Here is a 44,364-nt window from a genome sequence, read left to right on the forward strand (position 1 = left end):
CTACCGGCGAGCGCGCCCACTGGTGGTGGTATGACCCCTTCCAACCCCAACCACCACCGACCAACAACTAGCCCCGCACCGCATCGACACCCAAACACGTTGGGACATCAAGGAATTCGATCATGTTGCCCGGCGGCCTAGCGCGTCGTGGACCGGCTGTCATGACACACTGAGCTCAATGGTGGCCGTCGACTATCCGTACGTTTGCTGGCGTCGGTTTGCGTTGGCGCGATTGCAGACTCCCAATATCCGGCATCCGGGCATACCCGGAGTTTCGCGAGCAGGGCAGCGCCCCTTGCCAATCGATCCAGTCGCCCTCGGCTAATTGATTTAGGGCGAATAGCTTCACTTAACACCTCGCTTGTGTGCGATTCTTTGACCAGTACGCGTGGCAGTTGTGCGGAACGGCGGAGGAAAAGGCTCGGATTGGTCAACGAATTCCTGGGGGTGTCGGCGAGCGGAGAGGGAGGATTTGTGGTGCGGAGAGACGACGATAGCTGGGATCTGACCAGCCATGTCGGCGCGACCGCAACGCTGGTGGCCGCGGGCCGCGCCAGGGCTACCAATTCGGCCGAACCGTTGATCGAGGACCCGTTCGCAGAGCCGTTGGTCCGCGCGGTGGGCATCGAATTCCTCATCAGATGGGCCACCGGAGAGCTCCGCGCTTCCGACGTCGACGATCCCGAAGCGGCGTGGGGTCTACAGCGAATGACCACCGAGTTGGTGGCCCGCACTCGCTACTTCGATCGGTTCCTCGCGGACGCCACAGCCACCGGGATCCGCCAGGCGGTGATCCTGGCGGCCGGGCTTGACGCGCGCGGCTATCGACTGTCGTGGCCCCCCGGGATGACGGTGTATGAGATCGATCAACCGGACGTGCTGCAATTCAAGGCCGAAACCTTGGCGCGGCTGGGTGCCGAACCGACGGCACGTCTGCGGATGGTGCAGGCCGACCTGCGTCACGACTGGCCGGCCGCGCTGCTGCGTAGCGGATTCGAGCCGGCGCAACCGACCGCCTGGATGGCCGAAGGACTGTTCGGTTATCTGCCCCCGGAAGCCCAGGATCGGTTGCTGGACAACGTCACCAATCTCAGCGCGCCGGGAAGCCAGATGGCCATGGAGACGTTCGTGGGGTCGTCGGATCTGGACTCCGAGCGGGTCGAAGAGATCATCCGCAGTGCGACTCGCACCTGGCGCGACCATGGATTCCATCTAGACATCTGGTCGCTGAACTATTCCGGGGCCCGCAGCGACGTTTCCGACTACCTCGACAACCACGGGTGGCGATCGGTGGGGACCACGGCCGCGCAGCTGCTGGCCGATCACGACCTGCCCGCGATGCCTGGCAATCACGCCGCGCCTTCCGACAAGCCCAGCTACTACATTTCGGTTCTCGCGTGATACACGCGACTTAGAGGACAGCAGGATGCGAATTCTGGCGGTAACGCGCGCGCACAATGCCGGGGATACCTTGGCCGATACCTTGGACTCGCTGGCCACCTTCAGCGACGAGATCTACGCGATCGACGACCGCAGCATCGACGACACCGCCGCGATTCTCGCGAACCACCCCGCGGTCACCAATGTTGTTCGCGCCCGGGTGGATCTACCGTCCACACCCTGGTTGATCCCCGAGTCCACCGGCCTGGAGCTCCTGTACCGGATGGCCGATTTCTGTCGCCCGGACTGGCTGGTGATGGTCGACGCCGACTGGGTTTTCCAGATCGACGTCGACATCCGTGAGGTGCTTGCGCGCACGCCGGACGACGTGGCGGCTTTGATGTGCCCGATGGTTTCCCGCTGGGATGATCCCGAATATCCGGACATGGTGCCGGTGATGGGCACCGCCGAGGCGCTGCGCGGGCCGTTTTGGCGTTGGTACCCGGGTCTGTATGCGGGCTCCAAGTTGATGCACAATTCGCACTGGCCGGCCAACATCACCGACCACGGTCGGATAGGGCAGCTGGACGGAATCCGCTTGACGCACAACGGCTGGTCGACGCTGGAGGAACGGATCGCGCGAGTCAAGCACTACATGCGGCTGGATCCGGATTTTCGGCACAACTTCGGTGTGGCCTATGACCGATCCCTGCTGTTCGGTTACGCACTCGACGAGGTCGACCTCCTCAAAGCGGACTACCAGCGGCGGATGCGCGGCGACTTCGACCGGACCGAACCGGGGGCACGTCTGCCGATCGAGGCGGAGCCACGCGCGATCGGCCGCGGATACGGGCCCCGCGCGGACGGTTTCCATCCCGGAGTCGACTTCGCCGCTGACCCCGGAAGCCCGATCTACGCCGTCATATCCGGAACTGCGTGCTGCGCAGGCGAAGTCGATCACCTTTGCTCGGTGACCATCTCGAACGGCGATACCAAAATCCGTTACGTGTTTCGGCCCGGTGACGCCACGCAAATCGCAGTCGGTGATCGAATAAGTGCGGGAACCCGGATCGGCAGCATCGGTGCGGAAGACCAATCAACAGACGGTTACCTGCATTTCGAGACGCGAGTTCGGCACGCACACGTCAATCCGCTGCGCTTTCTGGGCAACATGGGCCTGCGGCCCTGGCCGCCACCGGGACGGATGCGCGCGGTATCGGGCAACTACCCGCCCGCCACACCGTGCACAATCACCGCCGACGGGTAATCTCGGGCGACCTCAACACAGCGCGTTGGGCCGCCTCGACGCGTTCCAGCAGACTGCGGCCGGCCCGGATCGTCGAACGGACCTCCTGCAGCAGTTTGGCGGGATGCTGCAGGTCCATGTCGTGCAGTCCTTCGTAGCGGTCGATGCCGAAGCCCACCGTCTCGATACCAATTCCGAACGGCAGGGTCAGAGTTCGCAGCGCGTCAAAGTTCTGATAGGGGACGAAGGGCTGACCGGTCACCAGTAGGCAACTCGATTGCTGCATATCCAGTGTCCGCGCGGTGAAGGTGAAGGTATCCGCGGAGGTGGCGCGGCGGTTGTTCGGGTCCGGCGACGGTGCCTCGATCAATGTGATGGGCAGCCCGAGGTCATTGCTGTGTTCGCCGAAGCGCCAGACCATCCGGCCCCGATGCGGGTCGCCGTCCCGCTGCCGCCCATGCCGTACCACTTCGCGAGTATCCATCCCGAAGGCGTCGGCCGCAGCGGCCGCCAGCAGATCGAATTCGGTACGCGCGCCTGGCGCGCAGGACGCGACCGCGTCGTCTTCGGACGGCAACAGCCGCCGAGAAGCGGCGGCCAGCACGATATGACCGACGCGATTCTCGGCCGCCAGGTCCCGCGCCCACCGAGCCCGAAGCATGTTCGAGTAACGTCCGGTGCCGATCACCAGCATGTAGTCGAACGTTGTGTCAGTGGGCCACGATTCATCTGTAAGGCCCAGCTGTTGCGCCAACGTCGTGATCGTGTCCAGTTGCCCGTCCGGCAGGTCCAGACGGGGAATCATCCACCGTGCCCCGCCGTCGGCGTCTTGGCACCGCACCTGCTCCCCGCTCCGACGTGCCCTCGCCCGGCCCCGGTAATCCCATACTCCGCTGAAATCGTCCAGGGAGGCTAACCGGGCTGCCAGATGGGCGTGCCGCGGGAAGACTCCGCCGAACATCGCAACCAACTGCGCCAGCGAGTCATGCGCACTCCACGCGTCGACCTCCCGGCGCAGCGACGCCAAAAACTCACTCCCGAATTCGCCGCCACGCATCGACACCTCAGCCGGACTGTTCACTTGAGTTCCCTGCTCCGCAAACACGCCATCACACCCAGCCATTTGTGAAATGCAAACTTTCACCAGCCTAATGCGGCGAGCTGGGCAAGACGCGCCTTTTCCGGAGATCCGTAATCGCGGGGCTCATAGGGGAGACAAGACGCCGCTGATCCCGTCTTGTTCGTAGGTGTATTGCGGCTGGTCCTTCGCCCATTGGATATAGCGGTCGATGCCTTCCCAGATACCGACTTCGGGCTTGAATCCGATGCTTTTAGCGAGTTCGATGTTGGCCGGGAAGCGAGCAACTTCGCCGGCGCGTGCTTCGCGACGTTCGATCGTGGCGTCGAACTTCCCGGCGATGTACTCGACGATGTCCTTCACCCGGGTGTTTTTGCCGCTTGCGAAATTGATCGCCTGTCCACGAAGCGCGGTGTTTTGCAATACAAGGTTGTATGCACGGACGATATCGCTGACGTACAGATAGTCGCGTGTTGCCGAACCGTCGCCGAAGATCGTGAGGTTTTCGCCGTTGATGGCCTGACGGACGAGTCGTGGAATCAGCGCACCGAATCGTCCGGTTTTCTGGCGCACCCCGAAGATGTTGAATGGCCGAACGATCGTGACGTCAAGGCCATAGGAGCGGAAGTAGGAGTAGCACAACCGATCGGCCGCAGCCTTGGAGGCGCCGTAGGGGCTGTTCGGTTTGAGCTCCGCCCTCTCGTCAAGAAGCTCGCCCTCCTGCAGATGGTGTCCGTCGCCGTACACTTCGCAGGTTGACACGTAGATCAACCGGTTCTTGTAGCGCCTTACCGCCTCGAGCACACGGTAGGTACCCATGACGTTTGTTTCGAGAAAGCTCTCTGGATCACCGAGAGACTGGTCGACGTTGATATTGGCGGCCAGATGAAAAACGACGTGGTGCTCGCGCACCGCGCGATGGACCGTTTCTCCATCGGTCACCGAACCCGAGATAAAGGCCGCTCGCTCGTGCGAATGAAAGTCATTCGTGTTTCGGGTCGCGCTCTTCGATGACGTATTCAGGACAGTGACCCAATGCCCATCGGCCAGTAACGACTCGCACAGATGGCTTCCCTGAAAGCCTGCGCCCCCCGTGACAAGTATTTCCATCTGGTTCGCCCCTCGCGTGCTATCCGTAATGCGTGAGCCTAATCGATGCTCGCGGGCCAAGTGGGCGATCCGACTTGATAGCAGATGCTCTTATGTTCAGGCAAGAAGTTCGTTGGTTGTTCTGCCGGGTTCGCGGACGGCGTGGTAAACTCCGCCGGCGATGTAGCGCTTGACGCAGCGCATTATTTCGCTTTTGATTTTGCCTTCGCCCAGGCGGCGGACGACTCCCGCCACTACGGCATTCGGGTGCGATGCCTCTTGTCGTGTGACGGCACGCCGTTGACCCCGCCGATGGATTCGGCGTAGCTGCCGACCGCGAACCCGACGCCAGAACCCATGATCGCCAACGCGTCGGGGTTGACGTTGTCGACGGTGTCCCGCGGGCCCTGGAAGTTCGGGTCGAACGGCGCACCGGCCTGGCCGCCCCACAATCGGGCCTGCACGGTGGTTTTCGTCTGCGAGGCACCGGTCGTCAGGCCCCCGATCGGCACGCCCGCGACCAGGAAGGGGTGATAGTCAGCCCGGGTGTCCAGCGGCATGTCCGCGGCGCGCTTGCCGGCGAGGTTCAGATAGCCGGCCAGGGTGCGTTCGATGCCGGCCGAGCCTTCGGGGACGTCCGCGGCGGAGACGCCGTGTCCGGGCGGGCCGGACTGATCGCCGTCGTCGGTGAAGAAGCCGGGGTTGGGCGAGCCCAGCATGGTGAAGTTCAGATACAGCGCGATGTCGTTGAGCTGGTCACGATCCATGCCGAACACGTAATCCATGACCCCGCCCCGGCCGTCCTCCCCGGCGCCCCAGAACACGAACCGAACGGCGTTGTTCACCGGGGCCAGTGGGCCCAGCTGCAGCGCCGTTTCCAGCACCGCGGCCACCCCGGATCCGTTGTCGTTGATGCCGGGCCCGGCACGGGGGCCGTCGAGCTGCGCACCCACCACGACGACCTCATGGGGTGACCCGGTCTTGGTCTGCGCCAAGACATTCCGGGACGTGATCTTGGTGTTCACCGCATCGAGCACCAGGCGTATCGGTGCGGTCGCACCGGCCAGGGCCGCGGCGCCGTAGGGGTTGACGACGGCGACCGGCACGGTCAGCTGCTTGAAGTAACCGGGGCTGAACAGCGTGGCCGGGGCGCCCCGACCGTTGGGGGCGCTCAGCACGATCAGCGCGCTCGCCCCCTTGGCCAGCGCGCTGTTCTGTTTGTCGACCACCGAGCAGCGGGTGTCGTCGACGACGGCGATCGCGCCCTTGGGCATCACGGCCGGGTAGTCGTGGGCTGCGCAACCCGACGGCTGCGTCGGCCGGATCGCTTGCGCCGTCAGGCCGCCGGGCGGTGTCTGCACCAGCAGCGAGGCCTGGTCGACGGGATAGGTGCGGCCCCCGACCGTCAGCGACGGCTTACCCATGGACACGGTGTAGAGCCGGTCGAACTGCGGTGTCTGCACGTCGAAACCCTTGTCCCGCAATGCCTTGGCCACGTAGCCCACGCTGGCGTTGAAGCCTGGCGTGCCGTCCGCGCGGTTGCCACCGTTGGCGTGGGCAATGTCCTGCAGGGCGCGCAGGTGGGTGACTATGCCCTCGCCGGTGATCTTTTTGGCGAGGCCGTGTCCGAGATCGGGTGTCGCGGTGGGCAGGCCGGGCCGCGTCGACGAACAACCCGCCACGAGCACGATGCTCAGCAACAGCGCTGCGCGCAGGCGGGAAATCATGACTTGGCGAGAACGTGCCGGGTGCGGTCTTCCATGGCGGGGACGCCGTTGTGTCCGCTGAGGTCTTGAGCGTAAAGCCCAAGCGCGTAGGCCACCCCGCCGCCGTTGATTCCCAGCGCGGCGCGGTCGATGTGATCGAGGGTGTCGCCCTTTTGGTGGTAGTTGGGGTCGAACGGTTGGTCGGCCGTCCCGCCCCACAGCTTGGCCTGATCCGCGGACATCTTCCCCTCGGCGCCCGAGAACAGGCCGCCGGCGGGGATCCCCGCCAGGGTGAATCCGTCGTAGTCGGACCGGCCGTCGAACGAGGTGTCCTGTGCGGTCTTGCCGGCCGACTTCAGGTAGGCAACCAGCGTGCGCTCGATGCCGGCCGATCCCTCGGGAACCACCGGTTTGCCGCGCGCGTCCATGGACAGCGATTGGTCCCCGTCGTAGGTGAAATAGCCGGGGTTCGGCGATGCCAGCATGTCGAAGTTGAGGTACAGCGCAATGTTTTTGAGCGCGGCCAAGTCCAGCGACTCGACGTAGTTCCGCGACCCGATGAGCCCGAGCTCCTCCGCACCCCAGAAGCCGAATCGCAGCCTGTTGTGTACCGCCGGCGAACTTCCCAGCCGCACAGCGGTTTCCAGTACCGCGGCCACTCCCGATCCGTTGTCGTTGATCCCCGGGCCCTCGGGCACGCTGTCCAGGTGCGCCCCCGCCATCACCACGTTGGCGTCCGATCCGGTTTTGGTCTGCGCGATCACGTTGCGGGCCTTGAAGCTTTGCGCGCTGGCATCGAGCTTGATCGTGGTGGGTCCCGGCTGACCGCGCAACTGCACCCCGGTGGATTTCGTCACGCTGATCACCGGGATCTTCACCTCGGTAGTCGGCCCGAGCGTGCCGCCCATCTGTTCTTCGTCGACGTTGTCGGCGATGATCATCGCCGCGGCTCCCCGCTGCGCCGCGACGTCTTCCTTCTGAGCGAACGGGCAGGTGCCGCGATCGACGAGCACCACCGCGCCCCGTACGGGGAGATCGCCGTAGTCGGGGCCGGCGCACCCCAAGCCGTTCGCCGGTGGGGCGAGAAGGGGCCCGCTCACCCCGCCCGGCGGGGTTCCGAGGCTGAAGTCCAGCGCACGCGCCTCCACCGGCCTGCCGCCGACGGTCACCTCCGGCTTCTCGGCGTGAAACACTCGAGCCGAGAACTCCGGCGTTTGAACGTCAAATCCGCTGTTGCGCAAGGTATTCACCACGTAGTCGACGCTGGCCTCGTAACCGGGGGTGCCCACCGCCCGAGTGCCATTGTTGGCGTTGGCAATGTCTTGCAGCCTGGACAGGTGGGCCATCATCGCGTCGGTCGTCACCTTGGCGCGCAACGCGGACGCGAACTCGGCCGCGCCCGTCTGCTGCTGGCCGGACCGGTGGGAGCAACCGGTCAAGAATGCGGTCAGGGCGATCACGGCGAGCGCCGCCGGCAACGTCGTGAGTTTGTTCACCATCGCGCCCCAGGTTAGACCGCGGCCCAAGCGGCCGGGATCAGGACACGTCGGGATCAGACATACAGCGCAGTGAAGGGCGCAAAGGGGATGTTGCGCACCACGAACCACGCCAGCACCAATGAGAGCGTCACGACGGCGGCCCAGCGACGATGTTGCCAACTGCGGACCCGCCGCCCCACCAGGTGCCCGTAGGTCCAGGCCAGGTACGCCCACACCAACAGCACCGCCGCCGCCAGGCCGAGCGCGTTGAACCTGGCGGCCGCCAACAGATTGCCGTGCATGAGGCAATACAGCATGCGCAGGCTGCCGCAGCCGGGACAATCGATCCCCAACAACGCCTTGGTGGGGCATACCGGCAGCGGGCCGTTCGGGGTGGTCGGGTCAGCCGCCCAGATAGCGGCGCACATCAACGTCGTGGATGCGGCCACCACCAGTGGTGCACCCAGGCCCGCGTGCGCCGCCCCCCGGCGGGTCACCATCATCGAGACCCGGGCTTAGAACATCGCGGTGAGCGCCGCGTTGGTGTCCGTGTTCAGCGCGCCGACCGACATCAAGATGACGTAGATGATGCCGACGACGATGCCGATGGCCGCCGACCAGATCACCCATTTCTTGGCGCTCTCAGCCGACGCCTGCGCCTCGGCGTAGCGACCCTGCGCCCACAACCCGTTGACCTGGCTGGATTTGACGATCGCCACGATCCCGAACGGAAGACAGCAGAACAGGGTCACCAGAATCGACCACACCAGATAGTTATTCGGCGCTTGGGCGGCCGGCTGCTGCGGCGGGTAACCGGGAGGCGGCGGCGGGTAACCGGGAGGCGGGGGCGGCGGTTGTGTCATGGATTCTCCAGTCAAAAGAAGTTAGCTGGCGTAAAGCGGTGCTAACCATACCCGCTCAGCGTCCCGTCGGCACTAGCAATGAAAAAATCTGCTCCGCACAACGGCGTCCGCGACCCCTCGGCGGCACCAGCGTATCGGCGCGGACACCCGATTATGGGCCCGTCTCAACATCATTCGGGATCCACCACGGTCAAACGCGCGCGGCCGCCATTGCCCTGGGCCTTTGCAGCTGGGGCCCGAAAACGATTCCCACACAGATAATTGCCGCCGGAACGTGTTGCATTACCACGACATATCCCTACTATCCGTGTTAGCAGCGGCCGTTAAGGAGCCATTCATGTCTGATTTCAGCAACGCGCTGAAGGCGGCGATGGCAACGGCGCTCACGGGCGGGTTCGCGTTAGCGGGCAGCGTCACCGCTGCCGCGGACCCCGCCGGCACCGGCAGCTCGTCGGACGTCAACGCGCTCGCGGCCTCGCTGTCAAAGGGCTACGGCCTGAACAACTGCGCCGCCCAGAACATCGACCGCGGCAGGCAACTGGCCGTACTCACGTGCGGACAAAGCCCCGACCCGAAAGGACCGGCGCAGGCCAAGTACGTCCTGTTCACCAATGCCGACAACTTGGCCACCGCGTTCAGGGCCACCATCAAGGAGAACGTCCTGACGCCGTGCGGGGACGCCAACCAGTCGCCGTCCAGCTGGCACAAGGACGGGTCGAGCGGCAGCGCCGGACAGGCGGCGTGCGGCACATACCAAAACGCCGCCGAGATCATCTGGACGACCGACGCCAAAAGCACGCTGAGCTACCTGCGGGCGTCCAACACCGACGTCAATGCGCTCTACCGGTGGTGGCGCGCCAACGGCTGACGTCGCCGCCGCGGACCACCCTCACCGGGCAACGAAATACGTTCACCCCTCTTCATTTCCATCAACCGCAGGGAGTCAAAATGTCACATCTGATCACCGCGCTGCGCGTCGTGTCGGCCGCAGCCTTCACAGGCGGATTGGTTTTCGCGGGCGGCGCCACCGCACTCGCAGAACCCAACACCGGCAGCGCGACAGACATGAACGCGCTGGCCGCTTCGCTGTCGAAGGGCTACGGCCTGAACAACTGCAAGCCACAAGAGCTGACCGAAACCGGTGAACTGGCCGAACTTCTTTGCGGGCAAAGCCCCGACTCGAACGGACCCGGTTCCGCCGTCTACGCGCTCTTCTCCAACAGCACGAACCTGGGCTCGGCCTTCAGTTCCACCATCAAGGATGTGTCCCTGGCCGCGTGCGGGGACGCCGGGCAGTCACCGGGGACGTGGAAGCAGGACGGCCAGACCGGCGGGCAGATCGCGTGCGGCACGTACAAGAACTACGCGACGTTGACCTGGACGACCGACGCCAAAAACGTGTTGGGTCACCTGACCTCGTCCAACTCCGACGTCAACGCGCTCTACCAGTGGTGGCGCACGAACGGCTGACGTTTACAGTTGAGCCGCAAGCAGATCCGCCACCGCGCACATCCCGGCGGGATTCGGGTGCAACGGTGCGGGGCGACCCGGTAGCGGAACACCGTAGCGCGCCGGCAGCGTCGTCCAGGGCTCGGCCGACCAGGCGTGGTGTTCGCGGCTGGCCGCCGCGGCGCGGATGATTCCGCAGCCGGTTGCCGTCGCCGCGTCGGCCGTCATCCTCGCCAGGGTCGCGGCCACGTGCCGGCCCAGGTCGGCGTCCGCGGGCGACAGCGGTGCGGCAGGCACGCCCGCAGGCGGCAACATCGTCAGGTAGTCGACGAAGAAGATCCGCGCCCCGGCGGATCGCTGACGCACCGCACGGCCGACCGCACACAGCTTTTCGAACACCGCGTCAAGGGCCTGATTTCGCGCGTCACCATCGAGCAGTTCGGAGATACGGTCGCCCAGTAGCGGCAGTCGCCGCAGCGGGCGCGGCAGCGAGGCCGCCATCAACAGCGGAACGTAGCCGACGTCGTTGCCGCCGATGGTGATCGTGACCAGACTCTCTGAGCCGTCCAGCGCGTCGATTTGCGGTGGCGCGCCGCGTTGACGCTCGGCGAGCACGTTCGCGGTGGTCGCCCCGGAGAAGGTGACGTCGACCAAGTCGTAGTCGTATCGCCCGGCGATCAGGTGCGCATAGTTGCGCGCCGACCGGCCCGACCACCGCGGGGCCCCTCGGGCACGTGGCCGGATGCCGGGACCGGCAGCCATCGAACTGCCCAGCGCGACATAACGTTTCATCTGTCGGGGCTCGAGGCCTGCGCCCAGAACCGTCTCGGGATCCGCCCGGCCCGACGGGCCAGATAGCCGGCGGTGACGGCGGCCGACATCGCAGCGGCCATCGCCGCGGGATCGGCGGCCCGGGTCACCGCGGACGCCAACAGCACGGCATCGCAACCCAATTCCATCGCCAGCGCGGCGTCGCTGGCGGTGCCGATGCCGGCGTCGAGCACCACCGGAACGTGGGCCCCTCCGACGATCATCTCGATGTTGTGTGGATTGATGATGCCCAGCCCGGTCCCGATCGGTGAGCCCAGCGGCATGACCGCCGCGCACCCGGCGTCCTCGAGGCGACGCGCCAAGACCGGGTCATCGTTGGTGTAGGGCAGGACGACGAACCCGTCATCAACCAATTGTTCTGCGGCCCGCACCAATTCGACCGCATCGGGCAGCAGCGTGCGTTCGTCGGCGATCACCTCGAGTTTGACCCAGTTGGTGTTCAATGCCTCGCGCGCCAACTGCGCGGTGAGCACCGCCTCGGCCGCGCCGCGGCATCCGGCGGTGTTGGGCAGCGGCGTGATGCCCAGCCGGTTGAGCAGATCGAGCAACCCGGTGCCGCCCTCGGCGTCGACCCTGCGGATCGCGACGGTGGTCAGTTCGGTGCCTGACGCGACCAGCGCCTCTTCCAGCACCGCCAGATTGCTCGCTCCCCCGGTCCCCATGATGAGCCGCGAGGCGAAGCTGCGGTCCGCGATCGTCAACTTTGAGTCAGCCACCTTGCACCGCCGTCACTACCTCGAGCCGAGCTCCGTCGAAAAGCTCTGTCGCCCATCGCGATCGCGGCAGTACCGCGTCGTCCATCGCCACGGCGACGCCGCGTCCGCCGAAGCCCAGGGAGTCCAGCAGCGCGGACACCGTGGTGTGCGCCTCGACGTCGACCTTTTTCTCGTTGACCACGACAATCATTGGCGCCACTCCTCCTCATCGCTTCGCCCTGCATCGTCGCAGCGCGGATCATTGGCGCCACTCCTCATCGCTGTGCTCCCACCGGTGCCAGTTCGGAAACGATCTGTTCGGCCGTCCAGGGCGCCAGTAGGAAACCCGACCGGCCGTGGCCGGCGGCTACCAGTGTGCGCGCGTCCAGGCGATGCACCAACGGCAGATTGTCGGGCGTCATCGGGCGCAGCCCGGCGCCGCACTCGGCCAGCTCGTATTCCCCCAGCGCCGGCAGCACCGCGCACGCGTCGTCGAGAAGGTCCCGCACCCCGGAGACGACCGGGGCGGTGTCGCGCCCGTGTTCGTACTGGGTGGCGCCGACCACCACCCCGTCGGCGCGCGGAACCAGGTAGACCTGCCGGCCGTGCACGCGGGCGCGAATAACCCGCTGCGGCAACGGCATACAGCCCTTCCTCCACCGCAGTCGCAGCACTTCGCCCTTCACCGGGCGCACCGGCAGGCCGGGCCACAATGCCGGTGCGTCGATGCCGTTGGCGATCACCACCGCGTCGGCCTCGACGTCCGACAGGTCGTGCACCGGCGGCTCCCACCGCACCCCGAGACGCTCGCACTCCGCCTCCAGCGCGTCGAGCACCGCGCGGTTGTCCACGGCCAGCTCGGTGGGTGCCCGAAAGCCGTGCCGGATGCCCTGCGCCAGTAGGGGTTCGACGTCACGGGCGGCCGATTCCCAGACCACCGGGTGTCCCTGCGCGGACAACCAGTCCGCGACGGTGCGCAGATCGGCGGCGTCGGCGCGGTCGACGGCCACCACCAGCGATTCGCGGGCGGTCACCACCTGCGCCGGCAGGCCGTCTAGGAAACCTCCCTCGCGCCACAACCGCAGCGACACCAGGCCCAGCCGCAACAGCCGCTCTTCGCCGGGCCAGCCCTCGCTGTGCGGCGCCAGCATGCCGCCGGCGACCCAGGATGCGCCCCGCTCCCCGCTGCGGTGCACCCGCACCGACCAGCCGGCTTGGGCGGCGCGGCGCGCCACCGCCAGCCCGATGACGCCGCCGCCGATGACGGCCAGCGACCCCAGCGGTGGGCCCGAGGGCATCCCGGTCATTGTCGAGCCTCCCTTCGCCGGCATGATCCGGATCAGGTGTGACGGTAAGGGCAGGTCCTTGCGGCTGCGCCCACTCTCAGCCCCGCTCCTGGGACTCCCGTGTCTGGTAGTTCTCTGCGCTCCACGCTAGCGCGCTAGCGTCTCGGTGTGCAGCGTCCCTTTGATCGACGACTCTCCGCTCTGGCCACCGCGCGGCTGTACCTGTGCACCGACGCGCGTCGCGAGCGCGGCGATCTGGCCGAATTCGCCGACGCCGCCCTGGCCGGCGGCGTGGACATCATCCAGCTGCGCGACAAGGGGTCGGCCGGTGAGCACCGGTTCGGGCCGCTGGAGGCGCGCGAGGAGCTGGCCGCGTGCGAGATCCTGGCCGACGCCGCCCGCCGGCACGGCGCCCTGTTCGCGGTCAACGACCGCGCCGACATCGCCCGCGCGGCCGGCGCCGACGTGCTGCACCTCGGGCAGGGCGACCTGCCGTTGGACGTCGCGCGCGACGTCGTCGGGCCCGAGGTGCTGCTCGGCGCGTCCACCCACAGCGCCGACCAGGCCGCCGCGGCGGCGCGCGGTCCGGCGGACTACTTCTGCGTCGGCCCCTGCTGGCCCACGCCCACCAAGCCGAACCGCGAGGCCCCGGGGCTGCGACTGGTCCGCGCCGCGGCCGGGCTCGGGGCCGACAAGCCGTGGTTCGCGATCGGTGGCATCGACGCGCAGCGGCTGCCCGAGGTGCTCGACTCCGGCGCCCGCCGCGTCGTAGTGGTGCGGGCGATCACCGCCGCGCCCGACCCGCGGGCCGCGGCCCAGCGGCTCAGTTCGGCGCTTGCAGCAGCGAGCTGATCCGCCGGCTCAGCTGCGACGGCACCTGATCGGCGTCACCGGGCATGCACCACACGAATACACCGGCCTCGACCTCGATCGTGCGGGGCAGATACTGCCGGCGTTCGTCGCCGTGGCCCAGCGGCAACAGCGCCGGCGCGGTGCGCAGCCGTTGCCAGCTGGCCGCGAAGCCGGGGTGGAGCGGCAGGTCGGCCACCTCGTCCTCGGCGACCCAGCGCATTTCGGCGCTTTCCCGGTTGGGCACGGTGTGCAGCAATTCGTCGGCGTCGGCGACGACGGTCGTGTAGCTCCACTGGGTGCCGCCGATCCCGGCGACCTCCGCGGTCACCAGCGTCGCGCGCACGGCGAGCCGGTCGACGAGCAGGCCAGCCTCCTCGTTCGCTTCGCGGACCGCGGTCTGCTCGGGCGTTTCGTGGCTGTCCCGGGCCCCGCCCGGCAGCCCCCAGGTCCCGCCCTGATGGCTCCACACCGCGCGATGCTGCAGCAGCACGGCGGGCGTGCCGTCGGGCCGCGGGGCGCGCAGCAGTAAACCGGCGGCGCCGTAGCGGCCCCAATAATGGGCGCCGCGCTCGGAGATCACCCAACCGTCACCGTCGCCCTGCACGGATCAAGGATAGGCAGACTTGGTTCTTGGCGGTCTTCGGCGCGTCGGCAATTGCGTCCGCCTCCACCCATCCACCCGAACATGCTCTTAGACTTCGCTTATAGAGGTCCGTACAGCGAAATCCAGTGGCCAAGAGATGAGGGCTGATCAAACGTGACGGTTGAGCTGGCGCACCCGTCGACCGAGCCGCAGGGATCGCGGTCACCGGCCGAACCAGCCCATCCGCGCTGGTGGTTCGTCTCGACGACGCCGGGCCGGATCCTCACCATCGGCATCGTCTTGGCCGCGCTCGGCGGCGTGAGCGCCTTCGCCACCTCGACCACCATCAACCACCGGCAACAAGTGCTCACCACGGTGCTCAACCACACCGAGCCGCTGTCGTTCGCCGCCGGGCGGCTCTACACCACGCTGTCGGTGGCAGACGCCGCGGCGGCCACCGCGTTCATCGCCGAGGCCGAACCGCCGCCCGTGCGGCAGCGCTACGAGCAGGCCATCACCGACGCGGCCGTGGCCGTCACCAGGGCCTCCAGCGGTCTCACCGCCGAACCACAGGTGCAGCTGCTGGGCCGGATCAACGCCCAGCTGGCCGTCTACACCGGCCTGATCGAAATCGCGCGAACCAACAACCGGGCCGGGAACCCGGTCGGGTCGTCGTACCTGTCGGAGGCATCGGGGCTGATGCAGTCGACGATCCTGCCCGACGCGGCACGGCTTTACCGGGCCACCTCGCAGCGGGTGGACGTGGAAACCACCGCGTCGACCCAGATCCCGGCGCCCGTCATCATGATCGTCGCCACCACCGTGGTCTTCGGCGCGTTCTCCCACCGCTGGCTGGCCCGGCGCACCCGGCGCCGCATCAACCCGGGCCTGGTCGTGGGTGCGCTCGCTATTCTCGTCATGGTGGTATGGGTCGGAACTGCGCTAACCATCTCTACGACGGCCAGTCGTAGCGCGAAGGACACCGCCGCCGAATCCCTCAAGACCGTCACCGACGTCGCGATCACCGCCCAGCAAGCGCGCGCCGACGAGACGCTGTCGCTGATCCGGCGCGGGGACGAAGAGAAGCGCAAGCAGTCGTTTTATCAGCGCATCGATTCGATGCACCGCCAGCTCGACCAGTACATGTCCCGCAGCGACGCGGTGGACAAAACGGACCTGGAAGGCGCCGATCAGCTCCTACTGCGCTGGCGGCAGGCCAACGACCGGATCAGCTCGTACATCTCGGTCGGTAACTACCGCGCCGCCACCCAGGTCGCGCTGGGCAGCAGCGAGGAGGATTCCACCCCGGCGTTCGACAAGCTGGAAGACGAGTTGGTCAAGGCGATGGACCAGGGCCGCATCCACCTGCGCAACGACGTCATCAACGCGCGCAGCGGGCTGTCCGGCGCCCAGGTGGGCGGCGTGGTGCTCAGCCTCGGCGCCGCGATCGCGGTGGCGCTGGGCCTGTGGCCGCGGCTGAAAGAGTATCGATAATGATCCGCCTGCCCATGCTCCGCCGGGCGTGCACCGTGGCCGCCACGGTGGTCATGCTGGCGGGCTGCGGGCACACGGAATCGTTGCACGTGGCCAGCGTCCCGACGTTGCCGCCGCCCACCCCGGTCGGCATGGAGCAGCTGCCGCCGCAGCCGCCGCTGCCGTCCGACGGTCCCGATCAGAACTGCGACCTGACGGCCAGCCTGCGGCCCTTCCCCACCAAGGCGGAGGCCGACGCCGCGGTCGCCGACATCCGCGCGCGGGGCAGGCTGATCGTCGGGCTCGACATCGGCAGCAACCTGTTCAGCTTCCGCGACCCGATCACCGGCGAGATCACCGGCTTCGACGTCGACATGGCCGGCGAGATCGCCCGCGACATCTTCGGCGCGCCGTCCCACGTCGAGTACCGCATCCTGTCGTCGGACGAGCGGGTCACCGCGCTGCAGCGTGGCGAGGTCGACATCGTGGTCAAGACGATGACCATCACCTGCGACCGGCGCAAGCTGGTGAACTTCTCCACCGTCTACCTCGACGCCAATCAGCGCATCCTCGCCCCGCGTGACTCGTCGATCGTCAAGGTGAGCGACCTGTCCGGCAAGCGCGTCTGCGTGGCCAAGGGCACCACCTCGCTGCACCGCATCCGCCAGATCGACCCGCCGCCGGTGGTGGTGTCGGTGGTCAACTGGGCCGACTGCCTGGTGGCGATGCAGCAGCGCGAGATCGACGCCGTCAGCACCGACGACTCGATCTTGGCCGGGCTGGTCGAAGAGGACCCCTACCTGCACATCGTCGGCCCCAACATGGCCACCCAGCCCTACGGCATCGGCGTCAACCTGAACAACACCGGCCTCGTGCGGTTCGTCAACGGCACCCTAGAGCGGATCCGCCGCGACGGCACATGGAACACGTTGTACCGCAAGTGGTTGACCGTGCTGGGCCCCGCGCCGGCCCCGCCCACCCCGAGGTATCTGGACTGATGGCCGAGCCGGACGAGCAATCCGAGCAGCCGGAATCCGGCGCAGAAGACGTGAACCCCGGCACCCAGCCGGCGGAGATCCAGACCGGCGCGTCGACGGGGCGGCTGCAGGCCACCCAGGCGCTGTTTCGGCCCGACTTCGACGATGACGACGACGACTTTCCGCACCTCTCGCTGGGCGCCCTGGACAGCGACGCCCCCGACCGGATGACGGTGGCGACGCGGGCACTGCCCGCGGTCCGACAGCTCGGCGGTGGACTCGTCGAGATTCCGCGGGGACGCGACATCGACCCGCGCGAAGCGCTGATGACCAACCCGGTGGTCCCCGAGTCCAAGCGCTTCTGCTGGAACTGCGGGAAGCCGGTGGGGCGGTCCAGCAAGAAGAGCAAGGGCACCTCGGAGGGTTGGTGCCCCGCCTGTGGCAGCCCGTATTCGTTTCTGCCGCAACTCAATCCCGGGGACATCGTCGCCCACCAGTACGAGGTCAAGGGCTGCATCGCGCACGGCGGCCTGGGCTGGGTGTATCTGGCCGTCGACCACAACGTCAACGACCGGCCCGTCGTGCTCAAAGGCCTGGTTCACTCCGGCGACGCGGAGGCGCAGGCGATCGCGATGGCCGAGCGGCAGTTTTTGGCCGAGGTGGTCCACCCGCAGATCGTGCAGATCTTCAACTTCGTCGAACACAAGGACCAGCAAGGCAATCCGGTCGGCTACATCGTCATGGAGTACGTCGGCGGGCAGTCACTCAAGCATGGCAAAGGCGAGAAACTCCCCGTCGCGGAGGCCATCGCCTACCTGCTGGAAATCATGCCCGCCCTGGGCTATCTGCATTCGATCGGCCTGGTCTACAACGACCTGAAGCCAGAGAACATCATGCTCACCGAAGAACAGCTCAAACTGATCGACCTGGGCGCCGTCTCACGGATCAACTCGTTCGGATACCTTTACGGCACACCGGGTTTCCAGGCGCCGGAGATCGTGCGGACCGGCCCGACGGTCGCCACCGACATCTACACGGTGGGCCGCACGCTGGCGGCGCTGACGCTCAACCTGCGCACCCGCAACGGCCGCTACGTCGACGGGCTGCCCGATCACGACCCGGTGCTGATCACCTACGACTCCTTCCGCCGGTTGCTGCGTCGCGCCACCGATCCCGACCCGCGTCGCCGGTTCGCCAGCACCGAGGAGATGTCGGCGCAGCTGATCGGCGTGCTGCGCGAGGTGGTCGCCCACGACAGCGGAGTGCCGCGGCCCGGCTTGTCGGCCATCTTTTCCCCCAGCCGCTCGACGTTCGGGGTGGACCTGCTGGTCGCGCACACCGACGTGTACCTGGATGGCCAGGTCCATTCGGAGAAGCTGACCGCCCGCGAAATCGTGACCGCGCTGCAGGTCCCGCTGGTCGATCCGGCCGACGTCGCCGCTTCCGTTTTGCAGGCGACGGTGTTATCGCAGCCGGTGCAGACCCTGGACTCGTTGCGCGCGGCCCGGCACGGGACGCTGGACGCCGAAGGCGCCGAGTTATCCGAGTCGGTCGAGCTGCCGATGATGGAGGTCCGCGCGCTGCTGGACCTCGGCGACGTGGTCAAGGCCACCCGCAAGCTCGACGACCTGGCCGAGCGGGTCGGCTGGCAATGGCGGCTGGTGTGGTACAAGGCCGTGGCCGAGTTGCTCACGGGCGACTACGATTCGGCGACAACGCATTTCACCGAGGTGCTGGATACGTTCCCCGGTGAGCTGGCGCCCAAGCTGGCGTTGGCGGCCACCGCCGAGCTGGCCGGCGACGTCGACGAGCACAAGTACTACGAGACGGTGTGGAAGACCAACGACGGCGTGATCTCGGCGGCCTTCGGGCTGGCCAGAACGCTGTCCGCCCAAGGTGATCGGTCCGCCGCGGTGCGCACGCTCGACGAGGTGCCCGCCACCTCCCGCCACTTCACCACCGCGCGCCTGACCAGCGCGGTGACGCTGTTGTCCGGCCGGACCAAAAGCGAGATCAGCGAAGAGGACATCCGGGACGCGGCGCGACGGGTGGAGGCGCTGCCGCCCACCGAGCCGCGCGTGCTGCAGATCCGCGCGCTGGTGTTGGGCTGCGCGATGGACTGGCTGGAGGGCAACGATGCCAGCACCAACCACATCCTCGGTTTTCCGTTCACCGAGCACGGGCTGCGACTGGGCGTCGAGGCGGCGCTGCGCAATCTTGCCCGCGTCGCCCCCACGCAGCGGCACCGCTACGAGCTGGTGGACATGGCCAACCGGGTACGGCCCACCAGCACGTTCTGAGGTTTTGAGTTAGCGCGTGGCCCCGTCCGTTCCCGGGTTCGCGTGTCCCGGGTTCGCCCGTCGAGTGTGGAACCTGGGCTTTGACTGTGAACACTGGGCGGCGACACGCCGACGATCCCCGCCGTGGGCTCACACTCAAAGCCGACGATTCACACTGAAAGCCCAGGATTCACAGTCGATTTCGCCAGCGCCTCGCGCACCCGGCGGACGATGCCGGCCGGACGGTCCTCCGCGACCACCCGGATGATGACCCACCCCATCTCTTCGAGCATCTCGATGCGCCGTAGGTCTTTGACGAATTGCCGCCGGTCGGTGCGGTGTTGATCGCCGTCGTACTCGACGGCCACCAGCGACTCCATCCAGCCCAGGTCGAGGTAGGCGAACGGTATGCCGTCGGCGCCCAACACCGGGATCTGCGTCTGCGGCCGGGGCAGGCCCGCATCGATGAGAAGCAGCCGCAAATAGCTCTCCCTGGGTGACTGCGCGCCCGGGTCGACCAGGTCGAGCGCGGCCTCCAATCGCGGCAGCCCGGGCGAGCGAGGGTGCGCCGCCGCGACACGCAGCACGTCACCGGACTTGAAACCCGTCGCCCGCGCGAGCGCGTCCAGCCGCACCACCGCCGAGCGAATCGCGCCCCGCCGGCCGATGTCGAAGGCGGTCCGCTCCGGCGCGGTGACCGCGAGCCCATCGCGAACCTGAGTCTCACCGGCGCACAGCGTATCCCGGCGCGTCAGCACACCATCGGGGGGACGGGTGTTGGCGTGCATGAGCTCGATCGGGACATCGTCGGGAATCCAGTGGGCGCCGTGCAACGCAGCCGCGGCGGCTCCCCCGATGACGGCCGTCCGCCCCGACCACAGCCAGGCCGCGCGGATGCGCAGCTCGAGTGAGAGCTCCGCATGCTTCGGCACGTAGACGTTCGGAAACACGGGCCGGTAGGCCGCCCGCAGCTGGTGGCGACTCAGCCGTCCCGACGCCAATTCCTCGCTGCCGATGAACGGCACTTGCCTCATGCCGCGAACCATCGCACGTCGACCGCGGTCCGCGAGCACTTCGGTGCACAGGGCGGCCGCTAGTACCCCGCCAGTACGTTCACGCAGTCACGGGCGATGGCGAGTTCTTCGTTGGTCGGGACCACCAGCACGGCGATCGGTGAATCGTCGGCGGAGATCTGGCGCGCGCCCTTGCCCCCGGCGAGGTTGCGGCGCTCGTCGAGCACGATGCCCAGTTCCTCCATGCCGGCGACCGCGTCGCGGCGCACCGCGGCGTCGTTCTCGCCGATTCCGGCGGTGAAGCTGATGACATCGGTGTGTCCCAGCACCGCCAGGTAGGCGCCGATGTACTTGCGCAACCGATGCGTAAAGACGCTGTAGGCCAATTGCGCTGGCTCGTCACCGGATTCGATCATCGTGCGCAGCCGCCGAAAGTCACGCTCGCCGGACAGTCCCCACACCCCGGACCGCTGGTTGAGCATGGTCTCGACGTCATCGACGCCCATCTTGGCCGTGTGGCACAGGTAGCTGACGACGCTGGGATCGATGTCCCCGCTGCGGGTTCCCATCACCAACCCCTCCAGCGGAGTCAGGCCCATCGAGGTGTCGATCGGCCGGTTGCCGGCGATCGCCGAGGCCGAGCACCCGTTACCCAGATGCAGCACAATCTGTTTCAGGTCGCCGGTCGACCTGTCCAGGAAGGCGGCGGCCTGCTCGCTGACGTAGCGGTGCGAGGTGCCGTGGAACCCATACCGGCGGATCTGATACCGCTGCGCCAGTTCCCGGTCGATGGCATAGGTCGCGGCCGCGGGCGGCAGGTCGTGGAAGAACCCGGTGTCGAAGACCGCGATGTGCGGGATGTCGGGCAACAGCCTTCGCGCGACCTCGATCCCCTTGAGTGCGGGCGGATTATGCAGTGGCGCCAAGTTCGACAGTTCGTCGAGCCGGGTGATCACCGCATCGTTCAGCAGGGTGGGTTCATAGAAGGTGTTGCCGCCGTGCACTACTCGGTGGCCCACCGCGACGACGCCGCAAGTGTTCAGGTCGATGCCGTCGCCGGCCAGCGCGTCGAACGCGTGACGCAGCGCCGCGTCATGGTCGGGAACCGGCGACCCCGCTTCTGAAATCCGCTCCACGAGGCCGGTCGAGAGTGCCGTGCCCGAATCGGGATCGACCAGTTGAAACTTCAGAGACGACGAGCCGGAGTTGATGACGAGCACCAGGCGCGCGCTGTCACTTCCCATGGGGACCGCCCTGCGCCTGAATCGCGGTGATCGCAACGGTGTTCACGATGTCTTCCACCAGCGCTCCCCGCGACAGGTCGTTCACCGGCTTGCGCAAGCCCTGCAGCACGGGTCCGATGGCCAGCGCACCCGCGCTGCGCTGCACCGCCTTGTAGGTGTTGTTACCGGTGTTGAGGTCGGGAAAGATCAGGACCGTGGCGCGTCCGGCCACCGGGGAGTCGTGCAGTTTGGTGGCCGCGACCGACGGCTCGATCGCGGCGTCGTACTGGATGGGGCCCTCGACCGGCAGATCCGGGTTCCGCTCCCGCACCAATTGCGTTGCCGTCCTGACCTTGTCGACGTCGGCACCGCTACCGGAGTCGCCGGTCGAGTAGGACAGCATCGCGACCCGCGGTTCGATTCCGAACTGGGCTGCCGTGCGCGCCGACGAGATCGCGATGTCGGCCAGCTGCTCCGGTGTCGGATTCGGGATGATCGCGCAGTCGCCGTAGGCCAGCACGCGATCCGGCAGGCACATCAAGAAGATACTGGAGACGGTGGAGACGGCCGGCGCCGTCTTGATGATCTCGAACGCGGGCCGAACGGTGTGCGCCGTGGTGTGCGCGGCGCCGGACACCATGCCGTCGACCATCCCGTTGTGCACCATCATGGTGCCGAAATACGTTGTATCGCGCATGGTCTCGCGGGCCTGCTCGACGGTGACGCCCTTCGCCTTGCGCAACTCCGCATACTGGTTGGCGAACTCGTCGCGCAGTTGGCTGGTGCGCGGATCGATCACGGTCACGTCGGTCAGATCCACCCCGAGTTCGCCCGAGCGCTGGCGGATTTGGGCTTCGTCGCCCAGGATGGTCAGGTCGGCGACGCGGCGCTGCAGCACCCGCCCGGCGGACCGCAGGATACGGTCGTCGTCGCCTTCGGGCAGCACGATGTGCTTGCGATCCGAACGCGCCTGCAGCGTCAGCTGATAAATGAACATCTGCGGAGTGGTCACGGTGGGAATCGGGATGGCAAGCTGCGCCAGCAGATCGGTGATGTCGACGTGGCCGTCCATCAGTTCCAACGCCGTGTCGATCTTGCGCTGCGATGTCGCCGTCACCCTGCCGCGGGCCGAGGCCGCCGCGCTGGCGGTGTCGTAGGTGCCCAGCGCGGTGGCGACGATGGGCAGCCGCAGCCGCAGCCCGGCGACCAGGGCCGCGATGGACGGATGCAGCTCGAAGCCGCCGTTGAGGACGATGCACGACAGTGACGGAAAGCCTTCCGCGGCATGGGCGCTGGCGACGGCGAGCACCACGTCGGATCGGTCGCCGGGCGTGATGACCGCCAAGCCGTCGCGCAGCCGTTCCAGCACGTGGTCGGCGGTCATCCCGGCGACCATGACACCGGTGACCTCGCGCTCCCGCAGTGACTCTTCGCCGCTGACCGGCGTGCCCCTCACCGCGTTCTGTAGTTCGGCCACCGTCGGCGCCGACAGCAGCGGCTCGTCGGGCAGCACGTAACTGCGCAACGAAGACGGAGACAGCGCCTCGCCCAACTTCTCTCGGATGGCGTCCAGCTCGGCCGGTTCGCAGCGGTTGACCACCACCGCCGCGGTGTGGGCGTGCTCGGCGTCCAGCTCGGCCAGGCATACTTTGACGACGTCGGCCACCTCACCGGCGTTGCGCCCTTTGCCGCTGACCGTCAGCAGCAGCGGCGCTCCGAGGTTGACCGCGATGCGCGCGTTGGTGGAAAGTTCCGCGGGCCGCGTCGCCTGTCCCAGTTCGGAGTAGTCGCTGCCGACGATCACCACCACGTCGCACTGCTCGGCGACGGCGTGGTAGGCGTCGACGATGGCGGCGATCGACGCGTCACCGTCCGCGTGCAGCTGCTGGTAGGTGACGCCGACGCACTGCTCGTACGACAGGTTCGCCGTGGTGCGCGAGAGCAGCAGTTCCAGGATGTAGTCGCGGCCGCGATCGCCGCCGTCCGAGCGTGTAATAGGCTGGAACACACCAACTTTCGCGACCGTCGCGGTCAGCCGGTGCAGCAGCCCCAAGGCGATCGTCGACTTTCCGGTCTCCGGCTCGGGTGCGGCGATATAGATTGCCGTTGCGGAGCCCGAGACCACTCGTCGACCCCTCAGGCCAGCCGCCGCAGCCGCGGCGCCAGGTCCTTCTCGAACAGGTTCAAGAATCGGCGTTGGTCATGGCCGGGCGCGTGGAACACCAGGTGGTTGAAGCCCCACGTCACGTACTGGCCGACCTTCTCCGCCGCTTCGTCGGGATTCGATGCCACGATCCAGCGCTTGGCGACCTGCTCGATCGGCAGCGCGTCGGCGGCCTTCTCCATTTCGATCGGGTCGTCGATGCTGTGCTTCTGTTCGGCGGTCAGCGACAGCGGCGCCCAGAATCGGGTGTTCTCCAGCGCCAGCTCGGGATCGGGGTCATATGAGATCTTGATCTCGATCATCCTGTCGATGTCGTCGACGTTGCGGTCGTTGATCGCCGCGCCCTCCTTGACCGCCGGGATCAGCTTGTCCGTGTACAGGTCCTCGCCCTTGCCGGACGTGCAGATGAAGCCGTCCCCGGCCCGCCCGGCGTATTTGGCCACCGCCGGGCCGCCGGCCGCGATGTAGATCGGGACGCCGCCCTCGGGTACGTCGTAGATCGAGGCGCCCTTGAGCCGGTAGTACTCGCCGTCGAAGTCGACGCGGTCGCCGCGCCACAGTTCGCGCATCAATCGCACCGATTCGCGCAGCCGGGCGAAGCGTTCCTTGAACTCCGGCCACTCGCCCTCGTATCCGGTGGCGATTTCGTTCAGCGCCTCGCCGGTGCCGACCCCGAGGAAGATGCGGTCCGGGTACAGGCAGGCCATGGTGGCGAACGCCTGCGCGATGACGGCCGGGTTGTAGCGGAAGGTCGGGGTGAGCACCGAGGTGCCCAGCGTGATCCGCGTCGTGCGCTCTCCGACAGCGGTCATCCACGCCAGCGAGAACGGCGCGTGCCCGCCCTCGTGGCGCCACGGCTGGAAATGGTCACTGACCGTTGCGCTGTCCATGCCGTGACCTTCGGCCGCGACGGCAAGCTCGACGAGCTCGCGCGGTGCAAATTGTTCGGCGGACGCTTTGTATCCGAGTTTCAGTTCAGCCACGCTGTCGTTTCTACTCTCTTGCCTTCGGGCGACCCACCGCGCCCGGTGCCTAGACTCGCGGGCATGGGACCGGCGCCGGCTCTTGTTCAAGTCACCGACACGGTGCATCTCGCCCGGGGCGACGCCGTCAACTGGACGGTGGTCGCCGACGACACCGGCGTGATGTTGATCGACGCCGGCTACCCCGGGGACCGGCAGGACGTGCTGGCGTCGCTGCAGGAACTAGACCACGACGCCGGCGACGTGCGCGCCATCCTGTTGACACACGCCCACATCGACCACCTGGGCTCGGCGATCTGGTTCGCCAACGAGTACGGCACCGACGTGTATTGCCATGCCGAGGAGGTGGGTCACGCCAAGCGCGAATACCTGGAGCAAGCCTCGGTTTTCGATGTGGCCCTGCGCATTTGGCGGCCGCGTTGGGCGGCGTGGGGGCTGCACGTGGTGCGCAGCGGCGGCCTGATCCGCGAGGGCATCCCGTCGACCCGGCCGCTGACCGCCGACGTGGCCGCCGGGCTGCCCGGCCACCCGATGGCCGTTTTCACCCCGGGACACACCAGCGGGCACTGCTCCTACATGGTGGACGGGGTCCTGGTCAGCGGCGACGCCCTGATCACCGGGCACCCGCTGCTCAAGCACGACGGCCCGCAGCTGCTGCCGGAGGTGTTCAGCCACAGCCAGCAGAATTCGCTGCGCAGCCTGGACGCGCTGGCCCTGCTCGACACCGAGGTCTTGTTGCCGGGGCACGGCGACGTGTGGCGCGGTCCCATCCGCGAGGCGACGGCTCGGGCCATCTCGCTGGCCAACGGATGACGTCACGCCACAGCATCGCCACACCAACCGCTCCGGACCGCCAAAAACCGGGAATCCCTCGAAAAGCGCTGTGACGCCGGCTATGCCAGCCACTTCTCGAAGGCGATCGGGATGAACGGCCCCCAGGACGGCAGCGGGTCGGGGGCCACCCGGGTATAGCCCGTCGCGTCGTAAAGCGCCTCGGCCTCGGGCTGGCGGTTGCCGGTGATCAAGTAGAGCCGCCGATACCCGCGCGCCAGCGTCTCCGCCTCCAGCGCGGCCAGCAACGCCCGCGCATACCCCCGGCGCCGGTGGGCGCCGTCGGTCCAGATCCGCTTCAGTTCGGCGGTGTGGGCGTCGTAGCGGCGAAACGCGCCGCCGGTCACGGGGACGCCGCCCACCACGCCGATCAGCAATCCGCCGTCCGGTGGCGACAACTCGGCCTCGGGCACGGGCAGCCAGCTCAGATGCGTGCTCGGGGTGCCGCCGTACCGCTCCGCGTACTCGACGGCCAACTCGGCCAGCAGCGGTTGCGCCAGCGGGTCATCGTGGGTCGCCGGGACGAAGCGCAGCTGGCCGTCCGGCGGAATGGATTCCGGCATCATCGACAACTCAAACGCGTGTCGCGGTGACGTATTCCGGGATGAATTCCGCGTCGCGCGGCCCGGCGCGCCGCCGCTTGTCCAGCCCCATGGCGCCGAGCAAGTCGGCGATGTTGCGCCCGAGCGTATCCCAGCCGTGGGCCGCCAAATACTCAGGGACATAGTGGTATTCGCCGGGGTAGGTCAGGCTGGCCAGATCGACGTCGAGGCCGCGTTGCCGCCAGCCGTCCACAAAGGCACGCTCGGCCCCCAGCTGCAACGGATTCCAGGTGGGCATGTGATCGGCGGCCAGCCGGCTGCCCGGGGCGCTCGCCGCGGTGACCTCGTGCAGCAACTGGCTCTGCTCCTGGGGCGGCAGATACCCGACGAGCAACTGCTCGGCAATCCACACCGTGGGCTGGGCGGTGTCAAAACCCACCCGCCGCAGCGCCGCCGGCCAATCCTGGCGCAGGTCGATGCCGACCGCGCACCGGTTGGTGGCCAGGGCCGCGTCCAGTCCGCGAAGCACGCCGGACTTGAAATCGAGCACCTGCGGCCGATCGATCTCGTAGACCGTCGTTCCCCGCGGCCACCACAGCCGGTATGGCCGAGTGTCCAGACCCGACGCCAGGATCACCACCTGGCGAATCCCCGCCCTGCCCGCGTCGGCAAGGAATTCGTCCACGAAACGGGTGTGTGCCGCCAGCGCATCCATCAGGGCCGTCATCGCCGGGTCGTCGCCGTCGTCGGCCGCGAACGCGTGGTCTTTGATCGCCCGGGTGAGGTACTCGATCCCGACGGCGCACAGCAACGGCTCGGCGAACGGGTCGTTCAACAGCCCCTTGTCGGTGGCCACGGCGCGCGCGGCGGCGCCGAACGTCGCGGTCACCTCCACATCGGCCGTCGGTGCCATGGCGCGCTCAGACGTCGGAGCGGCGCCGCAGGGTCAGCCCCGCGGCCACTCGCCAGCCCAGCAACAACAACGCGGTGACCGTCGTCGCCACCATGACGAAACTGGCGGCCACGCCCGCAGAGGTCGCCTTGCGCAGCACCATGCCGATGACCACGGTGGACAACCAGACGACGACCCCGGTGGGGGCCACGGCGGTGGGCCGTCGCCAGCCGCGTGCGGCCAGCCACCCGAGGGCGGTGCCGGTGAGAAACGGCCATGCCGTCGCGGCGATGCCGGTGACGTTGAGACCCTCGTCGTGGCTGCGGCGCCCCGCGGCGCAGAAAACCAGCACACCGACGACGTCCACAGCGAGCCAGCCCAGCCACCGGAGCCTCAGCATGCAGCGAGACTACCGGGCAGGGCCGTCGATCCTTGACCCGGCGGCCACGGTGAATCTAGATTCGTCAGCGATGAATACCCATTCACCAAGTGGCCTCGCGGTGGTGACCGGCGCCGGCTCCGGCATCGGCAAGGCGATCGCGCTCGGCCTCGCCGCCCGCGGCGACCGCGTCGTCGCCGCGGACCTCGACGAGGCGGCGGCCTCGGCCACCGCCGACGCACACCCGGACCTGATCACCGCGCTGCCGGTGGACGTGGCCGACCCGGCGCAAGTCGGCGCGCTGCGGGATCGAATCCACACCGATCTCGGGGTGCCCAACGTCGTCGTCAACGCCGCCGGATGGGACCGCACTGACCAATTCCTCAACGCCACAGCGGAATTCGCACAGAAGGTGGTTGCCATCAACTACCTGGGGCCGGTGCACGTCTGCTCGGCGTTCCTGCCGGGGATGATCGAAACGCACGGCGGCGGGCGCGTGGTCAACCTGGCCAGTGACGCCGGGCGAGTCGGCAGCGCGGGCGAGAGCATCTACGCCGGCGCCAAGGGCGGGGTGATCGCCCTGACCAAGTCGCTGGCCCGCGAGATGGCGCGGCACCAGATCACGGTGAACTGCGTGTGCCCGGGACCGACCGACACGCCGCTGTTTCACGCGCAGCCCGAGAAACTGAAGGAAGCCCTGGTCAAGGCGATCCCGTTTCGCCGGCTGGCCCGGCCCGACGAGGTCGCCGCACCGGTGCTGTTCTTCGCGTCGGATGCCGCGTCGTTCATCACCGGACAGGTGATCAGCGTCAGCGGCGGGCTGACGATGGCCGGCTAGCGGCCGGCTAGTGGCAGGCTGACGTCTATGAGCACCAAGACACCACCCGCCTTCGACCGCTACGACCCCCTGGGGTTGGACGCCTCCTTGTCCGACGACGAGCGCGCGGTGCGCGACACCGTCCGGGAATTCTGCGCCGAACACGTCCTTCCCCACGTCGCGGAATGGTTCGAGATCGGCGATCTTCCGGTCCGCCAGCTCGCCAAGGGTTTCGGCCAGCTCGGACTGCTGGGCATGCACCTGGACGGGTACGGCTGCGGCGGAGCCTCCGCCGTGCACTACGGGCTGGCCTGCGTCGAGCTCGAGGCCGCCGACTCCGGCCTACGGTCGATGGTCTCGGTGCAGGGCTCGCTGGCGATGTTCGCGATCTGGAATTTCGGATCGGAGGAGCAAAAGCGGGAATGGCTGCCGGGCATGGCCACCGGCGAACTGCTCGGCTGCTTCGGGTTGACCGAGCCCGACGTCGGATCCGACCCAGCCGCCATGAAAACCCGTGCGCGACGGGATGGTTCGGATTGGGTGTTGGACGGCCGCAAGTTGTGGATCACCAACGGCTCGGTCGCCGACGTCGCGGTCGTGTGGGCCAACACCGACGACGGGATTCGCGGCTTCATAGTGCCGACCAAGACGCCTGGCTTCGCCGCCAACACCATTCACCACAAGCTGTCGCTGCGGGCCTCGATCACCAGCGAGCTGGTGCTCGACGACGTGCGGCTGCCCGCCGACGCGATGCTGCCCGAGGCCAAGGGGCTGCGCGGGCCGCTGTCCTGTCTGTCCGAGGCCCGCTACGGCATCATCTGGGGTGCCATGGGTGCGGCGCGCTCGGCCTGGCAGGCGGCCCTCGACTACGCCACACAACGCACCCAGTTCGGCCGCCCGATCGCCGGATTCCAGTTGACTCAAGCCAAACTCGTCGACATGGCGGTCGAGCTGCACAAGGGCCAGCTGCTATCGCTGCACCTGGGCCGCCTCAAGGACAGCGTCGGGCTGCGCCCCGAGCAGGTCAGCTTCGGCAAGCTCAACAACACCCGCGAGGCGATCGAGATCTGCCGGACCGCCCGAACGATCCTGGGCGGCAACGGAATATCGCTGGAATACCCGGTGATCCGGCACATGGTCAACCTGGAATCGGTGCTGACCTATGAGGGCACACCGGAGATGCATCAGCTCGTTCTCGGCCAGGCGTTCACCGGCTGCGACGCCTTCCGCTGATGAGCGACCTGACCTACACGCCAGAGCATCACCAGTTCCGGGAACTGGTACGGGATTTCGTGCGGCAGACGGTCGTACCGAACCACGAGGACTGGGAACGCGACGGCCAGTGGGACCGCTCGCTGTTCATCGAGGCGGGCAAGCTCGGGCTGCTGGGCTTTTCGGTGCCCGAGCGCCTCGGCGGTCCGGGCGTGGACGACTTCCGCTACAACGCGATCGTGATCGACGAGTTGCAGCGGGCCGGGGCGGCCGCCGAGGCCATCGCCTTCACGCTGCAAAACGACGTCGTACTGCCCTATCTCACCGATTTGACGACTCCCGAACAACAACAGCGCTGGCTGCCCGGCGTGGTCACCGGCGAGACGGTGCTCGGCATCGGGATGACCGAACCCGGCACCGGCAGCGATCTGGCCGGGATCCGCACGACCGCCGTGCGTGACGGCGACGACTACGTCGTCAACGGCGCCAAGACGTTCATCTCCAACGGTCAGGTCGGGGATTTGTTCGTCATCGCCGCGCGCACCTCGCCCGATCGTCATCAGGGGCTGTCACTTCTGGTGGTCGACGCCCACACCCCGGGCTTTTCCCGCGGCCGCAACCTGGAGAAGATCGGCCTGCACGCCCAGGACACCAGCGAGCTCACCTTCACCGATATGCGGGTGCCGAAAGACAATCTGCTCGAATCCGAGGGCAGGGGCTTCTATCAGTTGATGAAAAACCTGCCGCAGGAGCGGCTCGCGCTGGGCGTGGGGGCGGTGGCCGCCGCGGAAGCGATCCTGGCCACCACCATTGACTACGTCCGCGATCGCAAGGCCTTCGGAGCACCGATCGCCAGCTTCCAGCACAGCCAATTCGTGCTCGCCGAACTGGCGACCGAAATCGACATCGCCCGAACGTATCTCGACGACTGCCTTGCCGAACACCTCCAGGGTGACCTGACGGCCGCCCGGGCCGCCCGGCTGAAATGGTGGACCACCGATCTGCAGGTGCGCACCGCCGACCGCTGCCTGCAGTTGCACGGCGGCTACGGCTACATGCGCGAGTACGCCGTGGCACGCGCGTTCGTCGACGCCCGCATCCAAACCATCTACGGCGGCACCAACGAGATCATGAAGACGATCATCGCCAAGGACTTGGGTCTGTAGAGGCAGCCGATGGCCACCGACGTTGCCGACTACAGCGATCTTCCCGCCGAGGAGGCGGTGCGCGCGGCCCGCGTCAGCTCGCGACGCCGCCAGGTGCTCGACGCCGCGGTCAAAGTCATGGGCAGGACGGGGTTTCACCAGATGTCGATGCAGGACTTGGCCGCCGAGGCCGAGGTCAGTGTCGGCTTGCTCTACAAATACTTCGGCGGCAAGGAGGACCTGCTGCTCGCCACGATCGTGCGGATCCTCGATGTGTTCCGCGACCAGCTGGCGCCGGTCATCGACGCCGCCGGCGATGACGTCGTGGACCAGTTGATCGCGGGGGTCCGTCGTTATATCCAGATCGTCGACGAGAACCTCGACGGCGTGGTGCTGACCTACCGGGAGAGCCGGACGCTCGGCGCGCCCGGCCGCACCCAGATCAAGGACCTCGAAATCGCCACCGCCGCACCGCTGCGCGCCGTGATCGAAGCCGGCGTCGCCCAGGGTGTCTTCCGGGGGGTCGACGTCGACCTCACCGTATTCGACATCATGCTGCTCGCCCACGGCTGGGCGCTGAAGCATTGGCACTTCGGGCCGATCTACACCGTCGACGAATACATCGCGTTGCAGATCCGCCACGTGCTGGGCGGATTGATCGCCGACGATCGTCGCGTCGACTACGCACACGTGCTGAAATGAGGGGCATGGGAAGCACCGCACGCCGGGCCCGCGGCATGATCGCGCTGCTGGCCCTGGGAGCCGTCGCCGGTCTGGCGCCGGCGGGCGCCGACGTGGCCGCGGGGCTGCCCCCGATGGTGTCCAGCGGCAGTGGGCCGATCATCGGCGGGGGATCGGTGGCTGCCCAGGGAATCACCCAGCAGCTCTTTAGCTTTGGCAACCCTAACGTGGTGCAGGAGGTCGACGGCTCGGACGCGGCGCAATTCATCACGTCCGCCGCGGGGGCCGCCAACCAGCAACTCGCGGCGCCCTTCTCGCTGCTACGCCGCGCGTTGGCATGCCAGACCGACAACGCGGAATTCGGTGCGCGCGCCTATCGGCGCACCGACGGACAGTGGGGAGGAGCGATGCTGGTCGCGGCCAAGAGCGCGACGCCGAACCTCGACAACCTGGTCGGCTGCGTCAAAACCCATTGGCGAAGGACGGCGGCCGGCGGCGAGACCGCGATGTGCAACAACGGCTGGACCTCGCCGACGTCGTACGAAAGCCGCCGCGGCGAGACGTATTACATCTTGCTCGCCGGTACCGCCGCCGACTTCTGCAGCGATCTCAACGCCACGTACAAGAGCGACGCCAGCGGGTGGCCGTTCTAACCGGGCCACGATGCCTCTCGCCCGTCGTTGAATCCAATTGCGATCTCGATCGTTTCGCCGCGCGACCGGAGAGCCGAGTTCGAGAGCTATTTGAATTCATATCCAATTTACGCAGCGGCGCCGGTGAGCAGCGGGTAAATAGCGTTCCAATATAGCCGCGGCACGGCGCCCGCGCAGGATAATTCAAATTCATCCCGTCATCGGATTTTGCTGAATTCCACCGGCGGTTTAGGCGGCAGTGCCACTGCCGGGTCGGCCGATCATCCGTTTGACGAATCGGTCAGTAATATTCGCGAAATCGCTTATCTGCGAGTCATTGACGCCGTAGACTCGCCGACATCGGGCCTTAGAATATCGTCTCCCAGACGTAGGGGGTTCTAATGTCACGTCGTACTAGCAAAATCGTCGTCGCCGTGGTGCTCGCTTTTGCAGCTCCAATGACCTCGGCGTGCACGATTCCGCTCGTTATCGACTGTGGACCCGGTTTGACCTGCACCGGATAGCAGTAATCAAAGGAGCCTCGAGCTCAATTCGGGGCTTTTCATTCACATCACGCTTCGCGTAGCGAAGAGCACAAGGTGACCGGCCGGAGCCGTGGCGGGGTCCAGACCCTGCCTTGGTTCCGGTCGGGATCCTTTACCACACACGTCATTTCGGGCTGGTGGGTACCGCGGCGCCGAGAACGGCTTGGTCACAAGCAGTTTCGGATCCTGAGGCTCCCGCTGCCTGGTGCCCCCTCCCCCGCGTGCATCAGTCTGCTCGTCGGCCTCGCGTTTGGTGGGTGCAGCGTCGTACGGTGGAGACATGTCGCGCCATCGTGTGGTCATCATCGGAAGCGGATTCGGCGGACTGAACGCGGCCAGGGCACTCAGAAGGACCGACGTCGACGTCACCCTGATCTCGAAGACGACGACCCATCTGTTCCAGCCGTTGCTGTACCAAGTGGCCACCGGCATCCTGTCGGAGGGCGACATCGCGCCGACCACCAGACTCGTTCTGCGCCGGCAGAAGAACGTCCGGGTGCTGTGGGGAGAAGTGTCCGCCATCGACCTCACCGCCAAGACGGTCACGTCCCACCTGATGGGCATGGAAACGGTGACGCCCTACGACAGCCTGATCGTGGCCGCCGGCGCGCAGCAGTCCTACTTCGGCCACGATGAGTACGCCGCCTTCGCGCCCGGCATGAAAAGCGTCGACGACGCCCTCGAGCTGCGGGCCCGCATCCTCGGCGCCTTTGAGGCCGCCGAGGTCGCCACCGACCCGGCCGAGCGGCAACGCCGCCTGACCTTCGTGGTCGTTGGCGCCGGGCCGACCGGGGTCGAGCTGGCCGGCGAGATCGTCCAGCTCGCCGAGCGGACCCTGGCCGGGGCATTCCGGACGATCACCCCCAGCGAATGTCGCGTCATCCTGCTTGACGCGGCACCCGCGGTGCTACCCCCGATGGGCCCCAAGCTCGGCCTCAAGGCGCAACGCCGGCTGGAGAAGATGGACGTCGAGGTCCAGCTCAACGCGATGGTGACCGCGGTCGACTACATGGGCATCACGGTCAAGGAGAAGGACGGCGCCCAGCGCCGCATCGAATGCGCGTGCAAGGTGTGGGCGGCGGGGGTGCAGGCCAGCTCCCTGGGCGCGATGCTGGCCGAGCAGTCCGACGGCACCGAGACCGACCGCGCCGGAAGGGTGATCGTCGAATCCGACCTCACCGTCAAGGGACATCCCTACGTCTTCGTCGTCGGCGACCTGATGTCGGTGCCCGACGTTCCCGGGATGGCGCAGGGCGCGATCCAGGGGGCGCACTACGTCACCAAGCTCATCAAGCAGGCGGTGAAGGGCCACGACGATCCCGCCAACCGCAAGCCGTTCAAGTACTTCGACAAGGGCAGCATGGCGCTGATCTCGCGGTACAGCGCCGTCGCAAAGGTCGGCAAGCTGGAGTTCGGCGGCTTCATCGCCTGGCTGGCGTGGCTGCTGCTGCACCTGTACTACCTGATCGGCCACCGCAACCGCATCGCCGCCATGTTCGCCTGGGGGATCTCCTTCCTGGGCCGCACCCGCGGCCAGATGGCCATCACCAGCCAGATGATGTACGCCCGGCCGGTCGTGGACTGGGTGGAGCAGCAAGCGCAAGAGGGAAGCCTGGCGGCGGCCGAACGCATCGACGCGGCCGAGAAACAGGCGGGTTAGCTCAGCGCCCGATCGATGTCGGCGATCAGGTCTTCGGTGCCTTCCAGCCCGACGGAGATGCGAACCACGCCGTCGCCGAGCCCGATCGCCGCGCGGCCCTCCGGGCCCATCGCCCGGTGAGTGGTGGTGGCGGGATGTGTGACAAGGGATTTGGCGTCGCCGAGGTTGTTGGAGATGTCGATCAGCGTCAACTTGTCCAGCACATCGAAGGCCCGCTGCTTCGCTGAGCTTTCCGGCACTGCGAGCGCGAAGGTGATCACCGTCCCGCCGCCCGACATCTGGCGCTTGGCCAGGTCGTATTGCGGGTGTGAGGACAGATAGGGGTAGCGGACCCAACTCACCGCCGGATGGGTTTCGAGGAATTCGGCGATCCGGTAGGCGGAGGAATTGCTGTGATCGACCCGGATGGCCATCGTCTCAAGGCCTTTCAGTAACACCCAGGCGTTGAACGCGCTCATCGCCGGGCCGGTGTGCCGCATCAGCTTCTGCACCGGGCCGTCGATGTACTCCTTGTCGCCCAGAATGGCCCCACCCAGTACCCGGCCCTGGCCGTCGATGTGCTTGGTACCCGAGTACACCACCACGTCGACACCGAGCGGAACGCCCTGCTGCAGCAGCGGTGTGGCGAAAACGTTGTCCAACACCACTTTTGCGCCCGCACCGTGAGCGAGCTCGGTCACCGCGGCGATGTCCACCAGCGACTGCATCGGATTCGACGGCGTCTCGAAGAACACTGCGGTGGTGGGCACCGACAACGCCTCCTCCCACTGAGCCAGGTCTTCGCCGTCGACGAAGACGGTTTCGACCCCCCAGCGCGGCAGGATCTCGTTGCACACCACGAAACACGACCCGAACAGGCTGCGCGACGCGACCAACCGGTCCCCCGCGCCCAGCAGCGCGCCCAGCGAGGTGAACACCGCCGCCATGCCGCTGGCGGTGGCGAACGCCGCCGGCGCGCCCTCGAGCAGGCGCAACCGTTCCTCGAACATCGTCACGGTCGGGTTGCCGTACCGCGAGTAGACGAAGTGGTCGACGTCGCCGGTGAACGACTTCTCGGCAACCGACGCGGACTCGTAGACATAGCCCGAAGTCAGGTACAGCGCCTCGGCGGTCTCGTCGAACCCCGACCGCAGCAGCCCCCCGCGCACGCCGATGGTCGCTTGGCTGACACCGTCGGGCAGCGGCGCGGGCGTGCGGACCGAGTAGTGGTCGGCGGGGGTCATGCCTGGATCAACCTTGCTTCCAAGGCAATCCGATCGCCCGCCACCCCGACTCGCCGCGGTGACCGTTGGCGTCAAGCTGGCCTTCGAAGCCGTCCATGATGTTGTACGCCGGGGTGATGCCCAGCTCGGTTGCCACCTCTGCGGCGCCGATGGAGCGGTTTCCGGAGCGACACAGGAACAGCACCGGGCGGTCCGCATCGGTTTGGGCCGGCGCCACCTGCTCGCGCAGCTGATCGGCGAAATTCGCGTTGGGCCGCCCGTCGGACGAGTTCCATTCGAGGAACACCACCTCGCGGCCGAGGCTGGACAGGTCAGGCACCCCGACGAATCGCCATTCGGCGTCGGTACGCACGTCGACCAGCACGGCGTCCGGATTGTCGCTGAGCAGTTTCCATGCCTCCAGCGGCGAGATGTCGCCCGCATAGGAGTGTCCGCGCTCTGTGCTCATGCTCGTATTCCCTCGTCCTTCGTACGCATCGTCAGCCACCCCGGCGAGATTGCCCCCCGCCCGCGGCGATACCTGACCTGCGATCGTATCGAGGCCGTCGCCGCGCGCATCTCGGGGCTCAGCCGCGTGAGTGCGGGGCAGCCAGTCTTTCGGCGGCCTGACCGGCGCGCTCGCGTGCGGCGGTCACATCCGGTGCGGTCGCCAACGCCCGGAACCCGCGCGCGGAAACGCGCAGGTCGCTTTCCGGCACGCTCAGCGCGCCGATCAACGCGGCGGGGTCGTGGGAATCGGCGGCGCCCGTCACGCGGGCGGCGGCCGGCGACACCATCATGGTGTCCACCGGCAGGCCCAGGATGGTGCGGGCCTGCAGCTCGAACGCCGAAAGTCGCTGGCTGCGCAGGGTCACCCAGGCGCTGTCGGACGGCCGCGACGTGATGTCGGCGAAATACACCTCGTCGCCGTTGATCATCAATTCGACCCCGAAGACGCCGCGCCCGCCCAGCGCCTTGACGATCCGCGCCGCGATCGACCTCGCGGCGTCCATCGCGGCCGCGCTCATCTTCTGGGGTTGCCAGGATTCCAGCACCTGTCCGTTGGATCCGCGATGCCCGATGGGTGAGCAGAACTCGATCGCCGGACCCGACGGGCCTTCGCTGCGCACCGCCAGCAGGGTCACGCAGAACTCGACCTCAACCACGGTTTCGGCCAGCACCCGGGCCCCGGGCCGCTCGCCCACCGCGCGATGCCAGGCGGACTCGAGGTCCTCACGGCGCGCCACCACCGACTGCCGCTGCCCGGTCGGCCCGGCCGCCGGCTTGACCAGCAACGGATACCCGGCATGCGCGCCGACCGCCTCGAGCTCGCCCAGCGAGCCGGCGAACCAGAACGGCGCGGTGGGCAGGCCCAGCTCGTCGGCGGCCATCCGGCGCAGCCCTTCGCGGTCGGCGGCGAGCCGCACGGCGCGGGCGCTGGGCACCAGCTCGGTGCCGTCGAGCGCCTCGAGGGCCCGGGTGGCGACCGCGTCGGTCGCGGTGACGACGAGGTCGGGTTGCAGCCGCTGGATCGCCTTCGCCAGCTCGTCGGCGTCGGTCGTGTCGATCACCAGCGCCTGGTCGGCCACGCCGTGCGCGGGCGCGTGGGGGCGCTGGTCGGCGGCCATCACGCGGGCGCCGAGGCGGCCCAGCGCGATCGCCAGCTCCCGGCTGATCTCGTCGGAGCCCAGCAGCAGCACTGTCGGGTGGCCGTCGGCGGGAGCTTGCTGGGGTACGACGAGCGCCGTCGTCTCGTCGTCCCGTCCGTCGGTCTCGCCGTCAGTCACGGCTCAAGGATAGGTCGGTTCTCAGAGGGCTAGGGCTGACCCGGAAGCAGCCGCACCATCAGACCGTTGCCCTCGGCCAGCACGGACTGGTCACCGTCGACCAATTCGGCGGCGACGAACGCCTTGCGGCCCTCGGTGCCGGTGACCCGGCCGCGCACCAGCAAAGGGACGTCGATCGGGGTGACCTTGCGATAGTCGACGTGCAGGAAGGCCGTGCGGCTGATGGGCCGGTTGGCGGCGTGCGAGATCATGCCGAACATGTGGTCAAACAGCAGCGGCAGCACGCCGCCGTGCACCGCGTGGTTTCCGCCGACGTGAAACCGGCTGAAGTGACCTGTCATCTCGACACCGTCGGGCCCGTACCGCGTCAGAACCCACGGCGGTAGCAACAGGCTGCCCATGCCGGGCAGGTCAGGTGTGCGCCCCGCGGGCGCCTGTCCCTCGACCTCGGCCTCAAACGGCCCCAGCAGCTCGGTCAGCGCCGCGACCCGATCGGCGGCGTCCTCCCAGACATCCTCGCCCGGGTCGGCCGACACGGCGAGGTCCTGCAGCCGGCGCATGGAGGCGACGAAGCGGGCGAAGCCGGGACCCGGACTGGCCGGGCCGTACTCCGGGAAGCCGCCGTGGTGTTCGTATTCAGGATCGAGGTCTATCGGGTTCGGTTCAGAATCCGTCACGGACGGGCCGCCAGGACGTCGCGGCGCACGATGGTCTGTTCGCGGCCGGGTCCCACTCCGATGCACGAAACATGAGCTCCCGCAAGCTCTTCGAGCCGAAGCACATAGTCGCGTGCCTTGGCCGGCAGGTCGTCGAACTCCCGGGCGTGCGAGATGTCCTCCCACCAGCCGGGCAGCTCCTCGTAGATCGGCTCCGCGCGGCCGAGGTCGCTTTGGGTCATCGGCATCTCGTGGATGCGCGCCCCGTCGATCTGGTAGCCGACGCACACGGGCACCGTTTCCAGGCTGGACAGCACATCGAGCTTGGTCAAAAAGTAGTCGGTGATGCCGTTGACCCGGGTGGCGTAGCGGGCGATGACGGCGTCGAACCAGCCGCACCGCCGGCGCCGCCCGGTGGTGACGCCGAATTCGCCCCCGGTCTTGGACAGGTATTCGCCGTTCCCGTCGAACAGCTCGGTGGGGAACGGGCCGGAGCCCACGCGGGTGGTGTAGGCCTTGAGGATTCCCAGCACCGTGGTGATCCGGGTGGGCCCGATCCCCGAACCCACGGCAGCCCCGCCCGCCGTCGGATTCGACGACGTCACATAGGGATACGTGCCGTGGTCGACGTCGAGCAGCGTGCCCTGCGAGCCCTCCAGCAACACGGTTTCGCCGGACTCGAGCGCGGTGTTGAGCAGCAGCCGGGTATCGGCGATGCGGTGCCGGAAACCCTGGGCCTGCTCCAGCAGGGCCTCGACGACCTGGTGCGGGTCGAGCGCCTTGCGGTTGTAGATCTTGACCAAGATCTGGTTCTTCAGTTCCAGCGCGGCCTCGACCTTGTGCGTCAACACCTCCCGGTCGAGCACGTCGGCGACGCGGATTCCGATCCGGGCGATCTTGTCCTGATAGCAGGGCCCGATGCCGCGGCCGGTAGTGCCGATCTTCTTGTTGCCCATGTAGCGCTCGGTGACCTTGTCGATAGCCACGTGGTAGGGCAACAGCAGGTGCGCGTCGGCGGAGATCAGTAGCCCGGAGGTGTCGACACCGCGGTCTTCGAGGCCTTTGAGCTCGTCGAGCAGCACCCCGGGATCGATCACCACGCCGTTGCCGATGACGTTGGTGACACCGGGCGTGAGCACTCCCGACGGGATCAGGTGCAGGGCGAAGTTCTCGCCGGTCGGCAGGACGACGGTGTGTCCGGCGTTGTTGCCGCCCTGGTAACGCACCACCCATTGAACACGCCCACCGAGCAGGTCAGTGGCCTTACCTTTGCCCTCGTCGCCCCACTGGGCGCCGATGAGGACGATTGCCGGCATGAGTTTGCTCCCGCCTGCTTACTGTGGTTCTGCTGGCATAACGCCAGATCTTGCACCGCTGCAACGGTTTTCGGCGTCGCCCGATGTGTCGCCCTTCCGTCGGGTGGCAGCGCCTCGGTTAGCCGCGTCGGGACCGTGCGCGTTGCTCCACGCGTCTTTGCTTGCCGCGCTCACGTGGCGATCCTAAACGTCGGGTAACGACGGGCTTGCCACAAGGCCCGTTTGATCCCGGCCCGTGTCGCGCAAACACCCGGGCCCGCCTCGTCGCGTCGGCGGTCAGGGGCTTGCCGTCACCGGCGGTTTGGCCGCGCACACGCCGTCGCGCGTCGGCGCGTCCAACATCAGGCACAGGCCGTTCGCGTCACGGTTGGGCCGTTTGGCCGCCCAACCGGGCCACGCCGGTTTGCCGTTCCAGCTGACCAGCGTCCAGCCATCGTGGGGATTGCCCTGGATCTCGACGATGCCGGTGTTGGGCAGCGGGTCGAACAGCAGGAGCAACTGTTCGGGGTTTCTGACGGACGTCATCGTCCCGATACCGATGTCGAATTCGCTGGAGAACGCGACCTCTCTGATCCTGCCGTCGGACGCGCGGACCGGGTTGGCCAGCGCGCTGCCGTACATCGTTCCGAGCATGTCGCTGAAGCGGCCGGCGCTGGTCGCCGCGTTGCCATCCATCGTTTGCAGCGCGCCGTTGAAACGCTTGTGGAACTCGTACCCGTTCGGGTCGGCGGAGCCGGGAGCCAGCATCGGCACGATGCGCAGGCCGAGCAGCCATGCGATGGGCGCCAGCAGGTACGCCAGCCCGGCAAGGCTGAACTGCGGCATGCCGTTGAAAACACCGGCGTCGATCTCGTTGAGCCCGGGCAGCACCTGCACATTCATCCCCAACGCGGCGGCCAACGGCGCCGCGGTCTGCTGCGTCCTGACCAACTGCGACGCGAAGATCGCGGCGACCGGGCCCTGCGTCACGAGCGCGTTGGCGACATTCTGCGCCTGTTGTTGGCCGAGCGCGGTGAGCGCCGCCCCGGGCACCGCCGTGTCGATCAGTCTCGCCGCGTTGGCCGCCGACTGCCCATGGCGCACCAGGTCGATCACGATCGATTCGTCGGCCGAGGCCCTCGCCGATCCGAGACACAGCAGGACAGCCGAAAGCAGCACCGCGCCAACGCGGCCGAGGTGCGTCGTCAGCACCGGAGGAGGACGTAGGCGGCGCCGTACCCGAGCGGTGCGGGCCGCACGGCGGAGAAAATGGCGGTGAGGCGGCGAATGGTCGTTCTCCGTTCTCTCAACCACTCGTTGGCGGGATTCCGCACAACGTCGGCCCTGTGGCAGGAGTAAAGTATCCGGTTGTTTCCCGGCGGCGCCGCAACAACTTTCGCAGTCCGACACCATGTTGTGACTGTGTCGTTATGGCCCATTGATCGGACCAGAGTCGTTGGAAGTCAAAACGATTGGGCCACCTTGATTGGATAGCTTGTGACACAGGAAGATCGAGCCGCCGCGGTTCTACTGTTCGGCGAACGGCCCACCTACGGCCCGTTACGGGGCATGCGCGCCCACGGGGTCGCCGGCGACCCCGATATCGACGCCGCGATAGGCCCCTACCGGCGCCTGGTCGTGGTGGGCGCCGACGCCGACCTGGCCGCCGTGCTGACCCGGCTGCTGCGCGCGGAGCGGCTCGACGTCGAGGTGGCCTACGTGCCGCGCCGCCGCACCCCGGCAACCCGGATCTACCGCCTTCCCACCGGACGGCGGGCGGCGCGGCGCGCCGGCCGCGGTTCCGCGCAACGGGTGACACTGATCCGCGACGAGACCGGCTCGGTGGTCGTCGGGCGCGCCGCCTGGGTGCCGCCCGATGACGCGCGGGCCATCCACGGCGAGGCGGTCGTCGACGACGCCACGTTGTTCGACGGCGACGCCGCCGCCGTGATCGTCGAGCCGACGCTGGCCATGCCCGGCCTGCGGGCCTTGCTCAAGGGAGGGGTCCGGGGCGGCTGGCGCCGGTGGGTCAGCGGCCGCGCGGCCCAGCTGGGCAGCACCGGCGTCGTCGTGCTGCGCGACGGCGTCCCCGCGTCGCGCGCCGCCCGCCGCTCGGCGTTCTACCGCAACATCGAGGGCTGGCTGCTGGTCCGATAGTTTCGTCCGGTGAGCTTCCCCACCCCTCAACGCGAATCGGTACGGCCCAGCCCGATCTTTTTGGCGCTGCTCGGGTTGACGGGAGTGGGCGGCGCGCTGGCCTGGCTGGCCGGGGCCAGCCCGCGGCCACTGGCCTATGTCGGGGTGTTCATTTTCGTGATCGCCGGCTGGCTGGTGTCGCTGTGCCTGCACGAATTCGGGCACGCGGTGACCGCCTGGCGCTTCGGCGATCACGATGCTGCCGTGCGCGGCTACCTGACCCTCGACCCGCGCCGCTACACCCATCCCGCGCTGTCGCTCGTGCTGCCGCTGGTGATCGTCGCGCTGGGCGGGATCGGCCTGCCCGGGGCGGCGGTCTACCTCCGGACATGGTTCATGACGCCCACCCGTCGCACCCTGGTCAGCCTGGCCGGCCCGTTAGCCAACCTCGTGTTGGCGGCGCTGCTGCTGGCGCTGACCCGGTTCTTCTTCGACCCCACGCACGTGGTGCTGTGGGCCGGGGTGGCGTTCCTGGGATTCCTTCAGCTCACCGCGGTGGTGCTGAACCTGCTGCCCATCCCGGGCCTGGACGGCTACGACGCCCTGGAACCGCATTTGAGCCCCCAGACGCAGCGCGCGTTGGCGCCGGCCAAGCAGTGGGGCTTCGTCATCCTGCTGTTTCTGCTCCTGGCGCCGGTGCTCAACCACTGGTTCTTCGGGGTGGTGTTGTCGTTGTTCGACCTGTCCGGTGTCCCGGAGGTGTTGGTGAGCTGGGGCAACGCGCTGACCCGCTTCTGGAGCCGCTGGTTCTGACCCTTGCCTTATATGCGCTTCTACGCATAGATTTCCGGGCATGGGCGCCGGCCACAACCACACCCCCGCCGAGACGGACTCTGCTCGGCTGATCCCGCGCATGATCATGGCCGCGGCGATTCTGGCGACCTTCTTCGTGGTGGAACTGGCGACCTCGTTGCTGATCAACTCGATCGCGCTGCTGGCCGACGCGGGCCACATGCTGACCGACGTCGTCGCGGTGTTCATGGGGCTGGGCGCCGTCACGCTGGCCCGCCGCGGCAGCTCGTCGCCGGCTCGCACGTACGGCTGGCATCGCGCCGAGGTGTTCACCGCCGTCGCCAATGCGGGGCTGCTGATCGGGGTTGCGGCGTTCATCCTCTACGAGGCCGTCCAGCGGCTGAGCGAGGCTCCCGCCGTCCCCGGCGTGCCGATGATCGTGGTCGCGCTGGCCGGGCTGGCCGCCAACTTCGCCGTCGCGCTGCTGCTGCGGTCCCACTCCTCGGGGAGCCTGGCGGTCAAGGGCGCCTACATGGAGGTCGTCGCCGACACCGTGGGCAGCCTGGGCGTGCTGATCGCCGGTGTGGTCACCGTGACGACGCATTGGCCCTACGCCGACGTGGTGGTGGCCGTGCTGGTCGCCCTCTGGGTGCTACCCCGGGCGATCTCGCTGGCCCGCGACGCGCTGCGGATCCTTTCCGAATCGTCGCCGACCCACATCGACGTCGAGGAGCTGCGCCACGCCCTGGGCGCCGTCGACGGCGTGACCGGCGTGCACGACCTGCACGTGTGGACGCTGTCCCCCGGCAAAGACATGTGCACCGCGCACCTGATCAGCACCGGAGACCCCACCCAGATCCTGCGTGACGCGCAGGCGGTGTTAGCGGCCCGCGGGCTGGAACACGCCACCGTCCAGGTCGACTGCCCCGACGACACCGATTGTTCGGAAAGCTTTTAAAGCGTTACAGCCCAAGCCCTTTGCGCGCCTCGGGGTCGCAATCGTCGAGCAGATCCAGACACCGGGCGTACTCGTCGGTTTCGCCGATCGTGTCGGCGGCGCGCGCCAGCGCCGCCACGCAACGCAGGAAGCCGCGATTGGGCTCGTGCGAATACGGGACCGGGCCGAAGCCCTTCCAGCCGTTCCGGCGCAGCTGGTCCAGGCCGCGGTGATAGCCGGTGCGGGCATACGCGTACGCGGTGATGGCCTGGTCGTCGGCCAGGGCCTGCTCGGCGAGTGCCGCCCAGGCCACCGATGCCGTCGGATGCGCGGCGGCGACGATGCCGGGCTTCTCACCGGCAAGCAGTTCCGCCTCGGTATCGGGGTCTTCGGGCAGCAGGATCGGGTCGGGCCCGAGAAGATCCTTCATCGGCGTCATGGCTCTATTCTGCAGCTCGCCCGTTTTGCCCGCGGGACGCACCTCGGCCATCGCCCCGGGCCGGGGTCTGGGTCGCTAAGCTCTGCAACTACCCCACTCGACAGCGGGAGGACAGTTTTACTCATGCCCAACCCATCCGAGCCCGACCGCGGCGGCACGCCGAACCGGCCCGGGTTCGACCCACGCGAGTCTCGCGGCGAACCGAGCGATGAGTGGGCGGGCGAATCCGGCCCAGAAACCAGGTTCGAAACCGGAGAGGACGCGACAGAGAGCGTCCCCCTGGTCCCCAACGACGCCGAGACCGAGACTGTGGTGATCAACAAACCCGATCCGCAGAGCGGTCCCCATGAAGTACCGGACCCACCGCAGCGGGAACGTCGCTTCACCGCCCCGGGCTTCGACGCCAAAGAAACCACGATCATCTCTACCACCCCCGAACCCGCCACCGAGGTCTTCGCGACGCCGGGGCCGGACGGCACCACACAGTTCGGGGTTCCACCTAAAGCCGCTGTGCCGCAATCGATCCCACCTCGTCTGGGCGGGAAGCTGCGTACCTCCCGGCAATTCAACTGGGGTTGGATACTGGCGATCGTCGTGATCGTGCTGGCGCTGGCGGCGATCGCGATCCTGGGCACGGTGCTGCTCACCCGGGCCAAACACACCGGCGTTTCGCAGGAGGACCAGGTCCGGCACACCATCGGCGACTTCGACGTCGCGATTCAGCGGGGTGATCTGACCACGCTGCGCACCATCACCTGCGGCACCACCCGCGACGGCTACGCGGATTACGACGCACGCGCCTGGGACGAAACGTACCGGCGGGTCTCGGCGGCCAAGCAGTATCCGGTGATCGCCAGCATCGACCAGGTCGTCGTCAACGGCCAGCACGCCGAGGCCAACGTCACCACGTTCATGGCGTACGACCCGCAGGTGCGCTCCACCCGCAGCCTGGACCTGCAGTACCGCGACGACCAGTGGAAGATCTGCCAGTCCCCCAGCGGCTAGCTTGTGGCCGAGTGGGCGGCCGGCCGCACGTTCGGTAGCGCGCGCGCGGCCGCCGCACGTTCGGGGATAGCGACGCGGACGGTTAGCCCGAGAGGGACTTTCCGGGCGCGGGGCGGGGGGGGGGCGCAGCG

At 67.7% G+C, this 44,364-nt stretch carries 44 protein-coding genes and 1 riboswitch; of the genes, 19 read left to right on the top strand and 25 right to left on the bottom strand.

Features of this window, described 5'->3' with window-relative positions:
* Positions 1 to 474: 474 nt before the first annotated feature.
* Together A5775_RS01635 and A5775_RS01640 are read left to right on the top strand one after the other, a co-directional pair.
* Complete coding sequence (locus tag A5775_RS01635; protein WP_067246498.1) at positions 475 to 1,401, top strand: class I SAM-dependent methyltransferase; 927 nt, start codon at positions 475 to 477, stop codon at positions 1,399 to 1,401.
* Between the two features lie 25 nt (positions 1,402 to 1,426).
* Entirely contained in the window at positions 1,427 to 2,647 is a 1,221-nt protein-coding gene (locus A5775_RS01640) for a peptidoglycan DD-metalloendopeptidase family protein (RefSeq protein WP_067246371.1), read from the top strand.
* Here the strand turns inward: A5775_RS01640 and A5775_RS01645 are convergent.
* From A5775_RS01645 to A5775_RS01670, 6 genes are all read right to left on the bottom strand, one after another.
* Entirely contained in the window at positions 2,631 to 3,683 is a 1,053-nt protein-coding gene (locus A5775_RS01645; protein ID WP_231995096.1) for a hypothetical protein, read from the bottom strand. The genes A5775_RS01640 and A5775_RS01645 overlap by 17 nt on opposite strands.
* 147 nt (positions 3,684 to 3,830) lie before the next feature.
* Complete coding sequence (locus A5775_RS01650; RefSeq protein WP_067246377.1) at positions 3,831 to 4,814, bottom strand: NAD-dependent epimerase/dehydratase family protein; 984 nt, start codon at positions 4,812 to 4,814, stop codon at positions 3,831 to 3,833.
* A gap of 233 nt (positions 4,815 to 5,047) precedes the next feature.
* Positions 5,048 to 6,520 carry a M28 family peptidase gene (locus A5775_RS01655; RefSeq protein WP_067246380.1) on the bottom strand — a complete coding sequence of 491 codons (1,473 nt, stop codon included), beginning with the start codon at positions 6,518 to 6,520 and terminating at the stop codon, positions 5,048 to 5,050.
* Positions 6,517 to 7,998 carry a M28 family metallopeptidase gene (locus tag A5775_RS01660; protein ID WP_067246384.1) on the bottom strand — a complete coding sequence of 494 codons (1,482 nt, stop codon included), beginning with the start codon at positions 7,996 to 7,998 and terminating at the stop codon, positions 6,517 to 6,519. The genes A5775_RS01655 and A5775_RS01660 overlap by 4 nt, the downstream gene beginning before the upstream one ends.
* Before the next feature lie 53 nt (positions 7,999 to 8,051).
* On the bottom strand, positions 8,052 to 8,477 hold the full coding sequence (locus A5775_RS01665) for a DUF2752 domain-containing protein (protein ID WP_067246387.1): 426 nt from the start codon (positions 8,475 to 8,477) through the stop codon (positions 8,052 to 8,054).
* Between the two features lie 15 nt (positions 8,478 to 8,492).
* The gene (locus A5775_RS01670; protein WP_067246390.1) at positions 8,493 to 8,840 is read right to left on the bottom strand and encodes a CD225/dispanin family protein; all 348 of its coding nucleotides are present in this window, start codon (positions 8,838 to 8,840) and stop codon (positions 8,493 to 8,495) included.
* A 337-nt stretch (positions 8,841 to 9,177) separates the two neighbouring features.
* Here A5775_RS01670 and A5775_RS01675 point away from each other — a divergent pair, with 337 nt between their 5' ends.
* Together A5775_RS01675 and A5775_RS01680 are read left to right on the top strand one after the other, a co-directional pair.
* Positions 9,178 to 9,708, top strand: coding sequence for a serine/threonine protein kinase (locus tag A5775_RS01675; RefSeq protein ID WP_067246395.1), 531 nt, complete (start codon positions 9,178 to 9,180; stop codon positions 9,706 to 9,708).
* Positions 9,709 to 9,788: 80 nt separating this feature from the next.
* A complete protein-coding gene (locus tag A5775_RS01680; protein ID WP_067246503.1) occupies positions 9,789 to 10,310 on the top strand; it encodes a serine/threonine protein kinase in 522 nt (173 codons plus the stop codon).
* Positions 10,311 to 10,313: 3 nt separating this feature from the next.
* Here A5775_RS01680 and A5775_RS01685 read toward each other — a convergent pair whose 3' ends face one another.
* From A5775_RS01685 to thiO, 4 genes are all read right to left on the bottom strand, one after another.
* Positions 10,314 to 11,081, bottom strand: coding sequence for an SGNH/GDSL hydrolase family protein (locus tag A5775_RS01685; RefSeq protein ID WP_067246398.1), 768 nt, complete (start codon positions 11,079 to 11,081; stop codon positions 10,314 to 10,316).
* A complete protein-coding gene (locus A5775_RS01690; protein ID WP_067246402.1) occupies positions 11,078 to 11,836 on the bottom strand; it encodes a thiazole synthase in 759 nt (252 codons plus the stop codon). The genes A5775_RS01685 and A5775_RS01690 overlap by 4 nt, the downstream gene beginning before the upstream one ends.
* Positions 11,829 to 12,026: a sulfur carrier protein ThiS gene (thiS, locus tag A5775_RS01695; protein WP_067246407.1), complete on the bottom strand. Its 198-nt coding sequence runs from the start codon at positions 12,024 to 12,026 to the stop codon at positions 11,829 to 11,831. The genes A5775_RS01690 and thiS overlap by 8 nt, the downstream gene beginning before the upstream one ends.
* Before the next feature lie 64 nt (positions 12,027 to 12,090).
* The gene (gene thiO, locus A5775_RS01700; RefSeq protein WP_067246506.1) at positions 12,091 to 13,113 is read right to left on the bottom strand and encodes a glycine oxidase ThiO; all 1,023 of its coding nucleotides are present in this window, start codon (positions 13,111 to 13,113) and stop codon (positions 12,091 to 12,093) included.
* A gap of 1 nt (position 13,114) precedes the next feature.
* Positions 13,115 to 13,233, bottom strand: a riboswitch (TPP riboswitch).
* 36 nt (positions 13,234 to 13,269) lie between these two features.
* Between thiO and thiE the strand changes: the two genes are divergently transcribed.
* Entirely contained in the window at positions 13,270 to 13,953 is a 684-nt protein-coding gene (gene thiE / locus A5775_RS01705; protein ID WP_067246410.1) for a thiamine phosphate synthase, read from the top strand.
* Here the strand turns inward: thiE and A5775_RS01710 are convergent.
* A complete protein-coding gene (locus tag A5775_RS01710) occupies positions 13,925 to 14,557 on the bottom strand; it encodes an NUDIX hydrolase (protein ID WP_067246413.1) in 633 nt (210 codons plus the stop codon). The genes thiE and A5775_RS01710 overlap by 29 nt on opposite strands.
* A 153-nt stretch (positions 14,558 to 14,710) precedes the next feature.
* Here A5775_RS01710 and glnX point away from each other — a divergent pair, with 153 nt between their 5' ends.
* Genes glnX through A5775_RS01725 form a run of 3 tightly spaced genes read left to right on the top strand, consistent with a single transcriptional unit; the run spans position 14,711 to position 19,286 of the window.
* Positions 14,711 to 16,030, top strand: a complete 1,320-nt coding sequence (gene glnX / locus A5775_RS01715; RefSeq protein WP_067246417.1) for a protein kinase G-activating protein GlnX — start codon at positions 14,711 to 14,713, stop codon at positions 16,028 to 16,030.
* On the top strand, positions 16,030 to 17,007 hold the full coding sequence (locus tag A5775_RS01720; RefSeq protein WP_067246420.1) for a glutamate ABC transporter substrate-binding protein: 978 nt from the start codon (positions 16,030 to 16,032) through the stop codon (positions 17,005 to 17,007). The genes glnX and A5775_RS01720 overlap by 1 nt, the downstream gene beginning before the upstream one ends.
* On the top strand, positions 17,007 to 19,286 hold the full coding sequence (locus A5775_RS01725; RefSeq protein WP_067246423.1) for a serine/threonine-protein kinase PknG: 2,280 nt from the start codon (positions 17,007 to 17,009) through the stop codon (positions 19,284 to 19,286). Before A5775_RS01720 ends, A5775_RS01725 begins: the two co-directional genes overlap by 1 nt.
* A 149-nt stretch (positions 19,287 to 19,435) precedes the next feature.
* Here A5775_RS01725 and A5775_RS01730 read toward each other — a convergent pair whose 3' ends face one another.
* From A5775_RS01730 to fgd, 4 genes are read right to left on the bottom strand one after another with little or no spacing between them, the layout of a single operon-like run.
* Entirely contained in the window at positions 19,436 to 20,299 is an 864-nt protein-coding gene (locus A5775_RS01730; protein ID WP_067246427.1) for an endonuclease domain-containing protein, read from the bottom strand.
* Positions 20,300 to 20,358: 59 nt separating this feature from the next.
* On the bottom strand, positions 20,359 to 21,522 hold the full coding sequence (locus A5775_RS01735) for an acetate kinase (protein WP_067246430.1): 1,164 nt from the start codon (positions 21,520 to 21,522) through the stop codon (positions 20,359 to 20,361).
* Positions 21,512 to 23,626: a phosphate acetyltransferase gene (pta, locus tag A5775_RS01740; RefSeq protein WP_067246433.1), complete on the bottom strand. Its 2,115-nt coding sequence runs from the start codon at positions 23,624 to 23,626 to the stop codon at positions 21,512 to 21,514. The genes A5775_RS01735 and pta overlap by 11 nt, the downstream gene beginning before the upstream one ends.
* 11 nt (positions 23,627 to 23,637) lie before the next feature.
* Positions 23,638 to 24,648, bottom strand: a complete 1,011-nt coding sequence (gene fgd / locus A5775_RS01745; protein ID WP_067246436.1) for a glucose-6-phosphate dehydrogenase (coenzyme-F420) — start codon at positions 24,646 to 24,648, stop codon at positions 23,638 to 23,640.
* 63 nt (positions 24,649 to 24,711) lie between these two features.
* Here fgd and A5775_RS01750 point away from each other — a divergent pair, with 63 nt between their 5' ends.
* Positions 24,712 to 25,461 (top strand): MBL fold metallo-hydrolase, encoded by a 750-nt coding sequence (locus A5775_RS01750; RefSeq protein WP_067246440.1) that lies wholly within the window; start codon positions 24,712 to 24,714, stop codon positions 25,459 to 25,461.
* Positions 25,462 to 25,541: 80 nt separating this feature from the next.
* Here the strand turns inward: A5775_RS01750 and A5775_RS01755 are convergent, their stop codons facing one another.
* Genes A5775_RS01755 through A5775_RS01765 form a run of 3 tightly spaced genes read right to left on the bottom strand, consistent with a single transcriptional unit; the run spans position 25,542 to position 27,313 of the window.
* The gene (locus tag A5775_RS01755) at positions 25,542 to 26,045 is read right to left on the bottom strand and encodes a GNAT family N-acetyltransferase (RefSeq protein ID WP_067246509.1); all 504 of its coding nucleotides are present in this window, start codon (positions 26,043 to 26,045) and stop codon (positions 25,542 to 25,544) included.
* A gap of 7 nt (positions 26,046 to 26,052) precedes the next feature.
* Positions 26,053 to 26,934 (bottom strand): SAM-dependent methyltransferase, encoded by an 882-nt coding sequence (locus A5775_RS01760; RefSeq protein ID WP_067246444.1) that lies wholly within the window; start codon positions 26,932 to 26,934, stop codon positions 26,053 to 26,055.
* A 7-nt stretch (positions 26,935 to 26,941) separates the two neighbouring features.
* On the bottom strand, positions 26,942 to 27,313 hold the full coding sequence (locus A5775_RS01765) for a DUF3054 domain-containing protein (RefSeq protein WP_067246447.1): 372 nt from the start codon (positions 27,311 to 27,313) through the stop codon (positions 26,942 to 26,944).
* A 70-nt stretch (positions 27,314 to 27,383) separates the two neighbouring features.
* Here A5775_RS01765 and A5775_RS01770 point away from each other — a divergent pair, with 70 nt between their 5' ends.
* The 6 genes from A5775_RS01770 to A5775_RS01795 all read left to right on the top strand — a co-directional run bounded on the left by A5775_RS01770 (position 27,384) and on the right by A5775_RS01795 (position 33,984).
* Positions 27,384 to 28,130: an SDR family NAD(P)-dependent oxidoreductase gene (locus tag A5775_RS01770; protein ID WP_067246450.1), complete on the top strand. Its 747-nt coding sequence runs from the start codon at positions 27,384 to 27,386 to the stop codon at positions 28,128 to 28,130.
* 27 nt (positions 28,131 to 28,157) lie between these two features.
* Positions 28,158 to 29,342, top strand: a complete 1,185-nt coding sequence (locus A5775_RS01775; protein WP_067246453.1) for an acyl-CoA dehydrogenase — start codon at positions 28,158 to 28,160, stop codon at positions 29,340 to 29,342.
* Positions 29,342 to 30,487: an acyl-CoA dehydrogenase family protein gene (locus A5775_RS01780; protein WP_067246456.1), complete on the top strand. Its 1,146-nt coding sequence runs from the start codon at positions 29,342 to 29,344 to the stop codon at positions 30,485 to 30,487. Before A5775_RS01775 ends, A5775_RS01780 begins: the two co-directional genes overlap by 1 nt.
* A gap of 9 nt (positions 30,488 to 30,496) precedes the next feature.
* Complete coding sequence (locus A5775_RS01785) at positions 30,497 to 31,168, top strand: TetR/AcrR family transcriptional regulator (protein WP_067246459.1); 672 nt, start codon at positions 30,497 to 30,499, stop codon at positions 31,166 to 31,168.
* Positions 31,169 to 31,173: 5 nt separating this feature from the next.
* On the top strand, positions 31,174 to 31,800 hold the full coding sequence (locus A5775_RS01790; protein ID WP_067246463.1) for a hypothetical protein: 627 nt from the start codon (positions 31,174 to 31,176) through the stop codon (positions 31,798 to 31,800).
* Between the two features lie 804 nt (positions 31,801 to 32,604).
* Entirely contained in the window at positions 32,605 to 33,984 is a 1,380-nt protein-coding gene (locus A5775_RS01795; protein ID WP_067246466.1) for an NAD(P)/FAD-dependent oxidoreductase, read from the top strand.
* Here A5775_RS01795 and A5775_RS01800 read toward each other — a convergent pair.
* The 6 genes from A5775_RS01800 to A5775_RS01825 all read right to left on the bottom strand — a co-directional run bounded on the left by A5775_RS01800 (position 33,981) and on the right by A5775_RS01825 (position 40,136).
* Positions 33,981 to 35,207: an O-succinylhomoserine sulfhydrylase gene (locus tag A5775_RS01800; RefSeq protein ID WP_067246469.1), complete on the bottom strand. Its 1,227-nt coding sequence runs from the start codon at positions 35,205 to 35,207 to the stop codon at positions 33,981 to 33,983. The genes A5775_RS01795 and A5775_RS01800 overlap by 4 nt on opposite strands.
* A gap of 7 nt (positions 35,208 to 35,214) precedes the next feature.
* The gene (locus tag A5775_RS01805; RefSeq protein ID WP_067246473.1) at positions 35,215 to 35,655 is read right to left on the bottom strand and encodes a rhodanese-like domain-containing protein; all 441 of its coding nucleotides are present in this window, start codon (positions 35,653 to 35,655) and stop codon (positions 35,215 to 35,217) included.
* A 118-nt stretch (positions 35,656 to 35,773) separates the two neighbouring features.
* On the bottom strand, positions 35,774 to 36,973 hold the full coding sequence (gene purT, locus A5775_RS01810; RefSeq protein ID WP_067246476.1) for a formate-dependent phosphoribosylglycinamide formyltransferase: 1,200 nt from the start codon (positions 36,971 to 36,973) through the stop codon (positions 35,774 to 35,776).
* Positions 36,974 to 37,002: 29 nt separating this feature from the next.
* A complete protein-coding gene (locus A5775_RS01815) occupies positions 37,003 to 37,650 on the bottom strand; it encodes a PaaI family thioesterase (protein WP_067246480.1) in 648 nt (215 codons plus the stop codon).
* Positions 37,647 to 38,945, bottom strand: coding sequence for an adenylosuccinate synthase (locus tag A5775_RS01820; protein ID WP_067246483.1), 1,299 nt, complete (start codon positions 38,943 to 38,945; stop codon positions 37,647 to 37,649). The genes A5775_RS01815 and A5775_RS01820 overlap by 4 nt, the downstream gene beginning before the upstream one ends.
* 276 nt (positions 38,946 to 39,221) lie before the next feature.
* Complete coding sequence (locus A5775_RS01825) at positions 39,222 to 40,136, bottom strand: histidine phosphatase family protein (protein ID WP_197512299.1); 915 nt, start codon at positions 40,134 to 40,136, stop codon at positions 39,222 to 39,224.
* A 285-nt stretch (positions 40,137 to 40,421) separates the two neighbouring features.
* Between A5775_RS01825 and A5775_RS01830 the strand changes: the two genes are divergently transcribed.
* The 3 genes from A5775_RS01830 to A5775_RS01840 are packed head-to-tail and all read left to right on the top strand — an operon-like array spanning position 40,422 to position 42,810.
* Entirely contained in the window at positions 40,422 to 41,081 is a 660-nt protein-coding gene (locus tag A5775_RS01830) for a peptidase M50 (protein WP_067246486.1), read from the top strand.
* Positions 41,082 to 41,090: 9 nt separating this feature from the next.
* Positions 41,091 to 41,873 (top strand): site-2 protease family protein, encoded by a 783-nt coding sequence (locus A5775_RS01835; protein WP_067246488.1) that lies wholly within the window; start codon positions 41,091 to 41,093, stop codon positions 41,871 to 41,873.
* Positions 41,874 to 41,913: 40 nt separating this feature from the next.
* Positions 41,914 to 42,810, top strand: coding sequence for a cation diffusion facilitator family transporter (locus A5775_RS01840; RefSeq protein ID WP_067246491.1), 897 nt, complete (start codon positions 41,914 to 41,916; stop codon positions 42,808 to 42,810).
* A gap of 4 nt (positions 42,811 to 42,814) precedes the next feature.
* Here the strand turns inward: A5775_RS01840 and A5775_RS01845 are convergent, their stop codons facing one another.
* Positions 42,815 to 43,228 (bottom strand): DUF3151 domain-containing protein, encoded by a 414-nt coding sequence (locus A5775_RS01845; protein ID WP_067246516.1) that lies wholly within the window; start codon positions 43,226 to 43,228, stop codon positions 42,815 to 42,817.
* A gap of 123 nt (positions 43,229 to 43,351) precedes the next feature.
* Here A5775_RS01845 and A5775_RS01850 point away from each other — a divergent pair, with 123 nt between their 5' ends.
* A complete protein-coding gene (locus A5775_RS01850; RefSeq protein WP_067246494.1) occupies positions 43,352 to 44,233 on the top strand; it encodes a hypothetical protein in 882 nt (293 codons plus the stop codon).
* The last annotated feature ends 131 nt before the right edge of the window (positions 44,234 to 44,364 follow it).

Origin of the sequence: Mycobacterium sp. 852002-10029_SCH5224772, assembly GCF_001667315.1 — a bacterium.
Lineage (GTDB): Bacteria > Actinomycetota > Actinomycetes > Mycobacteriales > Mycobacteriaceae > Mycobacterium.

Excerpts from the sequence above, each read along its gene's own strand:
- A5775_RS01640 (WP_067246371.1), top strand. The coding sequence starts at position 1,427 with ATGCGAATTCTGGCGGTAACGCGCGCGCACAATGCCGGGGATACCTTG.
- A5775_RS01645 (WP_231995096.1), bottom strand. The coding sequence starts at position 3,683 with ATGCGTGGCGGCGAATTCGGGAGTGAGTTTTTGGCGTCGCTGCGCCGG.
- A5775_RS01650 (WP_067246377.1), bottom strand. The coding sequence starts at position 4,814 with ATGGAAATACTTGTCACGGGGGGCGCAGGCTTTCAGGGAAGCCATCTG.
- A5775_RS01655 (WP_067246380.1), bottom strand. The coding sequence starts at position 6,520 with ATGATTTCCCGCCTGCGCGCAGCGCTGTTGCTGAGCATCGTGCTCGTG.
- A5775_RS01660 (WP_067246384.1), bottom strand. The coding sequence starts at position 7,998 with ATGGTGAACAAACTCACGACGTTGCCGGCGGCGCTCGCCGTGATCGCC.
- A5775_RS01665 (WP_067246387.1), bottom strand. The coding sequence starts at position 8,477 with ATGGTGACCCGCCGGGGGGCGGCGCACGCGGGCCTGGGTGCACCACTG.
- A5775_RS01670 (WP_067246390.1), bottom strand. The coding sequence starts at position 8,840 with ATGACACAACCGCCGCCCCCGCCTCCCGGTTACCCGCCGCCGCCTCCC.
- A5775_RS01675 (WP_067246395.1), top strand. The coding sequence starts at position 9,178 with ATGTCTGATTTCAGCAACGCGCTGAAGGCGGCGATGGCAACGGCGCTC.
- A5775_RS01680 (WP_067246503.1), top strand. The coding sequence starts at position 9,789 with ATGTCACATCTGATCACCGCGCTGCGCGTCGTGTCGGCCGCAGCCTTC.
- A5775_RS01685 (WP_067246398.1), bottom strand. The coding sequence starts at position 11,081 with ATGAAACGTTATGTCGCGCTGGGCAGTTCGATGGCTGCCGGTCCCGGC.
- thiS (WP_067246407.1), bottom strand. The coding sequence starts at position 12,026 with ATGATTGTCGTGGTCAACGAGAAAAAGGTCGACGTCGAGGCGCACACC.
- thiO (WP_067246506.1), bottom strand. The coding sequence starts at position 13,113 with ATGCCCTCGGGCCCACCGCTGGGGTCGCTGGCCGTCATCGGCGGCGGC.
- A5775_RS01720 (WP_067246420.1), top strand. The coding sequence starts at position 16,030 with ATGATCCGCCTGCCCATGCTCCGCCGGGCGTGCACCGTGGCCGCCACG.
- A5775_RS01725 (WP_067246423.1), top strand. The coding sequence starts at position 17,007 with ATGGCCGAGCCGGACGAGCAATCCGAGCAGCCGGAATCCGGCGCAGAA.
- A5775_RS01730 (WP_067246427.1), bottom strand. The coding sequence starts at position 20,299 with ATGAGGCAAGTGCCGTTCATCGGCAGCGAGGAATTGGCGTCGGGACGG.
- A5775_RS01735 (WP_067246430.1), bottom strand. The coding sequence starts at position 21,522 with ATGGGAAGTGACAGCGCGCGCCTGGTGCTCGTCATCAACTCCGGCTCG.
- A5775_RS01750 (WP_067246440.1), top strand. The coding sequence starts at position 24,712 with ATGGGACCGGCGCCGGCTCTTGTTCAAGTCACCGACACGGTGCATCTC.
- A5775_RS01755 (WP_067246509.1), bottom strand. The coding sequence starts at position 26,045 with ATGATGCCGGAATCCATTCCGCCGGACGGCCAGCTGCGCTTCGTCCCG.
- A5775_RS01760 (WP_067246444.1), bottom strand. The coding sequence starts at position 26,934 with ATGGCACCGACGGCCGATGTGGAGGTGACCGCGACGTTCGGCGCCGCC.
- A5775_RS01765 (WP_067246447.1), bottom strand. The coding sequence starts at position 27,313 with ATGCTGAGGCTCCGGTGGCTGGGCTGGCTCGCTGTGGACGTCGTCGGT.
- A5775_RS01770 (WP_067246450.1), top strand. The coding sequence starts at position 27,384 with ATGAATACCCATTCACCAAGTGGCCTCGCGGTGGTGACCGGCGCCGGC.
- A5775_RS01775 (WP_067246453.1), top strand. The coding sequence starts at position 28,158 with ATGAGCACCAAGACACCACCCGCCTTCGACCGCTACGACCCCCTGGGG.
- A5775_RS01780 (WP_067246456.1), top strand. The coding sequence starts at position 29,342 with ATGAGCGACCTGACCTACACGCCAGAGCATCACCAGTTCCGGGAACTG.
- A5775_RS01785 (WP_067246459.1), top strand. The coding sequence starts at position 30,497 with ATGGCCACCGACGTTGCCGACTACAGCGATCTTCCCGCCGAGGAGGCG.
- A5775_RS01790 (WP_067246463.1), top strand. The coding sequence starts at position 31,174 with ATGGGAAGCACCGCACGCCGGGCCCGCGGCATGATCGCGCTGCTGGCC.
- A5775_RS01795 (WP_067246466.1), top strand. The coding sequence starts at position 32,605 with ATGTCGCGCCATCGTGTGGTCATCATCGGAAGCGGATTCGGCGGACTG.
- A5775_RS01800 (WP_067246469.1), bottom strand. The coding sequence starts at position 35,207 with ATGACCCCCGCCGACCACTACTCGGTCCGCACGCCCGCGCCGCTGCCC.
- A5775_RS01805 (WP_067246473.1), bottom strand. The coding sequence starts at position 35,655 with ATGAGCACAGAGCGCGGACACTCCTATGCGGGCGACATCTCGCCGCTG.
- A5775_RS01820 (WP_067246483.1), bottom strand. The coding sequence starts at position 38,945 with ATGCCGGCAATCGTCCTCATCGGCGCCCAGTGGGGCGACGAGGGCAAA.
- A5775_RS01840 (WP_067246491.1), top strand. The coding sequence starts at position 41,914 with ATGGGCGCCGGCCACAACCACACCCCCGCCGAGACGGACTCTGCTCGG.
- A5775_RS01845 (WP_067246516.1), bottom strand. The coding sequence starts at position 43,228 with ATGACGCCGATGAAGGATCTTCTCGGGCCCGACCCGATCCTGCTGCCC.
- A5775_RS01850 (WP_067246494.1), top strand. The coding sequence starts at position 43,352 with ATGCCCAACCCATCCGAGCCCGACCGCGGCGGCACGCCGAACCGGCCC.